Origin of the sequence: Acinetobacter sp. COS3, assembly GCF_000475335.1 — a bacterium.
In the GTDB taxonomy this organism is placed as follows: domain Bacteria; phylum Pseudomonadota; class Gammaproteobacteria; order Pseudomonadales; family Moraxellaceae; genus Acinetobacter; species Acinetobacter venetianus.
Genome location: NZ_AXCD01000001.1, coordinates 1 through 57,671 on the forward strand (window position 1 = coordinate 1; position 57,671 = coordinate 57,671).

Below are 57,671 nucleotides of genomic sequence, written 5' to 3' on the forward strand. Positions count from 1 at the left end.
TATCATTTTTTAAATCACAAAGTAATGAAATGAATTATCTTGAGAATACACTTAAAATGATAGAGCTTTATCAAACTAAAGATTATTTTAGAAAAGAATTGTTTTCAAAGTCTGAAATTGAACAATTTAAATTTTCAGAGCAAGGTAGGAGCTTTAATATTAAGAAAAATATTATTTTGTCTGACCCAAAAAATCCTTTTTATAACAAATCCATAGATTAAAAGAAAAAGTAGTATACGTTAGCTCATTTAAAATAAATGAGCTAAGTAGCTAACGTTGTTATCATCTATAACTAACAAAAGATTATTTACTGATATAATAAAAAATAAGTATTTTTTTTGATTTTTAAACATATCTCATCTTTTTTTTAATTAATTTGTTAAAGTCAATTTCCGATTAGTTGTATTGCTGACCCTCTGCAACTATTTTTAAATCTATTTTCTAATTGGAAATAATATGGGAATTCTAAACAAATATGTCATAGTTATTGAATCTGATGCACCTCCACAAGTTTTTCTAAACGATACTATTCCAAAAGTCGGGAAAGTCATTGAACTTAAAACAGAACAACTACCCAAACGTGTAGATGCAGCGTGGTTACAAGAAAGATTCAGTATCTCGCGGAAAACACTTATTGAAAAATTACGAATCTTTAATAAGGGTACTGATACCAAACATCTTTACGATCCGACAGAAGTCATACCAATTTTAGAGAATCTTAATGTCACCAGCAGACGTGGTGCACATCGAAAAAAATAAGGGAGCAATTGCTCCCTTATTTCTTTGAAAATGCATTCATCATTTTAGCAATGTCAGAAGCGGTCGGATTATAGTAAGTATTAATCAGAGTTTTAATATCCCTATGTCCTGTAACTTTAGCCAAGATTTCCACAGGTAATTTGCGTTTATTAACAAATCGAGTAATAGCTTCATGCCGTGTATCATGAAAGTGAATTACATTATTCAATTCTGTTTTCCCAATTGCCCTTTGCCAAATTAATCTAAATGAATTGGAATTATGGGGTATTAATTTTTCTCTATCCATGTAAGGGATAAGGTTTAGAAGATCACGGGCTTCTTTAGATAAGGGAACATCACGAGCATCACCATTTTTTGTGATTGGCAAATGTATGTAGTCAGGATAGATATTGTTACACGTAATCCCTAGAATCTCCCCTTTTCTCATAGCAGTTTCAATCGCAAAAAGAAAAGTCCATGCAACATACTGTCTTGGTGTTTGTGGCTTTGTTCCAATTTTATAATTAAGCGCCTTAAGTATGATTTCAATTTCACTATGACTTATTAGTCGATTACGGGCGGGAGGCTTAGTTGGCTTAGTGACCTGTGCGAATGGATTGTCTTCAATCAAGAAAAGTTCATTTTTGGCGTAATTAAAAACTGATGTGTATAAACACATTTGTCGATGTACTGTCCCAGGTGCGACTTTCTCTAAACGTTTATCTCGCCATTTTTTTACGTCAATAGGTTTAATTTCATAAATTGACTTTTCAGCAAGTTCACCAAAATAATTTTTAAATGTTTCTCTTTTTATTTGTTGCTTTATGAAGGATTTACCTCTTTTCTTATATCCAACTTCATCATAATATTTCTGACAAAGGACAAAGAATGAAAAATATGGTTTTTGCATCTGAGTTATTTTAGGATCATACTCAGCTTTCATTTCAAGTAAACGAATAGCAGCCCATTGTTCACACTCTCGTGCAGTATCACGTGTGACACTGTCTCTAAGATTTTTATAGCGTACTTGAATACGCCAAGCATTGCCGCGCTTCACTGGTTTTTGCATAAATCCACCTTGGTGTCGTAGCAGCACCAAACACAAAACCCAAGTGTAAACTTGGGGGCGTTTTGGTGCTAAAACGGAAATAATAAGGTGTTTTTGACGCAGATTTTGACGATTTTAAACCATCAAGCTGACCAATTTAGCATTAAAAACTCTTAAATTACCTTAATTTTAGCGACTTAACTAATTGATAATTAAGTATAAAATTTTGGTAGGTATATCCAGACTCGAACTGGAGACCTCTACGATGTCAACGTAGCGCTCTAACCAACTGAGCTATACACCTAGAATGTAAAGCATCATATTCATTTTTCAGAAGGTTCACAAGTTTTTTTGAGATCGTTTTATCTCAATCGCACAGTCTTTAAGCAACTTCTTAAACAATTGCTTATCACTTGGACTGTCACACTCCATAAAAACAATTTTTTGATATAACACAATTACTTGCTCGAATGATTTATGATCTTCAACAAAATTCATTAAACGTTGCACCCATGTTTGGAAGGTTTCAGCTTGGCGCTTATGCATCGGCGTAGGTAACTGTTTTTGAAACTTAAAAATTAAACGCTGGTATTCTACTAGTTGTTGGCGTTGTCTCCACCAATAAAAACCTACATAGAACAATAGCACACCACCAATACCAACGATTAGAATGATGACATATCCATATGTGGAATCTAAACCCAAACGAGATAACCAACTCTTTTGTTTTTCCGCATCATAACCGACAACTTTACTCTGCCATTGATAACTTAAATAATCGCTCCAAATCCGAACATTTTTTAGAAATTTGAACTGCTGCAATCGCCATCCTTGTGCTCTCTCATCTCCCCAAACCGTCTGGTCTTGAGCGAGATAATCTTGCATCCCTGTATCAATCCTTTGTGGAGCAATCATGGCTGTTGGATCAATTCTTTTCCATTTGCCATCGATATAAACTTCGCTCCATGCATGCGCATCGAGTTGACGTACCTCCCAACTCTGCCCATCGATCGCAAGCTGCCCCCCTTGATAACCAGTTACAACGCGAGCAGGGATGCCAACAAAACGCATCAACATTACAAAACTTGAAGCATAGTGCTCGCAAAAACCCTTACGGCTATAAAATAAAAATTGATCAATTCGATCCCCCCCTAAAGTCCCGGGAGTCAAGGTATATACAAAACCATTTTTTCGATACCAATTAAGTACAGTTTGGATATATTCTTCAGGTTGATTTTGACTTTGCTCAAAAAGTTGATGCGCTAACTGTTGTGCCTCTGGGTCCTGAGTTTTTCCATATCGAGTATTTAATTCAAATTGTTTTGTTGACAATACAATGGGTTCAGATGTTGTCCGTCCTAACCATTGCATTTGTATTGGTTGATTACGCTTAATCAACTTACTTGGACGAATACTATCATCTTGATAAAGCTGTAAATATCGTTCCTGCGGAATCGAATACTCTAATCCCATAATCCAATTAGATTGTTCATCTGCAGGCAGATATTTATAATCAACATATCGAGATGCTGATGATGCTGTCTTTAATTGCTGATTGAAAAAACTACTCGTCCAAGTACGACCATCATATTGATCTAGTACCAATGCTCGCCAATATAACTGTTGCCGATTAGGGAGTTGATACATATCTGCAATCACACGAAATGCTAAAGCTGATGATTGAGACAATTGTGCAATATCACCTGGTGACATTGTGTCACTAATTCCAGTTGTCGCTCGATCGTTCTGAATAGGTATTGCCCAAAGCGGCGGCAATCGAGGAAAGAAGATAAACAGTAAAATAAAGAACGGCGTAGCAATACCAACAAATTTAACGATCTGTTTTAGATCTTGCTTAAGTTGCCCAGAAGATAGTTTACTTTGGCTAAATGCTGCTGTTTGTATTCGATATAAGCCCAGCAAGCACATTACAAATGTCAAAAATACAATGACTGCCATCCAAAATGCTTGACTATGCAGTAGCAAACTTGCACTGACAAATAAAGCAAAGTTGAAGACAATCAAAAGATCACGTGTGTTTTTAGCTTCAAGGCTTTTTGCAAATAAGCAAGTACTGAGAAAAGCCACCCCAGCTTCAACCCCAAATAAAGTCTGATAATTGATATAAATCAGCCCCAATGATAACAAGCTAAATAAAACCAATATTAGCTTTGGGAACGGAGTAATAACTTGCTTGTTGTATCTCCAGACCAAAATCAGCCAGATTCCCCCCCACACCCCACTCAAAGTGATTGGAGCGAAAGCAACTTGGCCAAGCAATACTAATGCTAGGGTAGACAATACACAGAAATAAATTTGCTTCGCCATGATTAAGCCTGCGCTAATAAAAGTTTTGCTTGAATCAATTGTGAATATCCTTGCCCACTTTCTAATCGTGCATGAGGTAAAATTAACGCATAGTCATCACCCAGCTGCTCACATTGCTCAACTAAGCCCATCATAAAGCTCAATTTTTCCTCATGCCCTAGGGCTGGAATCTGTTGATAATCAATTTCCAAATGCTGGTGATTCGCTTGTGCCTCAAACATTTTAATAAAGAATCCTTGTCCTCGAGCAACTTGTTTCCATGCCACGTTCTGGTAGGAATCTCCCTGTCGCAAAGCACGTAATTCTTTAAATTCATCCAAACTATCATGTGCTGACATCGGCTGGTTTTTATGTTCTTTTTGCCAATCTTGAGCTTTAGGTGCAATCCATATTTTTTGTTTAGGATATAAATACGTCCAAGCTCTGACCAAACCCAAAGGATAAGTCGAATAGACTTTGATCACCCCAAACTCATATAGGCCACGTTGTTGAGGCAAAACAGGAAGTTCGACAGTTTGTTGAACTTGATTCAAAAAGATCATTTGTTCTTGTTGCGATGATTCTATCCGTAAATATCGTACCGTCTTATCTTGTTGTTTTAACATTAACCTAATAATTGATGGCTGATTAACCTGACCAACCTCAGGCATGACAATTTCAATTTTTAAGTCATGTAATTGTTTAAACGTTAAATAAAAACTAATACAAAGAATCGCACTTAATAAAAAGCAAAAACCGAGAATCAAGTTATTGCCGTAGTTAATTCCAGCGATAAAAGTAATCAGAATCAGAATCAGATAGAGAAAACCTTGTTTGTAAATAAAAACTAAAACATCTTTCTGTAATAGTGTTTTAACACTATCCACCTGAAAACGCTTTGCAATCCATTGACTAACTTGTTGCTTAAGTCCTTTTTGCATGTGCCTTCTCTCAACTACATGGCTTCAACCGACTGCAAAATCTGTTTTGCTTCAACTTCACCTAGACTCAAACGGTGTGCAACTACAGCAACAAAAACAGATTGAACATCATCACTGGTGACAAATCCACGCCCCTCAACCAATGCATAAGCTTGAGTTGCAGCTTTCAGCGCCAATACACCTCGTGTTGAAAGCCCATATCTTTGTTTACGGGTTTCAGCCGCCAAATCTAAAATATAATTCAGCACAGCATCACTTAAATAAACCTGTTTTGCTAACTCTCTTAAATGGAGAATATCTGCTTGCGTAAACACAGCATCTAACTGATGAATTAAAAACTGGCGGGAGTTTTGCTGTAATAACAATTTTTCTGCTTGGCGTGACGGATAACCCAGTGATAGCCGCATCAAAAATCGGTCTAATTGAGATTCAGGTAATGCATAGGTTCCACTTTGGAATAACGGGTTTTGTGTTGCGAGTACCCAAAAAGGCTGCGGTAATTCATAATTCACAGCATCAACGGTAACAGCACCTTCTTCCATTGCTTCTAGTAACGCACTCTGTGTTTTTGGGCTACAGCGATTAATTTCATCAGCCAACAAAATCTGCGTAAAAATAGGGCCTTTTTTAAACTCAAATAGATGTTCTTTTTGATTAAAAATATTAATACCAATGACATCACTCGCTAGCATATCGTTGGTAAATTGAATCCGTTGGAAATGCAAACCTGCTAGACGAGCCAAGGCACTGGCCAATGTGGTTTTACCCAATCCCGGCAAATCTTCGAACAATACATGACCACCTGCCAACAAGCAGCTTAATGCTAATTTTGTCTGTTGAGGCTTATCTAAAATGAGTTGATTAATCTCAACTAAAAACCTTTCGATCTTAGGGCTAAAGCTTTGAATATCTTGTTCGAGTTCTCGATTTTTTAATTTCTCCTCCTGAACAGCAGCTTTTTCCGTACCCCACATTATATTTTCCCCAAAATAAAACAGTGCATGATTCAACATACACTGTTTTGTTTTTTTTTCAAAGAAATCAAAAGATTTCTAGCAAGGACACTTCTTCATATTTCCACCTGAAGATGGATAACGCGCGTCGATACAATGACGATAAAACGTCTTCGCATCCATCGGTGTCAGATCAGGATGATGTGTCTGCATATGTTTTACATACGTCTCATAATCAGGCACACCAACCATCAACCGAAAGCTCTGTTGTAAACGTTGCCACAAAGTCGCAATACGAGACCAGTTGCTGGGTGAAAAAATCAAATGTTTTTGTGACATGATGGTAAATTTGATGATCTTTACAATCACCGCACCACCCTGTCGAGCAATTTTAAAATCCATGATTATTCTCCTTTGATGCTATTTGCAGTCATTGGAACATCAGAATAAACCGCTGGTGCTTCATTCACTGTCGGTGTTGAGCTTGCCAATGCGCGGCGAACAATTCCAATCGATGCAATTACCATTACAACAGCAACAATCATAAAGAACGCACACAAAGCTGCATTGATCTGATTTGACATCACAATGGTCTGCATTTCGGCAACAGTTTTAGCAGGTGCAAGTACCTCACCGCGTGCAATCGCATTCGAAAAACGATCTGCCTGCGCAAGGAAACCAATTTTTGGATTTTCATGGAAAATCTTTTGCCAACCCGCTGTCATTGATGTAATGAATAAGAAAATCGTTGGAACAATCGTGACCCACACATACTTCTCTTTTTTCATTTTGAACAAAATCACTGTACCTAGAATCAAAGCCATTGACGCTAGAATTTGGTTACCGATACCGAATAATGGCCACAACGAATTAATCCCACCAAGTGGATCAACAACACCTTGATAGACAAAGAAGCCCCAACCAGCAACAGCAATAAAAGTACCGATTAAATTACCAACAAATGAGCTAGATTGTTTCACTGCAGGTACGACGATACCGACTGTATCTTGCACCATGAATCGACAAGCACGAGTACCCGCATCCACAGCAGTTAGAATAAATAACGCTTCGAACAGAATTGCAAAGTGATACCAAAATGCCATCATTGAACGATTATTAAAAATCTCAGAAATGATATGCGCCATACCAATTGCAAAGGTTGGTGCACCGCCAGCACGAGATAAAATTGAACTTTCACCCACTTCTTGCGCTAAGACAGTCAACATTTCAGGGCTGACAACAAATCCTAAATTACGAACTGCTTCAGCAGCTGTATCAACACTTGTACCTAAAATTGCAGCAGGCGTATTAATCGCAAAATAAACACCAGGATCAAGTACAGTCGCACAAATCATTGCCATAATACCGACAAATGACTCCATCAACATGCCACCATAGCCAATCATACGAATATTCACTTCGTTATCGACTAATTTTGGCGTTGTACCTGAGGAAACAAGTGCATGAAAACCAGAAATTGCACCACAAGCAATTGTAATAAATAAGAAAGGAAATAAACTTCCTGCAAATACTGGGCCAGTACCATCAATAAAGTGCGTCACCGCAGGCATTTTTAATTCAGGCATGGCAAAAATAATACCAACTGCCAAACCAGCAATAACACCAATTTTAAGGAACGTAGATAAATAGTCACGCGGTGCAAGTAGCAACCATACAGGTAAAACTGATGCGATAAAACCGTAAATGATCAGTGCCCATGTTAACTCTGTGCCGCTTAGGGTAAACAACTGTCCCCAATAAGGATCTTTTGCAACATCACCACCGTAAACTATCGCCATCATCATCAAAACAAAGCCGATAATCGAAACCTCAGCAATTTTTCCAGGGCGTAAATAACGCATATAAACACCCATGAATAATGCAATCGGAATGGTGGCCGCAATACTAAATACGCCCCAAGGACTGTGAGCTAAAGCTTTCACAACAACCAAGGCAAGCACAGCAAGAATAATAATCATGACACCTAATGTACCAAGCATCACGATAACACCTGCAAAAGTCCCAAGCTCTTGCTTTGCCATTTCACCTAAAGAGCGTCCATCTCGACGGGTCGAAATAAACAGCACAAGAAAATCTTGAACAGCACCCGCGATAACCACACCTACTAACAACCAAATTGTTCCCGGTAAGTATCCCATCTGGGCGGCGAGAATAGGACCAACTAATGGACCAGCACCTGCAATTGCAGCAAAGTGATGACCAAATAATACGTATTTATTGGTTGGGACATAATCTAAGCCATCTGCTAAACGATGTGCGGGGGTTAGACGTCTTGGGTTTAACTCAAAAACTTTGTTTGCAATAAATAAACTATAGAACCGATATGCAATGCTATAAACGCAGACTGCAGCGAGGACGAGCCAAACAGCATTAACATGCTCACCGCGACTGACAGCCAATATCCCAAATGAAATTGCCCCGACAATGGCAACCAAACTCCATAGGAGTTTTGAGGGAAGTGTTGACTTTGCTTGTGTTGTCTCCATTCAAAACCTCTCAAATACATAACTTGTGGTTATTGTGATTTCCCTTTCTATATTTTCTGTAGAAGAAATATCTTTGTTAGCTTACCTGTTATAAAAAATGATTTATCTAATACTTTGGCATAAAAAAAGGGATGATTCTTCATCATCCCTTCGATAATCGTATACTTTGTGTTTAACGATTATGCACGCTCTAAATAGTCACCAGTACGAGTATCTACACGAACGCTTTCTTCCTGCTGTACGAATAATGGAACACGTACCACAGCACCTGTTTCAAGTTTCGCAGGCTTACCGCCACCGCCTGAAGTATCACCACGAACACCTGGATCAGTCTCAACGATTTTAAGTACAACGAAGTTTGGTGGGCTTACTGTTAAAGGCACACCATTGAATAACATAATTGTACATTTTTCATTTGAATCGTCTTTTAACCATTTTGCAGCATCGCCCATTGCTGTTTTGTCAGCAGCGATTTGCTCAAAAGATACAGGATCCATGAAGTTCCACATTTCGCCATCGTTGTAGAGGTAATCCATTTCAACTTCTACAATATCAGCTGCTTCTAAAGAGTCACCTGACTTAAATGTTTTTTCTAATACTTTACCAGAACGAAGGTTACGTAATTTCACACGGTTAAACGCTTGACCCTTACCTGGTTTTACATATTCATTTTCCATGATTGAACATGGGTTGCCATCAAGCATAACCTTAAGGCCTGCTTTAAAATCATTTGTAGAATAATAGGCCATGAAAGGCGCACTCCAAACTTAAAACTCAAATCTATTAATGTTAGACTGGGCGCACAGCTTCGGCTAACACTATTTTAACGTATGGCATGATAAACTATTTACATCAAGAGCAAAACTGGCAATCACAACTCAGTGACCTAATTACTGATCCTCTAGAGCTGTTAAATTTACTTGAGCTATCCACCGATCAGCTATTATCAGGTGCAATCCTTGCCTCTGAACAGTTTAAATTACGCGTACCTCGTGCATTCGTCGGAAAAATGAACATCCGCGATCCTCTCGATCCATTACTTCTACAAGTACTCCCCCACCATTTGGAACTTGAAGATCATCCTGAGTTTGTCACCGACCCTTTAGGTGAAGAAGCCGCAAACCAAATGGCTGGGGTACTGCATAAATATCAATCACGTTTTTTGCTTACCTTGACTGGAGCATGTGCGATTCACTGTCGTTATTGCTTTCGCCGTCATTTCCCTTATCAAGAAAATCTACCTAAAAACGATGATTGGGAAAATATTAAGCAGTATATTGAACAAAATCCGCAGATTAATGAAGTGATTTTAAGTGGTGGAGATCCATTAACGCTGAATAATCGAAAAATAGCGTTATGGTTAGAACGTCTAGCATCTCTCCCCCAGATCAAAATATTGAGAATTCATTCACGAGTTCCTATTGTTATTCCAAATCGGATCGACGACGAACTGATTTCTATATTAAAAAACAGTAGGCTACGCATTGTAGTGGTGGTACACTCAAATCATGCAGCTGAACTTGATGACTTCACCTGCTCAAAGTTATTACAGTTATCACTACATCATATAACAGTGCTAAATCAGGCAGTTTTACTCAAAGGTGTGAATGATTCTGCAGAAACTTTGAATGAATTAAGTCTTCGTTTATTTGATGCACGAGTAATGCCTTATTACTTACATGTACTGGATAAAGTAAAAGGTGCTCAGCACTTTGATTTAGATTCTTCAAAGATAGATCAAATATATAGTGATGTATTAGCGAGTTTGCCGGGATATTTAGTTCCTAAACTCGTCAGGGAAATTGCGGGCGAAAAAAATAAAACACCGCTTTTTGGGGTTCAAACGTTCTGAGATTGATTACAATGATGAATAATGCATTTTCGGATATTTTTCAAATTCCAACTGTTCTCACACGGGACAAACTCAGCTTTTGTGATGCAAATACCAAAAGTATTAATGAATGGATTTCAACACTCTCCATCATGCAATTAGGCGACACATCTAAAGCATTGTTTGCAGCACTGTTAGAGTTAAGTGAATTAGACTGCCCTGAAACACTCCGCTTCGATCTGATTCAAGCTCTTCACCCAACGATAGAAAATGTTTTAGGAAGCCTTGAAAAAAACTTTTTTAATCAGGGTGTGATTAGCTCAGATCGCAATGAACATATCATTGAGCTAGCTATGTTGTTACGTTGCTACTTCGCTGCAATTTACATCAATATTGTACGACGTAGTAATGATCAAATTGATCACCAAAAGTTTTCAATCTTTGCGCTCAATCAGAAAAAAAATCTACAAACAGCAAGAACACTCGCCACATTTCAAGCTTTACAGCAACTTACTCAACTCTTATATCAACAACATATGCTCTATAGTGAGCCTGTTGCTGGCCAGTGGCTCATTGCACATCAACTTTATGATGCAGCGATTACGCACAAATATCAGCATACCAATATAGAGCAGACCTCAGGTAAGCCAAGTTTAAATAATATCAGTCAGGCATATGCTCAACTGATTTTGATGGATATTTTTAACACCAATCAAATACGCCAATCAGAAATTCAAGCCTTATTTCAATGTAGTTTTGACTGGGCCAAAATGGTTCAGTTATTACCAAAAGAAACTGATTTAACCAAGTATGTCGTTGATACAAGCAAAGATCACCCACCGATTTATAATAAAAAGCAAAGTTCTGGTTTTAATCCAAATATTTTCATCAGTACTCACGGTTTACTTGAACACGTTACTGCGACTTTACATAAAAATGCAGAATATATTTCCAAGAATGAGAAAATTTATCTAACACCTGCATTAAAGTTCCACGTACAAACCATTTTAGGCACAACTGCTGAACGACGCCACGAACGATATGAATATTCAGCTCAACTTCATATTTGTTTTGGTTTATTAACTGCTCACTTTTATTTATCGAAAGCAAAAAATTTCTCAGAAACATTATTACTTGAACATGGGTACGGCTTACAAAGTGAATCTAAGTTTTTATCGACATGGGATAAAAAAGAGTCTTCAGGCAACCAAGAGTCCTCTATTCAAAGACTAAGCAGAGAAAGTAAGGCTGTTTATCAAGCTGATATTCTTGATATTAGTGTTAACGGTTACCGTATTAAATGGTCAGGAGAAGCACCTAAAAACTTAAGAACAGGTGAATATATTCTTGTGAAAGAAACATCTCATGGACATTGGCGTGGAGGTGTGATTCGTTGGTTAAAGCAATCCACTGAAAAAAGCTTAGAATTAGGTTTAGAAGTATTGGCACAAGAGATTTTCCCATGCGCCGTACGTATCCAATCTGATCGTCATGTAAGTAACTATCATCCAGCACTTTTATTAAAAAACCAAAATTTGGATGAAACAAAAACAACTTTAATTTTACCAGGTTCACAAATTTTTAGAGAACAGCAAGCTGTTCATTTACGATTGGGGAAAGAGGAAGTAAAAGTGTATTTATTAACGGCACAGCTAATTACCCAGAGCTTTATTCAATTTGATTTTGAACTATTGAATGATGAAGAACAGCCTGTTCTACAAAAATTCATGGCACAAAATAATATGGATACAAATGATCAAGATCTATGGGAAGCATTGAAGTGAGAAATTCTTTACTCTCTAAAAAGTTAAAACGTACAGAAACACGCTTATTAATTATTGATGATAACCAACTCCGTTATAATCAAGTCTTAGAAATATTTGCCTCACAAGATCATCAGGTGAAAGCAACACTACTAGATGACTTCAAAGCTTTTGAAAAACAACTCAACTTACCTTGGGACATTGTCATTTTTGGGCGTGCCTACGATTTAAAAATTGAACAAACACTGTCCTTAATTCAAGCATCAGCTCAGCCAAGCTTGCCCGTTTTATTATTAGAGCCAGAAAATTACAGTGCTGATCAATATCAAAGCTACATTCATAAAGGCATTTACGATGTCTTAAACCTAAAAGCACCTGAAGCGTTCTATATCAGTATTGTTCGTGCCCTCTCATACAGTCGTTTAGTTCAAGCTGAACATCGTTTATTGAATGAATTAGAGGCCGCACAAACTCAAGCACAATCCTTAGCTGCTGAGAGCCACAAAGCCGTTGCTCTTTTGCAAGAAGGTATTCACATGAGTGCCAATGCAGAATATGCAAATTTATTTGGCTTCAACAGCGAAGATGATCTGATTGGTTTACCAATTCTTGACGTTTTACAACCAGAAGATTTAGCTCAATTTAAACTCCGCTTTAAAAAGATTTCACAAGGTCAATTTGAGCATGGGCGTTTTGAACTTCATACTCAAAATCCAACTGTCAAGAATAATCCTTTGCAAGTCGAGTTTATTCCTTCTGGCGATGAAGATGAAATTCAACTCAATATCGAATGTGGTTCATCAATTAGTATATCAACACCTACTAGTTCAGCTGCACCAGTCGTGGCAGAGAAAGTTTCAAGTCTAAATACTGCCTTACAACAAATTAATCGCCATTTAACCAACCACCCAGCGAATGTAAATGCTTTAGTTTTATTTAGTTTAAATCACTGCCCAAATGAGGTTTTCCAAAATGACTGGCGTGGAACTAAAGCGTATTTTTCAAACATTCAAAACTTCATTAAAGAGCAAGTAAATATTCCAATCTATCAGATTGAGAAATCACTTCATGCAGGCTTATTGCAAGCTGAGTCAAAAGAAGTTTTAAATTCACTATTGATTGGTTTAAACAGCCTACAAAAGCCGCAGTTGCTAGCGACTGAACAATACACCTTCCCTTTGCAGTTGAAACTGGGATATAGCGAACTTCCCAAGCAAATTAATGATCAAACTGCATTCGAGCAAATTTTGACGAAAGCATTCTCATCACAATTGCCAACATTGAATACACCAAAAATTGATGCTGACATTGGTCTCACTACAGAACATATTCCAAAGGCTGTTCAATTAACATTATTACAAGAGTTAAAACAAAAACTTGATGCTGGCGATATTCATCTGAAATATCAGCAGCTCTATGACAAACAAGATCAATATACGCATACCTATGAAGTCACTGGTGGGTTTATTCATAACAATCAGTGGCAAGATTTAAATGATCTTGGTGATTTAAAAGATGATCCTGAGTTATCTGTACAATTAGATCGCTGGATCTTGGTTGAGGCATGTAAGCAATTACATAACTTCATTACCCAATATCCCAAAGCCAAACTCGTTGTTAACCTCAACCATCATATTTTATTGAATGACAAGAAATTACCTGAATTAATTGCAAAATTACTGACCATTATTGGAAGTAAACAAGCGCATCCATTAATTCTTCAGTTCTCAGAATTGGCGTTACAACAGAATTTATCTCAAGCACAACCTCAAATCGCTTTACTTCGTCAACACGGTGCTGAAATTTCTATCCGTAACTTTGGTAATTCACTGTATAGCGAATCCATCCTCAATCAGATTGATACACAATATTTGAGCTTCGATAATAAGCTAACCAAGCAATTGGCTTCAGATAAAGATATGGCTACGCTGCAAGAAAAAATTCTACATTTCATAGGAATAAAATCTGTAGAAATTCTCTTAATTGATCTGAATGATATGAATCTTTTTGCGAATGCATGGAATGTTGAAGCGCGTTTCTTACAAGGTAATTATTTCCAGAAGAAACTTGACCGCTTAACTGATGTACAAGACCAATAGTCCACGTTGAGGAGTTTGATGACTCCTCACCTTTTATTAAGGTAAAGCGTAAAATTAAGGGCACAAAAAAACGGGCAAATTGCCCGTTTTTTCTTTCTTGATATTAACGTTTGATAGAACGTGACATACCAGAGAAACGTTGTTTAAACTTGTCGATACGACCGCCAGTGTCCACATTCTTTTGTTTACCAGTGTAGAATGGGTGGCAAGCTGAACATACGTCTAGGTAAATAGTTTCTTTACCAAGTGCAGATTTAGTTTCGATTACGTTACCGCATGAACAAGTAGCAACTAATTTTTCGTATTTTGGGTGAATATCGGCGCGCATGGTCGATGCTCCTAATTAACAAGAAAGGCTTAAGCTGTTATCGCAATTGATCACTCTCAATTTGAGGAAAGCAAAGTGTTTTTGCACTTGCAGATCAACACCACAACAGACCATTTCTTTTGACCCACCGAGACCTTTAAGATCAGAGCAAAGCCAACAAGTGGCGAGCATTATACGCCAACAAATCAAATTATGCGAACTATTCTTGCTTCGATTTTGCCCAATGATTCGCAATCACACCACACACCATTAACTGGATTTGGTGGAAAATCATGATAGGTAAAACAATCATACCTAATGGTTGGCCAATAAATAAAATTTGCGCCATGGGTACACCACTCGCTAAAGTTTTTTTAGAACTACAAAAGAAAATCGTCACTTGATCAGCACGATTAAAGCCCAGCCATTTCGGTAGATATAACGCAAGCAACATCACAATCGTTAAAAGAACTGAACAAGCAAGTACCAGATAAAGCAAAGTGATCCCATTCACCTGATGCCATAGACCAGCTACAACAGCGCTGCTAAATGCACCGTATACCACCATCAGAATCGAGCCTTGATCAAAAGCTTTCACTAAGCTTGGCACTTTCACCATCAACGGGAAAATATAAGGCCTTAATAATTGCCCTAAAATGAAAGGAACTAACAGCAATAAAGTAATTTGAATAATAGATTTTGTTGGATCAAAACCATGTTGGCTCTGACCTAAAATGAAATAACTCACTAAAATCGGTGTAATGAACATACCGATGATATTAGAGAAAGAAGCACTACACACCGCTCCAGCGACATTACCTTTTGCAATGGAAGTAAAGGCAATTGAAGATTGCACTGTTGATGGCAAAAAGCACATAAACAAGAAGCCCCAATAAAGCTGCTGGCCTAAAAGTGGCTCTAAAATAGGTTTGGCGAGTAATCCAATCACGGGAAAAATAAGAAAAGTAAAAGCAAAAACTAAAGCATGCATTTTCCAATGTAACATGCCTTCCACAACCGCTTCCCGAGAAAGCTTCGCACCGTGTAAGAAGAAAAGTATTGCGATTGCAGCGGTCGTTAAAATATTGAAATAGGATGCTAGTTGGCCTGAAACAGGCAGAAATGTTGCGAGTAACACCATCGCAACCAAGAATATTGTAAAGCGATCCAATGCCAAAAGTTTCAACATAACTTTTTCCTATTCACCCACTAATTATGATAAAGCCCAATATAATATTGTTGACCATTTGATCAACACATCATACTGGGCTATATAAATAATGCTAGCGCTTTTAAATGAGAATTCTTCAGCTTAAGATGAATTCAAATTAGTTATTACGTGCATTTTTATCCTGTTGAATTAATTCAACCTTGTAACCGTCAGGATCTTCAACGAATGCTATTACCGTTACACCACCTTTCATTGGTCCAGCTTCACGCACAACTTTACCACCACGCGCCTTGATCTCTTCACATGCTTTATAGGCATCATCAACACCAATCGCGATATGTCCGTATGCATTACCTAATTCATAACTAGATGTATCCCAGTTATGGGTGAGTTCAAGCACCGTATTGTTTTCTTCGTCGCCATAACCAACGAAAGCCAAAGTAAAACGCCCTTCTTCATAATCACGTTTGCGTAGCAATTTCATACCAAGCACTTCAGTATAGAACTTTAAAGATTGCTCTAAATTGCCTACTCGTAGCATCGTATGTAACATGCGCATATTTATTCACCTGCCTGTTGTGTTGTTTGGTTCTCATGGTCACGTAAAAGTTTAGCAACCCAAACCACGAGAATTAAAATAGGTATACCAATTAAAGTTGTCATCAAAAAGAAATTCGGATAACCAATATTGCTGACAATTGTGCCCGAATAACCGCCTAACAGTTTTGGTGTTAAGGTCATTAATGAGCTGAAAATGGCATACTGAACCGCTGTAAACGAAACACTGGTTAAACTCGATAAAAATGCAATAAATGCGGCACCGGCTAAACCAGAAGCTAAATTATCCATAATGATGGCCATGTAAAGCCATAAAGAACTATAAGTTTTGATGATTTTACCGGAAAGCTCGACTGAACCTTGCTGATCAGGACTTACGACCGCAACAGGTTGAATGTCAATATCCAAGGCAGAGTTTGCTTGAGCTGTTGTATTGATTTGATATTGTCGCGTAGCCAATAACTGATTGCCGTTATTATTTGTCAAATTCGCTAAAGCTGTAATTTTTCTAGTTGATGATGCTTGTAAAGCCTTGCCATCAATTACACCATTAAATAAACCACTCTGATCAACTTTTGCGACAAACTCTTGCCCATCTAATTTTAAGACGACAGGCCGCTCACTATCCAAATCTGTTATGGATACATTAGCCAACTGCCCTTTCACAACCAAACTTTGCTTCAATTCATTTGCGGTTAGCTGATCATCACTGCTAATCGGCAACAATTGAATTTGAGGCTGCGTTGTTTCAATCAAATATGGAACTTCCAGTTTGATTTTTGAGTCAGCCTGATTTTGATACTGAGTACTGACTTGTACCGAGTGGGCATTTAACAATTCTTGATTCGGTACTTGTAATTTCCAATATCCAACTTCATCAGTTTTTACTTGATAATGCTTATCCCCGATTTGCAATTCAACTTGATCAAGCGGCTTACCTGACTTGACCAGACCAATAAAAATCAAATTGGTCGAACTCGCCAAAACAGCACCAACAAACATGAGCTTCATAATATTCATGCGTTGTGCTAATAAGCCACCTAAGAAACCACCAACCAAACTGAATAAAACACCATAAATTTTAACCGCTTCAGCAATTTGCTCTTTACTGAAATTTAAATCTTGATAGAACACATTCGAGATTACACCCGCAATAATGTCTGAAATACGGAAGAAACCGATCAGCAATAAAAGTACAAGTGCAAGCTTAACACCATACCGTTTAAAGAAATCTAAAATCGGCGCAACCCATGTTTCATGCGCCATTTGCTTATTCACTACACCTAGTTTAATTAATAAAGAAGCGACAAAAACAGCACCAGCACCTGAACTGAGAAAACGAACTGCCTCCATCAAAAATTTCAGTATGCTGTCATTGATTTTCCATTGGGTTTGCAAATACTGAATAATGTCATCCGAATAAATATAACAACAGACAAAAGTTGCAACAGCAATAAAGAAAACAAAGACCAAGCGGTAATAATCTGTGGTTTTATAATGCTTATAAACGCGATTAACCCGAGGTTCACGGATACTGAGTGTTGTGATGATCCCGATTGCCATCACGGCTGCCATCGCTAAGTAAGTATATTTCCAAGCCTCGTAAATATAATTACCTTTTGCTGTACCTAAATAGGCTGCTAAGAATAATGCGCCAGCCCCAGCAACAATCATCCCGATTCGATAACCTGCATTGTATGTTGATGCTAACACTGTCTGCATTTCTGTTTCAGCAAGCTCAATACGATAAGCATCAATCACAATGTCTTGGGTAGCAGCAGAGAAACCAAGTAAAACGGCTCCAGCCGCCATTTGAATTAAATAGCTTTGCCCAAGCGCTGGATCAGAAAAGGCCATAATACAAATGGCACAGATAATCAAACACTGTGCAATTAACAGCCAAGCACGTCGACGACCTAACAACTTCGTCAAAAATGGTACAGGTAACTCATCAATCAATGGTGCCCAAACAAATTTAAATGAATACCCTAATGCAGCCCAACTAAAAAAAGTCACTGCACTTTTATCAATACCAGCCTCACCTAGCCACAATGATAAGCTAGAAAAAATCAATAGAATTGGTATCCCCGCAGAGAAACCAAGAAATAACATAATCAGAGCACGGCGATCTAAAAAAGCTTTAAATGCAGCTGCCCAACCAGAGGCTTGAGTCGTCATTGCTTATTATTTTCCATGAATATGCGTGAATGTGCTTATTCAATCGTTTCTTGTGATTGCTTGCAAGTTGCTTTATGCAACCATTGTTTTGTTTTGTCGATAAAAAACACAAGTTCGCTTGATCTTTAGGCCTAAAACTGTATACCTTTAAGAGAGTCGATTGATACTTCAAATATGCTTGCAACCTAGTTCAAAAATAAAGCAAGTTTTTGTCAGTCATATAAGCATATCTGGAATATCAAATGACCAAACCCTCAACTAACGTTTATTTGTTGGATAGCAATGACCCAAAAACTCGATCAAATGACTGCAACAGCTTTATCATCAACACCAACAAACACGATTACAGCAACACTTAATTCATTCCCAAGCGCTTTTGAACAGACGGAAATCAAACCAACACTAATTAAAACAGCTTTAAAAGCAGAACAACTGACACATATTCCAGATTTATTAGAAATTCCAAGCTCGACTCGACGTATCAAACCGCTCAATAATTTTCTTGGGCAAGATCGTGCACGCGCGTCTGTTGAGGCTGGAATTTCTTTACCTTATTCTGGCTACAACATATTTGCAGTCGGTACAGCGGGGCTAGGCAAACGCACAATGATTAAACGTTTGTTACAGCAACATGCCAAGACCATGCAAACCCCAGATGATTGGGTATATGTCAATAACTTCAAAAATCCAAGACAACCGATTGCTTTACGCTTCCCAGCTGGGCAAGGAACCAAATTTCAAAATGCTTTACAACAAGCATGGCAGGTTATTTTAAAACAGCTCGAACGTCGCTTTAGCGCTGAAAGCTACCACAATCGTATCGAACGTATTCGCCAAGCGACAGGTGAAGTTCAACAGCAAGCATTAGTTGAACTGACTAAAGAAGGTGAAGACCTAGACCTTAAGCTTATTTCCCGTAATGACAAACATGTCTTCATTCCAATGCAGCTTCGAGATGATGAATATCATGAGTTGACGCAAGAAGATATTGATACGCTTAGCAATAAAGAACGCGCTGAGATTACCTCCAATATTCGCTATATGGAAAAAAAATTAGACCGACTTGGTCTACATCTTGGTGATTTGGAAGATGATGCGCGAGATCAGGTGTCTAGCCTAAATCGAGAAATTGCGACACAAGTGGTTATGCCGCGTGTTGACCTGATTCTAAACAAAAACAAAGAAGTTAAAGGTTTAGAGCAATTTCTTAAACAATATGCTGATGACATTATCGATAATGTTGAACTGATTTTAGAACAGGAAGAGGATGACTTTACGCCTGCTTTATTTAATCGGGTCCCTTCTCGTTATCAAGCCAATGTCATCGTATCGAATAAACCAAATAGTGGTGCGCCTGTTATTTTTGAGGATTTCCCAACTCACTATAACTTACTTGGGCATGTTGAACAGCTTACTCATAATGGTACGATCACGACAGACTTTACCTTAATCCGTCCGGGTTCATTACATCAAGCGAATGGTGGCTTCCTCATGCTTGAGGCTGAGCATCTACTTGAGCAACCTTATGCTTGGCAAGGTTTAAAGCGCGCACTTAAATCAGGACAACTTAAGCTTTCATCTCTTGAACATATGCTGACGTTAACTGGCAGTATTTCAATTGAACCTGCTTCTGTTCCTTTGGATCTCAAAGTCGTACTTCTTGCTGAACCTGAAATCTATTATGAAATTTTAGAAGTTGAGCCTGAACTCGGTAGCGTTTTCAAAATTCGTGCTGATTTTACTGATACATTACAACGTAATGACAGTAATGAACAAGCATATATGCAGTTGATTGCAGACTACGTACAAGCAGATAAGTTACTTCCATTTGATCGTTCGGCTTTAGCCGCTTTGCTCACCGATTCAAGTCGCCAAGCAGAAGATCAAAGTTCACTTTCATTACATGCGTCTACGCTGGGTGATTTAATCCGTGAAGCACATCATCATGCTTTCAAAAGTGGCGATAAAATCGTAACGGATCAGCATGTGAATCAAGCGCTTCATCATCGTCAATATCGCTTAGGGTATTTACGTGAGCTTTACTGGCAAGATCTATCCCGTGGCACTCAACTGATAGAAACCTCAGGTCATCGTCTAGGTCAAATTAATGCTCTATCTGTAATTCACTATGCTGATGTCGAGTTTGGTTTACCCTCTCGCCTCACTGCCTCAGTTTATCAAGGTGGTGGTGATATCTTAGATATCGAACGTAGTGTTGAGCTAGGTGGTTCATTACATGCTAAAGGGGTATTGCTCATGTCGAGCTTCCTCAAAGCTCACTTTGGTCGTGAACAAATTCTGCACTTCTCAGCAGCATTAGCTTTTGAGCAAAGTTATGGACAAGTGGATGGTGATAGTGCAACTGTAGCTGAACTTTCTGCACTCATTTCTGCGATTTGTCAGATTCCAATTGATCAATCTTGGGCAATTACTGGATCAATGAACCAATTAGGACAAGTTCAGCCAATTGGCGGCGTAAATGCCAAAATTGAAGGCTTTTACGATGCTTGTAAGCTGCAAGGACTCACAGGTAAACAAGGTGTCATCATTCCTCGTCAAAACATGCAACACCTCATGTTACGTCAAGATGTTATTGATGCCGTTGAAAGTGGGCAATTCCACGTACATGCGATTGACACCATTGATCAAGCTTTAGAAATTTTAATGGCTCGTCCAGTAGGAACACTTGATAAAAAGGGTCGTTACAGCAAAAACTCAATCTATGCTGCGGTGATGGAACAACTTGAGTACTGGCAAGCGATAGAAGATGGTGAAGCTGTAGAAGAGGATGAACCAAAGAAAAAGAAAAAACGTAAGAAGTCTAAAAAAGATGAAGCCGATACCAAAGCTTCTGAGGAAGCTCTTGCTGAAGCTAAAACGCTAAAAACTCTCAGTAAAAAGAAACATCGTTAAAAGAAAAAGCCATGTTCCTCGGAACATGGCTTTTTTGTTAGGCTACCCCTTGCAAGGAACGGCCTCCAGGGAGTTGTGCAAAATATTGCTTTAATGCATCAATACAACGATGAACTTTCATTGGATATTGTTCACGTTTCGATGTTAAAGCATGCAAGGTATAAGATGGCATGTGCCAGTCAGGCAATACCTCGACCAATGAGCCATTGATTAACTCTTTTTGAATATCCATATAAAGAATACGTGCAATACCATGTCCTTGTTGGCAGAGTGACTTCGCGACAAAAACGTTATTCGTACCTAAGCGCGTTTTCATATCTACATTTACCACTTCACCACTCAATCCATGACGGAATGCAAAATGCTGATAATTTTGCATTAAGGTTACTGGAAGCAACTCATGATGACGAAGGTCTTCTGGTCGCGTAATCGGCAAAGATTGATTCAGATAGCTTGGCGAAGCAACCAATACTTGATCGACACGAGCCAGTGGAACTGCTGTTAGATTATGATCATCCATTTTTAGACTCATTCTAACAGCGATATCAATCCGCTCTTCAATTAAGTCGATATAACGATGATCTGCTTCAAAATGAATTGCCAAGCCCTTATGCGCTGACATCCAATGAGAAAGTGCTGGGATAACATGTAATGCACCTAACTCAGGTGTAGTCGAGATTCGTAAATCACCCACCAGATCATCACGTAACTCATTAATACGAATTTTACCTCGTTCAGCCGCTGCGAGCATTTCTTGACAACTTAAAAAGAATGCTTGCCCTGCTTCAGTAAGACTAAGCTTACGTGTTGAACGATGTAATAAAGTGACATCCATTTCTTGTTCTAAAGAACGGATTTGCTGACTGACTGCACTTGTTGTAATTCCTAATTCTCTCGCTGCACCACTGAAAGAACTTTTCTCTACAACACACGCAAAGACCCCCATTGCACGCAATTGATCTAACATAGACTTCCCTCTATTTATTTATATGCTTATTGTTCTAATTAAAGCAATCTATAAGAGTATACAGAGAAGTCTAGTCTTAGACCAGTGATTATTAACAATTTGTTGAAAGTTTGTTTTGCCAAAAAGAAAAATTAATTTGGTAAAACTGTAGTTGGATTGACTGGTTTACCATCTAAACGAACTTGGAATTCCAGCATCACGCGTGTTGCACCTGAAGAACCCATTTCAGCGATTTTCTGACCAGCAGTGACATTATCGCCACTCTTCACGAGCATTTTGCTGTTATGTGCATACGCTGTGATATAGCCATCAATATGCTTAACCAACACTAAGTTACCATATTCTTTTAGACCATCAGCAGCATAAACAACCTGACCATTGGCAGCAGCAAATACTGGATCACCTTCATTTCCACCGTAACGTGTTCCTTTGACATTACTCGCCAAATTAAATGCTTGAATGACAGGACCATTTGATGGCTTAACCCAACGCAGGCTTGAAGCAAGATTAGATGAGGTTGGATTTACAGGAACGACTGGAACAACTGGTTTCGGTGCTACAGGCTGTTGCGTAGGCAACTGAATACTTTGACGTTGAATCGGCGCAGTTTGTGTAATCGTTTGCGTTGATGTTGTACGTTTAGATGCTGAACCTTTCAAACGTAAAGATTGGTTTACATAAATTCGATACGGCGGTGCAATATCGTTAAGCGCAGCAATATCAAGATAGTTCATTCCATAACGGTTTGCAATGCCACTTAATGTATCACCCGATTTAACAGTGTAATAATTTGGAGCTTGAGCAAAACGCGTTCCGCCGTGGATTTGCGGTTTAGATGCACAACCAGTCACAATAGCCGCCGTTGTTGCTACCGCCATAGACAATACGATTGTTTTAATCATCTTCTGTGATAGAAAAATCGAGACTTGGTTTAAGTGCATCTTCACCCCCATCTTAAAAAAGCTTAATTTATTTTCGGCCCTAGAGTACCAAAATAGTGAAAAAAAACGAGTTTTCACATTCTATATTCACAAAGTTATAACAGAGCCACCGCTAACCATTTACAAGAGCATGTAAATCATCAAGCACAGCATAATTTGTTGCATCCATCTGAATCGGCGTAATACTGACATATCCATTCGATACCGCAAAGAAATCAGATTGAATGTGACTCGAAGCGGGTTGAGGTTCTGTTACAGCTTCACCTGCGAGTCCAATCCAATAAACTTGTCGGCCACGCGGATCTACATGACTAGTGATCGGTTTTGACTGCGCTCTACGCCCTTGATAAGTAATTTGAGCACCTTTGATTTCTTCAACATCAGGAATATTAATATTGAAAATATGACGTGGCGGTAAAATCGGTAAGCCATTAGCAATGAAATCATGCACCCATTTTGCTGCTTGTGCATATGCTTGAGGGTGTTCATAAGAACGTACATTTGAACCAGATAATGAGACTGCAATTGCTGGATGTTTCATTAAACGACCTTCAAATGCAGCGCCCACTGTACCTGAATATAAAACGTCATCGCCTAAGTTAGCACCGCTATTGATACCACTCACGACTAGGTCAAATTCAAAATCAAACAGACCATTCATAGATAAATAAACACAGTCTGCTGGTGTACCATTTACCGCCCAAACATCTTCCGAAATTTGCACTGGACGTAAAGGACGATCTAGCGTTAAAGCACTTGAAAAGCCACTGCGCTCGCTTTCAGGCGCAACTACAACCACTCGACCTAAAGGTTTCAAAGCATGTGCTAAAGCCTGAATACCAGGAGCGAAAACACCATCATCATTTGCAATTAAAATATTCACTAAAATCCTATCTCTTCAAATATTACTGCTGAGTTTTTTCAATTGAATTATTCATTGAATTATATATATTTATTACTTCTTAGTATTAGAAATTTAAGTAACTATGAGACATTTATCTAATTTTATTCGAGTTTTTGGGGTGAGTTTCGCACTTCTTACTGCACCAACGGTTTTTGCTGACGAAGCAGTTTCAGCAGCTGAAGCGGATGCATTGATTAAAGATGATATCGCGAATGCACAAGTACTGATCGAAATGTGTCCAAGCATTATTGGTAAAAATGCAAAGTTTGATCAAAATATTAAGAAAATTGTTAATTCTTATTTAAGTAACTACTCAAATAAGTCCACGACTATAGACAGCTTGCAAAAAGATAGCGAGTTCCAAAATCTACTGACAGATGCGCGTCAAGCAGCAAAAGAAGTCGGCCAAGCTGAGCAAAAATCAGTTTGTGAAGATGTATTGAATTACGAAGAGTAATCCTCTAAAAGCATCAATGTGGTTTTAAAATATGGCACTTTAAAACCACATCCCTAATCTACTCACAAAATGAGTGAAGCCCGTCTTAAACAATCACTACCAAGCATCAGGTTCACGGACCATGTGAACAATATTGGCTGGGCTAATAATCCAACCTCCTCGAAAACCTTCAGCTAAAGGTTCAATCGCATCACAACGTACTACCCCAGCGTCTCTCAAATATTCAGCAGCTTCAGAAAAATTATCAGTAAATAGTTCAAGCCAAAGCTCAGCCTGACTCATTCCCGATGCAACATCAATCCATAAATTGACAGGGCCAAATTCAAAACCTATTGCTGTGCCTTTTTCTGTAATTTGTTTAAGGCCAATCACATCGCGATAAAATATGACCGTTTCTTCAAATTGATGTGGTGGAAGTTTAAGGGCGATATCAATACCACCTGTGAATTTTGTCTTCATTTTATTACTCCTGTTCGATACAGATTTGTTATTTTCACTCGTCTTTTTATCTAACTTAGTTATTTAGAGGACAGTTCTATTAACCGCATCCACTTTTATAATAATACGAAAAGTAAATTCATCTATATTAGGCATATTAGGAGAAATAAAGCTTATAAACCTCAGTACAATTTCATCTCAGCATTGTTGCAATGTCTGAGATTATGAAAATTTAAAACCACAATTTCTCCATCGTTCCTACAGCAAAGATACAATTTTAAATTTACTTTATGCTATAAGTTATTAAAATTCTTTAAGTCTTGTTTTGAGTTTGGTTTCTTATGAAGAAAAATGTTTTTAAAACACTAGGTTTATCATTTCTCATCGCGTCTAGCACTTTATCTCCTACAGTTTTTGCAGCTGACAAAAAGTCTGAGACTGAGAAAATTGAAGTTACTCCAACAACTGACAGCGTCACGCCTCAAGAGCTTGCTGCGATCTATGTCATTTCTGAGACTTGCCCTAAATTAATCGGAAAAGATCTCAAGTTTAATAAAGCTTATGAAAACTTAGTTAAAGCTTATTTAAACAACGATCCAAATGCTGTTGAAGTCCTCAATAAACGCGCAAAAAGCAAAGATTTCCAAGCTGCTTTAAAAGAAGCACGCGCAGATGCAAAAGCAGCTTCTGAAGAAGATAATCGCCAAATCTGTGATGATGTTCGGAATTATTATTCTAAGTAACCGATTCGTTACAATACTGTATGAAAAAGCCGACTTCGCCCATAGAAGTCGGCTTTGCTTTATCCTAAAATGCTAGGCTCTACTGCTTCACACAAGATATTGGAACCACTTAGAATGACTCAAAAAAGCGCTCTTGCTGCATTACTACTTTTGCCAAGCTTTTCTTATGCAGCAACTGTCCTATCTGCGCCACCAGAATTAAATAATAAATCCTATGTACTCATGGATTATGAGACTGGTCAGATTCTCGCTGCAAAAAATGAAAATGAAAAACTTGCGCCTGCTTCAATGACTAAAATGATGACAAGCTACATCATTGAACAGAAACTTTTAAAGGGTGAATTAACTGAAGACGAAAAAGTACGCATGAATGAATCTGCGTGGTGTCGTGGTAGCAGTTCAGAATCATGTATGTATGTTCCATTAAACGGCACTGCAACAGTTCTAGAAATGTTACGCGGTATCATTATTCAGTCAGGTAACGATGCGTCTAAAGCAATGGCTGAACACATTGCAGGGAATGAAGGTACTTTTGCTTACATGATGAACCAAGAAGCAAAACGTGTTGGTATGGTGAATACAAACTTCATCAACTCAACAGGTATGCCTGCTGATGGTCATTATTCTACTGCGAAAGATATGGCTGTTCTTGCTCAGCACATTATCAAAGACAGTTCTAAATATTACCCAATTTATTCAGAAAAAGAATTTACCTTTAATGGTATCAAGCAAGGCAACCGTAATGCCCTACTTTACACTGACCCAAGTGTTGATGGCTTAAAAACAGGTCATACAAATGAAGCTGGTTATTGCTTAACAACTTCAAGTAAACGTGGGCCAATGCGTTTGATCTCTGTCATCTTCGGCACACCAAGCATGAATGAGCGCGCAAGCCAAACACGTACTTTACTTGCTTGGGGTTTTGCAAACTTTGAAACTGTTAATGTTCAACCTGCAAACCAAGTACTTGCTAAAGCCAAAGTTTGGTTCGGTAAAGAAGATGAGGTTCAAATTGGCTTAGCTGAGAACTTCAGCGTAACGATGCCTAAAGGTCGAGCGGATAACATTAAAACTCAACTTGTAGTTCAACCTAAATTGAACGCGCCTTTAGCGAAAGGTCAAGTTGTAGGTAAATTAGTTGCAAGCCTTGATGGTAAAGTGATTGCTGAGAAGCCACTTGTCGCTTTAAAACCTGTCGAAGAAGCGGGTTTCTTTGCGCGTATGATTGATCACATCAAAATGTTCTTCAGTAACTTATTCTAATTTTAGAATAGTGAAATCAAGCACTCATGCTATTTAGCTTGGGTGCTTTTTTATTTTATAATTCTTTTAAATCTTCTATCGAATACTGCTATGTCAAACAACATTCGCCCTTATCTAGACCAAAAACCTGATATAGATTCAAGTTGTTACATTGATGATATGTCAGTGGTAATTGGTGATGTAAAACTTGCTGAGAATGTTTCTGTCTGGCCTTTTGCCGTGATTCGCGGTGATGTGAATTCAATTCAGATTGGCAAAAATAGTAATGTACAAGATCATTGTATGTTGCATGTCAGCCATAAAAATCAATCTAAACCAAATGGTTCACCTTTAGTGATTGGTGAGGATGTGACCGTTGGACATCATGTAACCTTACATGGTTGTACGATTGGTAATCGCGTCTTGATCGGCATTAATACTGTGATTTTAGATGATGTGATTATTGAAGATGATGTAATGATTGGTGCTGGTAGTCTTGTGCCACCACGTAAAGTTTTAAAAAGTGGTTATCTCTATGTTGGTAGTCCAGTACAACAAGTTCGTGCACTGACTGAAAAAGAAATGGCGTTCCTTCCTTATTCGGCGCAGAATTATGTGAAAGTGAAGGATAATTATAAAAAATAATAAAATTTAAAAATATATTATCACTTTATCTAGTTAGTTTTTTATGGGGGTTAGATAGATGGCAAGAAAAAGAATGAGTAATCAAGTACCTAGCTTTGATGAGCTTATTATTCCTACGGTAAAAGCCCTAGTCGAACTAGGCGGTTCTGGTAGTAATGAAGAAATCAATACTAAAGTTTATGAGTTACATAATATTAGCGATGAGATAATCAATATTCCTCATGGCGAAAATGGTACTGTTAGTGAAGTAGATTATCGACTAGCATGGAGCAAAACTTATTTAAAAAAATTTGGGTTATTAGAAAACTCTTCCCGTGGTATCTGGTCATTAATTAATACAGCAGTGGATATTTCGACTCTGGACTCTTTTGAAATTGTTAAATATGTACGGGAACAAGATAAAAATAATAAGCAAAATAAAAAATTGAGTAAATCATCAGAGGACTTGATACAAGAAACAAAAAATGAAGTTGATTATTCCGAAGAGTGGAAAGAACAACTTCTTAATATTTTATACAATATCTCTCCTGCAGCTTTTGAAAGGTTAGCTCAACGAATTCTAAGAGAAAGTGGCTTTTCGCAAGTTGAGGTCACAGGAAAAGTCGGTGATGGTGGAATTGATGGAAAAGGTATAGTAAGAGTCAGTGGACTCTTAAGTTTTCATGTGATTTTTCAATGCAAAAGATATAAAGGTTCTGTATCACCAAGCCAAATAAGAGATTTTAGAGGAGCTATGCAAGGAAGAGCAGATAAAGGCTTGTTTATTACTACAGGTAATTTCACTAGAGATGCTTTAAAAGAGGCAACTAGAGATGGTGCTCCACCAATAGACTTGATAGATGGTGAACTCTTGTGTGAAAAACTTAAAGAACTCAAGTTAGGAATCACAACTCAATTGATTGAACAAGTTGAAATTAAAACAGAATGGTTTGACAAATTGTAGATGAAAATTTGTAAATCAATATCGACATAGCCAAAAACTCTCAAATTTTGTAGAATACGTTTTTTAAAACCATGGTGCTTTCTATGACCGCTTGGACACCTCATGTCACAGTTGCCACTGTTGTCGAAAAAGACGGACGTTTTTTGTTTGTTGAAGAACACAGCGAAGGCTTTGTACATACTGTGTTTAATCAACCTGCTGGTCATGTCGAATGTGGTGAAACCATTATTGAAGCAGCGATCCGTGAGACCTTAGAAGAAACAGGTCATCATGTTGAAATAGATCATTTGCTTGGAATCTATACTTATACCCCACCAATGTTCCCAGATCGTACTTATTATCGTTTTTGTTTTTTAGCACATGTCGCATCAGTTGAAGAAAATGCGCAACTGGATACAGGCATTATCGGTGCGGTTTGGATGAATTTGGAAGAACTGCAAGAATCTGCTCGTGCGCGCAGTCCATTGGTTTTAAAAGCTATTGAAGATGCCCAAGCTGGCAAAAAATATCCTTTATCGCTTATTTATGAGCACCCTTTCTCTCCCTCACTCACTTCTCATTTGGATGCTTAATTAGATGCAACAACGTGTCATCGTCGGTATGTCTGGTGGTGTAGATTCTTCTGTTTCTGCAGCGCTATTACTTCAACAAGGATATCAAGTTGAAGGTCTTTTCATGAAAAACTGGGAAGAAGATGATGGAACGGAATATTGCACAGCACTCGAAGATTTAGCGGATGCTCAAGCCGTTGCAGATAAAATCGGCATTAAGTTACATACCGCCAACTTTGCAATGGAATACTGGGATCGTGTCTTTGAACACTTCTTGGCTGAATACGCAGCAGGTCGTACACCAAACCCAGATATTCTCTGTAATAAAGAAATTAAATTCCGTGCGTTCCTCGACCATGCCATGACTTTAGGTGCAGATTTTATTGCAACAGGTCACTATGCACGACGCGGTGAAAGCACACAAAACTCTCGTGGTGAAACCTACGCACCATTGTTACGTGGTGTGGATAATAATAAAGACCAAACTTATTTCTTACATGCAGTGCATGGTCGTGAAATTAACAAGACCCTATTCCCTGTTGGTGAAATTGAAAAACCAGAAGTTCGCCGCATTGCAGAAGAACTTGATTTAGCTACAGCGAAAAAGAAAGACTCGACTGGAATCTGCTTTATTGGTGAACGTCGCTTTACTGATTTTCTTAAACAATATCTCCCTGCGCAAGCTGGAAAAATTGTTTTAGAGTCAGGTAAAGAAGTTGGTGAACACCATGGCTTAATGTACTATACGCTCGGTCAACGTGGTGGTATTGGTATTGGTGGTATGAAAGGTGTACAAGAAGGTGCATGGTTCGTATTACATAAAGATATTGCAAATAACCGACTGGTGATTGGTCAAGGTCATGAACATCCATTGATGCAAAGTACGCAACTTTGGAGCGAGTCGATTGATTGGGTTGCAGGCGAACAGGATATTCCAAGTACAGGTTTCCGATGTACAGCTAAAACTCGTTATCGTCAGCCTGATCAAGCGTGTACAATTTACCGTGATGAACATAGTGAAACTGGAATTCGCGTGGAATTCGATGAACCACAACGTGCCGTTACTCCTGGGCAAAGTGTGGTGTTTTATTCAGGAGAGGTTTGCTTAGGCGGCGGTGTTATTCACCATACCAATGCACCTCAACCAGATTTTATTTAAGGAAATTGGAAGCGAAGCATGGCGGAGTTACCCTTTCAGCACACTCAAGCGTTGAATGTTAGACAAAACCGTGCTTTGGCATTGGCAGCAGTCTTTCAAGCAACTCAACTGACGCATATGACTGCAATGGCAGGTCAGCAAAGTATTGGTGATAGTGGTAATTTTTATTGTGAACTGCTGATCAAAGCAAGTTTAAATATCCGCCCAGCAAGTAACAATGCTACTCAGACGCTAGACTTCTTTAATCAACTTGCAGATATTTCACTTGGTCTAAAAACATTAGAAGGTTGTATTACTCAACCGTTTAATAGCGCACCAAAATCAAGAGTACCCAAACTTTCTACTGCCAAGCTACCGATGTCTTATGCAATGGCTTTGCTACAGCTTGAAAAGAAAGTGTATAGCAATCCTGAATACGTCAAAATCATCGAAACAGCGCAACAAAAAATTTTAAAGCAGTTGTCCTTTTTCGATAACAACTATTTACACCCAAGTATTATTGCCAATCTGGCACAAACTTACGTTGAAACAGCTGGTCAAATCAATCCACGAATTTTAGTGCGTGGTAATGCCGAAGCATTCAAAGATATTAATCATACCAACCGAATCCGTGCCTGCTTATTTACAGGTCTACAGCTTGCTCATCTTTGGAGACAACTTGGTGGCAGCTCATGGAGTATGATTTTTAGTAAACGTAAGCTTTTACAAGATATTCAAGCTCTCGCTCGTTTGCAGTATCAGGTGGTATAAACCGATGCTAAAACGAATTTATTTTTTATGTTTATTCCAAAATTAAGGAATCTGTATGAATGCTTTAACCGCACTCTCACCACTTGATGGACGTTATGCAAGCAAATGTGATGCGCTACGTCCTTTTTTGTCTGAGTTTGGTTTAATCCACGCTCGTGTCACTGTTGAAGTGCGTTGGTTACAAGCACTTGCAAATCGTGCAGAAATCATCGAAGTTCCAGCTTTTTCTGCTGAAACAAATGCCGCATTAGATGCAATCGTAGCAAACTTCTCAGAAGAAGATGCGAATCGCATTAAAGAAATCGAACGTACCACAAACCATGATGTAAAAGCTGTTGAGTATTTCCTTAAAGAAAAAATTGCCAACATCGATGAATTAAAAAATGCAGGTGAATTCATTCACTTTGCATGTACGTCTGAAGACATCAACAACTTGTCTCATGCGCTCATGCTTAAAAATGGTCGTGAAGTTCTAGTTACAAGCATGAAGCAAATTTTGAATGCAATTTCTGCTCTAGCAACAACTCATGCTGAACAACCAATGTTGTCTCGTACTCATGGTCAAACTGCTAGCCCAACTACGTTGGGTAAAGAAATGGCTAACGTTGCTTATCGTTTAGCGCGCCAAATCAAGCAATTCGAAAATGTAGAATTACTTGGTAAAATCAATGGTGCTGTAGGTAACTATAATGCTCACCTTTCTGCTTACCCTGAAATTGATTGGGCTGCACATGCTCAAGCATTTGTTGAATCTTTAGGTTTAGCATTCAACCCATATACAACTCAAATTGAGCCACACGATTACATGGCTGAATTGTTTGATGCATTGCGTCGTTATAACACGATCTTGATCGACTTTAACCGTGATGTTTGGGGCTATATTTCACTGGGTTACTTCAAGCAAAAATTAAAAGACGGTGAAGTTGGTTCTTCAACGATGCCTCATAAAGTAAACCCTATCGACTTCGAAAACTCAGAAGGTAACTTGGGTATTGCCAATGCTGTACTAGGTCACTTAGGTGAAAAACTTCCAGTTTCTCGTTGGCAGCGTGACTTAACTGACTCAACTGTTCTTCGTAACATGGGCGTTGGTTTTGCACAAAGCTTGATTGCTTTTGATGCTTGCTTAAAAGGGATCGGTAAACTTGAACTCAATGCGAACCGTTTAAATGAAGATTTAGACCAAGCACAAGAAGTTCTTGCTGAACCGATTCAAACAGTAATGCGCCGTTATAATGTTGAAAAACCATACGAAAAATTAAAAGCCCTTACTCGTGGTCAAGCAATGACACGCGACATGATGGTGAACTTCGTAAATGGCGATGAATTATTACAGGTTCCTGCTGAGGAACGTGCTCGTTTAGCTGAGCTTAAGCCTGCGACATATACAGGTAATGCTGCTGAACAAGCAAAACAAATTAATGATTTGATCAACAAAATCTAAATAGTATTCGATAAAAAAGCAAAGCTTCGGCTTTGCTTTTTTATATTTAAAAATAAATTAACGGCGAATAATCATGTTGGTTGCCGTTGCATGTGCATAAAGCTTTGCCTCTTCATCACGAATATAACCTTCAGAGATCACTAAGTTACGTCCCGCATTAATCACTTTTCCTTCTGCAATTAACTGCTTATTAAATGGCAACGGACGACACATTTTCACATTCAGATCTGTTGTGCCATACCCTTCCCCAGCAGCAAGAACGGTATGTGTTGCACAACCTGTCACAGAATCCAAAACCGTTGCAGCAAATCCTCCATGCACGCCACCTAACGGATTGGTATGTCTTTCATCTGCAATTGCGCTAAATACGATGCGTCCATGTTCTACTTCTAGTGGCTTCATAGGCATTGTTTTTGCGATCCCCGGCTCAGGAACTAAGCCTTGAGCAAACGCTTGCATTATTTCCAAACCAGTCATTTCTAATGGATTCATTAATAGTTCCTCAATTCCTTAGATTAGGGCAGAATTTCCCCATTCAACAAATGCTTAGCAGTTACGTTGTCAGAGCTAAGCCTTTCAGCACAATTTAGATCACACTCACAAATGTAGCAGATATATTTAAGTTCTTTTTTAGAACTTATTATTCATACCATAACTATGCTAAGATGAATTGTCAACGTGATGATGTATTTACACGTAAGACTTCGCAAACTTAGCAATATCTTTTGTCTAAGGTGATATCAGTAGAGGTAAAACATGAAATGGCATGAATTGGGTGAAATGAGTTGTCCAATTGCTAGAAGCTTATCTATTTTTGGTGATCGATGGACACTTTTGATTATCCGTAATGCTTTTTTAAGAACACGCCGTTTTGACGATTTTCAGAAACAACTGGGTATTACTCGTCACTTACTCACTGAACGTTTAAATAGACTTGTAGATAATAAAATTTTTGAAAAAGTGCTATATCAAGAAGCACCTAAACGATATGAATATAAGCTAACTGAAAAAGGCTTGGCTTTATACCCGATTATCATGGCAGTCACAACTTGGGGCAATTACTGGCATAACGAAGATAATAAATATCCCATTTTAGAATACATACACAAAGAGTGTGGGCATAAAACGAAAGCGCTGATAAGCTGTGAATACTGTCACCAAGAGTTAACAGCAAAAAATATATCGCCTTATTATGACAATATCAGCCAAACTGCAGAATAGTAAATCAGAGATGAAGAGCAGCACATAGCCCTCTTCATCTCCTATTTTCAATTAAAAACTAAAGCCAATATTCAAATTAATTCGATATAACCATTTATCACTATTCGGCGATACCGTAGACGTAAACCCAGTGGCATTAGTAGCTCCGCCAATAATATTGGAGTTTTTACCCCACGTATAATCTGCCCAAACCATAAATGGTGACGCAATAAACATCATACCTGTTGTATTCATTTGTGAATCTGACCAATCATCGCGTTTTTTATCTAAGTAACTATAATCATTATAGAAACGAATCGCTTTTAATTTACCCATATCTTGCACAGGTAAGGTATAAGCAAGGTTCAGACTGGCAACTGTTCCTTCAGATGCAATGAAATAAGCAGGTGTTAAACCATTTGCACCCATCAGTGTCATATCATCATTTACCCCATCAGGGTTTTTCGCATCGTATTGATAATGAATCACTGAGCTTTGTAAATTAAATCGTTTGTAGTTGTTATCGGTATGCAATCCAACTGCATAATATTTGCCGTTTTTATCGGTCGTCTTATTATGTAGTTGAGCAATTGCACCTGAAACACCAAACTCTTGCTTACCAAAATCCGTTTCCAATTTTCGGACAATACGTGTGTTAAGTTGGTGACGCTTTTCATTTTGATAAGCACTTTGGGTTGGAAATGCATTCTCAGATAAATCATCATAAGTCGCGCTTTCAGGTGAATATCGCAAATTGGTTGAAAGCATCTCTGGATAATAGCCTAGCTTGAGATCCCAATCTTTATTGTGAAAATTCCAATTTATACCTGGCGCGATATTGTTGCCATAACCGAGGAAAAATGGAATATGGTAAGTCCATCCATTTTGCGGATAAGGATAAATTGCAAATGGTTTGTAGACAAAACCTGCTTCAATGTTATTGTTTTCATTCAGGTTATATCCAACATAGGCTTTTTCAATTGATCGTTTCTCTTGATCTTGAAAAAGATAACTGGCATTGAAATAGGCATCATCAAATTTACCTTTTAGATCAACCCTAAAAATATCAAAATGGAGTTTCCCAAAACCACCATTCTCACCTTCCCAGTTTTCATAACGCTGGTTAAGTCGAACTACCCCACCTAACTGAACAGAATCTGTTCCGTCTTCACTTTTCCACTGTAATGCTGAGCTCTGTGCAAATACATTAGACATCCCACCTAAATAAACTGCGCCTAGCATCACAACCATAGCTGTCTTTTTCATTTCATATTCCTTCGGTTTTTTACCAACAATCCTATTGGTTTGGTTTTTGTTTTACCTATAAAACATAGTTTTTATTGTTTTTTAGGCAAAAATTTTTTACCTGCTGTAATTTAATGGACATTCGGCTTCATCGCCCAATGACCGAATGCCCAAACTGGTTAATACAATTTCTTCTGCGGTGGTCCTGCAAAATTAAGTGGCCCAATCGAATTCATATCGAGTTCAATCACTGTTGGTCCTTGGAAATCAATTGCCTCTTGAATTGCTGTTTTGAATTCATCAGCACTGCCAACTTTCCAGCTTTTCACGCCCATTGCATCACCTAAAACTTTGTAATCTGGTGTATGCAATTCATTGAAGTACTGACGACCACCGAAGTAATTGTTTTGAATACCTCTCATTACCCCATAACCACCATCATTCATGATCATGAGTACCATATTGGTATTCTCTTGAGCCATGGTAGCAATCTCTCCGATCCCCAACATCAAGCCACCATCACCAACTAAACCGATCACTTTTTTATCAGGATTGGCAATTGAGGCACCAATTGCAGTCGCTAAACCAAGACCAATTGCGCCTGCCAATGAATGAATATTTTGATTTGGTGCTTGTACTGGGAATAATCGACTGCCCCATGTACTACCTGACATCGTAATATCACGGACAAAAATTCCATCTTGTGGCAAAGCTGCACGGAGGTGATCACAGATCAATGCATATTGATCAAGCTGTGTACGTAATGCATTGATTGCTGCCTGTTTCGCGGCAACAACAGCTGCATCATATTCAGTATCTACTTTAGATACGTTGGCTAAGCCTGTGAGAATACGTTGCAATACATCTTTTGCATCACCACAAATAAAATTACGAATTTTGTAATTACGTTGTTGTGCAACAGGGTTGGCATCGATTTGAATAATATTTTCAGGGAACTGCACTGAATAGGTTTTGGTTTCATTACTACGTAAACGAGAACCCACAACAACCAATAAATCTGCATCTTTTAAAAGTTGCTCAACGCCTGTTGAGTTATGAAATGCACCTAAGCTACGGGGATGCTCATCTGCCAATACACCGCGTGCATGGGTTGAAGACACTACTGGAATACCAAGATCAGCAATTGCTTTAACTTCATCAACACTATTGAGCGTACCACCTCCGATCCAAAAAATTGGACGTTTGGCTTTCTTGATTTCATCAATGATCAAATCAACTTCGGTCTGATCAGCTTGAGGCAATTCAAGTGCTTTGACTGGTCCTAAATTCAACGGTAAATCAATTTCAGCGGCTTGAACATCAATCGGTAGCTCAACACTAACTGGCCCCATTGGCACAGTAGTCGCGACACGAATCGCTTCACGAATTACGCCGACCGCATTGTCAGGGCTAGTAATACGAAAAGCAGCTTTGCTTGATGCACGTAAGAAAGTCAGTTGATCTTTAGTTTCGTGGATGAAACTTGCATCACGATCCAAATATTCACGTTCAACTTGACCTGTTAAATGCAAAACTGGACTGCCTGCATTCATCGCTTCAATTAATGAACCCACCGCATTTCCTGCACCTGCACCTGTACTGGTGAGGGCCACACCGAGTCCTTTAAAACGTGAGTGACCATCTGCCATCGTCACCGCACCAGCTTCGCCACGCGCTGCGACAAAGCGAATTTTCTCACGGCGACCTACGGCATCAGCTATTGGTAAATTGTGAATTGAAATAACGCCGTAGATACTATCAACTTGGTGCGCCTCTAAAACACGAGCGATTGCTTCGCCTACATTTACACGTTCTGTCATTACTATATTCCTCTAAAACTTGTTCTTTCCATGAATTTATTAATCGCACCAAGGATTTGGCTGTTCGCTTAATCCCATATAAATGCTTTTTTGTTGCATATACGCCAAGATGCCCAAACGACCTTTTTCCCGTCCAATTCCACTTTCTTTGAAACCACCAAATGGTGCTGAGATTGAGAATTTTTTGTAGGTATTGATCCAAACTGTTCCCACTTCTAAAGCACGTGCTAGTTGCCACGCTTTGCGATAGTTTTCCGTCCAAATCCCTGCGGCCAAGCCAAAACAACTGTCATTGGCTTGGGCAATTAAATCTGCCTCATCGTCATATTTCATGACCACCAACACAGGGCCAAAAATTTCTTCCTGACAGGTTTGAGCTGAGTTATTTAGACCTGTGATAATGGTCGGTAAATAGAAGCTACCTTTTGCTAAATCACCTTCAGTCAATGCCTCACCGCCGACAAGAACCTGACCGCCTTCTTTTTTGGCCAATTGAACATAAGCATCAACAGAAGCTAAATGTTTAGGATTGATCAACGAACCCAAATGCATCCCTGCTGTTTCAGGGTGTCCAACACGTAAACCCTTGGTGATTTCAACCAGACGATTTAAGAATTGATCATAAATACTGTGATGAACAAATAAACGAGACCCAGCAATACATGCCTGTCCTGCTGAACTAAAAATACCATAAGCCACACCTTTTGCTGCAAGCTCAATATCGGCATCTTGCATCACGATTGTTGGCGATTTCCCACCAAGTTCTAAAGATGTAGTGATTAGCTTATCTGCTGCGATGTGTGCTAAATGACGCCCCGTACTCGTTCCACCCGTAAATGAAATTTTTCGTACCAAAGGATGCTTTACGATTGCATCACCAATAACTGAGCCACGACCAACCAACACACTCAATAAACCTTTAGGTAAACCTGCTTCTTCAAAAATTTTGGCAAGTTCTAAAGCGATCAAAGACGTCACTTCTGCTGGTTTAAGCACTACAGCGTTACCACCTGCTAATGCAGGTGCTAACTTTTGCACTTCACTGGCAATCGGTGAATTCCACGGGGTAATTGCAGCCACTACACCTACAGGTTCATGCACACTCATGGTCATAAAATCTGGAGCACGTTGTGTGGTCAACTCATCATTTAAGGTTTCACACGCTGCTGCGACATAACGCGCTGTTGCAGCCGCACTCAAGGTTAAGGCACGCGTCTCAGCCAGTGGCTTACCATTGTCACGCGTTTGAAGTCGAGAAAGCTCGTCTACTCGCGCTTCAATAATGTCAGCCACTTTATATAAAATACGTGCGCGCTCGTGTGGCATACTATTGCGCCATGAAGACTGTCGCCAAGCAAGATCCGCTTTTTCTACCGCTTCATTGACATCATCCAAACTCGCCGTTGAAATCTCAGCATTCACAGATTGATCTGCTGGAAACAGACTTTGAATCGTGTCACCTCGACCTAATCGCCATTCACCAGCGATATAAATTTCCTTTACCATGATCAAATCCTTTAAATCTGAATTGCTTCAACACTATTTCGACATGCACGAATTACACTTAGTGCAGCCAATGTCGAGGTTTTCGGGTTACTTGCCAAAGGCACACCCACCAGTTCAATCGTCATTTCACCGAACAAACCTTCTGCCACGATGGTGTGTTTGTTCTTATTAATCGTTGGATCGACAGTTAGCTCGACCAAGGTTTGATCCATTCCCAAACCAGCTAAAGCAATCGTTGCCGCAACATTGGCATTTGCTGGAAATTTAAGTGCTGCCTCTCTTGCTGTTCCACGAAAGAACACCGTTGCTTCACTCACCAGATCAAGATCAACCAACTGTTCTGCGTAGCTTCCACGCCAACTGTTTGGACTTTTACAACCCTTATAAGTCACCTTTTCCAAGCCACCTTCTTTGGCAGCTGAAATACCATCAATACCCGCAATTGCACCTGCTAAAAGATGTAAATGGGCATCATGTTGCTCAGCGGTATTTTTTAACTGAATCAAAAACTCGTTATCAGCCAAAGTCCCAACTGAGATCAACCCAATAGTCCAGCCTTTTTCCAATACCTTTTGTGCATGCTCTTTCACCGCAGCTTGACCAGCAACTTCAATAACGTAATCAGGTGTGCCCTGACATTCATCAATTGAACTAATCACTTGCACTTCGGGAGCAACTTGTGCCTGAACTTTTTCAACACTCCGTGCTGGCACTACAATCCATTTAAGTTGTAAGTCTTGCGGCATATGGGCATACACTTCTGCTGCCATTGCGCCAAAACCAATCATCATCAACTGTTTCATGTGCACACCTTATACATGCTTATTGAATCCGCCAGAAACATCTAGGGTTGAACCTGTGGTATAGGATGCTAAAGGCGATGCGAGAAAGACCAAGGCACGAGCTGGTTCTTCTGGCTTGCCTAAACGATGCATCGGAATACCACGATTTTTTGCAATATTGCCTGTCCATTGTTCCCATGACAGATTTGGATCTGAACGCGTTTCAAAACGGCGTTTCCACTGCGCTGACTCGACCATACCCAGTAGAATTGAGTTCACACGGATGCCATATTGAGTAAATTCATGTGCCAGTGAATGCGTTAAATTTAATAACGCCGCACGTGCAGATGACGTTGCGATCATGTGAGGCTCAGGTTGCAATGCCAACAATGAATTGACATTAGTGATTGAGCCACATGCTGAATCTTTTAAATCATTTAAAAATGCGCGAACTGGATGCAATACACTGAAATATTTAAGTTCGATTTCTTTCATCCAATCTTCGTCTTGAGTATTTTCAAAATTCGACACACGACCTTGACCTGCGTTATTGATCAACATGTCGACATTGCCCAAATTTTGCTTCACATCATGCGCAAATCGTTTTACATCTTCTTTGTCCAAAACGTTGCAGATACTGGTGTAAATATTGGCATGTGGATATTTTTCTAAAATATAAAGCTTCGATGATGCTAACCGCGCTTCATCTCGACCACACCATGCCACCTTTGCGCCTTCTGCAACTAAAATTTCTACAGCAGCCAAACCAATGCCTGACGAGCCACCTGTTACAACTGCTACTTTTCCTTCAACTTGGAAGCTCATATCCATATCTCTCGTTTAAATCTTAATTTGCCGATAAAACAATGTCGTTAAACTGATCAGGTTGATCGACATAACTCAGATGACCTGCATCTGTAATGAGATGACATCGGCTCAATTGCATTTCCATCGCCAGTTGCATGATGGCTTGAGCAGGTGTTATTTCATCCTTGTCACCCGCAATCACCACACATGGAACTTTGATATCTGTTAAATAATTTCTAATCTCGTCATACGCCAACAAATATGATGCTCGCGTAAAACCATCTAAAGTGAGTTGCCCCATCACCTCACTGACCAATGCCAGTGCTTGTAGGTCTTGCTTATAAATTAAATGTGGTCCACGACTTGCCGCCATCCCAGCATTACCCAAGCTTTTCAACATATTTGGGCGTTTTTGATAAACTTGTGCTTTGGTTGCGTCATCTGATCGTTGATAACCTTGTGCAGCGTTAGCAATGATTAAAGTTTCAACTCGTTCAGGATAAAGATGGGCAAAGGCACTTGCCTGTAATGCGCCTAATGAATGACCGACGATAATGGCTTTAGAAATTGCTAATGCATCCATGATCGCCAGCACACGCTGAGCATAATCAGTTGCATTTGGCTGCTCAGTATCTAAGTTCTCAGATAAGCCATAACCCGGCGCATCCCAAGCAATGACTTGAAAATGATGACTGAGCACATCGAGCTGATTGACCCAAGATGCAGAACCTGAGCTGATACCATGCAACAGAATCAGTGTTTGGCCTTGCCCTGCTTCACGATAGGCTTGCAGTTGGCCATTGATCTCAATGGTTTGCACTGGGTATTTGGCTAATGTGTCAATCAAAGTCATCATTTCATTCCTTTTACAGTTAATCGCGTTGATTAACGTTTAATTTGAGACAATGGATGCTCAGGTGGATAGTTCGGAATGGTTGGTTTTCCAGCCCCTAACATCACACACATCAAGGCATCTTCTTGACCAGGATTAAACAAACCACGGTAAATACCTGGTGGAATTGAAATCAGATCACGCTCTTTCAATTTGGTCTGGAATTTCTCACCGTTATGCTCAATGAACAGATCAATCTCGCCACGTAACATGAAAAATACTTCTTCCACATCGTGATGAATGTGCAGTGGTCCTTCACATTGCGCAGGTAAAACCATGGTTGAAAAAGTGAAGTTTTCAGCTGGAACGGTGTTGCCGTCATTCACCACACCCGTTGCACCAGTACCCATATAACGCATTTGTGCACGGCGATATTTAGGGTCATAATCAGCTTGGAACTTCAGCGCATCAAAGTCATATTTACGTGTTTCAAAACGTGCGATACGTGTATTTAACCAATCTTCTAAATTCGTGCCTTCTGGCTGTGTCCATGATTCAAATTGTTGAGTAGACATTTTTAACTCCTAGGTTTTTGATGAATAGTTTGATTAATAACGTTTCAATAAAGGAACCAAGAAGAACGACCCAATAACGGCGACTGCTGCTAAGAAGGTAATTCCTAAATTAAAACTGTTGGTTTGCATCACGATGTAGCCGATTAGAACTGGCGCAATCGCACTGGCAAAATTACCCAATCCATTGAAAATCCCACCCGCTGTTGCACCGACATCAGCTGTTGTCACACGGGCAAGTAAGGCAAATACTGCTGCGACACCGAAGCCCCAAGCCATTGCACTTAAAGACATTGCTGCGATCACTAAATGTGGTTCAGTCATTAACACCATCACGTACATAAAGATGCCCGCAACCAATAAACCACCGAAAACTTGCACTGCTCGGCGACCTAACTTGTCTGAAAGGAATGCACCGATCACTTCACCAATCAACATGGCGATGAATGGGAAACTTGAATAAATACCGAACTCTTTAAGGTTGAAGCCTTTGTCTTGGATTAAATAAGAAGGAACCCAACTGTTTAATCCCCAGAGGTAAGTCATCAGTGCAATATTGAAAATACACACCAACCAAAAAGAACTGTTTTGCAATAAAATTTTGGTGTTTTGAATATGGCCTTTGAAGTTGATACGTTTACTGGTCGAATCAAGTTCAATGGTTTTCTTGAGCTGTAAATTGCGTAGACCAAATACGATGGCAATTAATGCAATTACCGTTAAACCAGCCATCACAAAGAATGTGGTATGCCAATCATGTTTTGCTAAAACTGCCGCAGTAATTGGGAAACCCAAGAATGCACCGATTGGCGTTCCTAACAAGAACATGGTGGAAGCTCGTGCTTGCTGACGATCAGTATAGGTTTGCTTCACGATGGTATATGCCAAGGCAAATAATGGACCTTCAGCTAAACCGAGCAGAACTCGAAGCACTAACATGCCTTCGTAGTGTGTGGTAAACCCCATGCAGAACATGAGTACACCCCACGATGCCACACTCCAAAACAACATTTTCTTTGGATTGAAAATATCGCCCAAAAAACTCAGAAAGACAGATGAAAAACCGTAAGCCAATAAGAAGCTCGTCATTAACCATCCAAGTTTTGCTTTATCTTCAGCAATCCCCATCGCGCCTTGGAAATGCGGATCAGCAAATAACACAGCAATACTAATCTTGTCGAAAAACGCGAGAACAACACACACCATCAGGACAAAAGCAGGAACCCAATGCTTAAATCCACTTTTCTCTTCATTACTCATACTTCATTCCTTCGATTGCGTAATGAACCGGAATCAATGTTTACGGTTTTAATTTCATGACATTAAATTCAGGGTCTGCTAATAGTTTTGGGTCTAAAATGGTGTTGGATTGCATCCAACGTTTTGCCAGTTTGACCAGTTTCGAATCATTGATTGCAATCATGTTGATCAAACGACTTTGATCATCAAGATAGAGGTAACTACATTGATCTGCCGCACTTTTGCGCACCACAATCTGTTCTGTTCTTTCAGGTTGGTAAGTTCCCAATATCTGAATATTGAAGTGATATTGATCTGACCAAAGCCAAGGAATGTCAGCGTATTCTGTTTCCATGCCCAACATCGATTTTGCTGCTGCAATCGCTTGGTTTTGTGCATTTGCCCATGACTGAATGCAATAACCTAAACTCGGATGAATGGCGACATCACCAGCAGCATAAATATCTTGATCAGATGTCTGTCCAAAACAATTTACGACGATACCGTCTTTCACTTCTAAGCCTGCATTTACACCAAGCTCTTTGGCAATATCAGCACCAGCACCGACCACCACACAATCAAATAGCTCACTTGCATTTGGATGATTTACAACTTCAACTTTTTGCTGACCCGCTTCAATCAAATGTAGGTTTTTACTATTTAAATGAATCTGTGTGCCTTGTTGCTCATGCATATCTTTTAAAAATGCTGACACATCAGGACTCACGCTACGCGCACAAAGTCGATCACCATATTCAAAGATATGAACTTCTTTACCTTGCTTGCGTGCAGTTGCAGCAATTTCCAAACCGATCCAACCACCACCGACTACCGCCAATTTCTGAGCATGCTGCAAAATTTCAGCAAGACGTTCGCAATCTTGTACATTACGCAGCGTGACAACATTAGGAATAAACTGCCACGTATTTACGGGTACACGAGCGCGACTTCCTGTTGCAATCAATAGCTTGTCATAAGGCAAAACTTGACCATCATTCAAGACGACTTGTTTGTGTTGACGATCAACTTGAGTTGCTAAAGCAGGCTTATGCCATTGAATATCGAACTCCTGCACCTGCTCTGGAGAAAACAGATGTAAACTTTCATAACTGGCTTCTTTAGACAGTACTTGTTTAGAAAGCGGTGGACGCTCGTAAAACACACGATCTTCATCAGAAACCACATGAATTTCGCCCAAAAATCCATTTTGACGTAAGGTACTGACTGCCCAACCAGCGGCCTGTCCAGCCCCTACGATTACGATTCTTTCCATAGCATTTCTCCCTGCTTCGTCACGCTTTATGCAGGTTTCACTTGACGACGTGTATGGTCATCCAAACCGCCTTCAATTGCCCATTCAGTAAATAACTCTAAACGGTGTTCCTCTACACGCGGCTGCCATTCTTCAGTCAAATAATCATCATTGGTGTAGTACTCAAAAGCACCACCCAACGGTGAATTTACATACCAAAAGTATGCTGAAGAAATAGGATGACGCCCCGGTCCGATAAACGTTGACCACTCAGAACGATTCATATTCAAACCACCGCCAATCACTTCATGAATGTCACGAACTACAAAGGCAACATGATTTAAACCAGCAGGTTTGTTTGGAATCGATAATAAGAACAAATCATGGTGATAACCCTTGCCACGACAACGTAAGAAAGCACCACGATTACGATAAGCATCAGATAAGAAGAAACCTAATTTCTCAATATAGAACTTTTCAGTTTTTTCTAAATCTGGGGTGAAAAACACCACATGGCCAATTGCAACTGGTTGACCTTTTTCATAAACGGGACTCGCTGCATTGACACGATTAATGCTGCCGTACTGGTTAATGCCTTCGGTTTTTAATTGCGGTAGTTCTTGCACAAAACTTTTTTGAAATCGAATGGTCATACCATTTGGATCAATGCATTGCACCATATCTGCTGTAGACTGATAACCATCAACATCTTTTAAATGATCAGCCAAATCTGCTAAATCTTGAGCTGGATTGTCCAACCCCCAAGTCACTTCGCGTAAGGTTGAACCTGATTCAATCGCTTGTGGTAAACGAGCATCATCACAGTCAAATATATAAATCTTACTGCCATTTTGTGTTTGATAAAGATCAGTACCTTCAATGTCAGATGTCGTATTCTTTAGACCAAAATCTGCCAAAAATTTATTCGAAGCAGCTCTGTCCTCAACACCAAATTTTAAAATCTCAATCCCTGTAATCATGAGACAAACTCCTTAATTAAAGACAAAACCGCCATTTACTGGAATATTTTGACCTGTCACGAATGAAGACAAATCCGACAGTAAATACAGTGCTGTGCCGTTTAAATCCTGTGGTAGTTGCTGACGCTGAATCGCTCGACCATTCACATATAAATCATGACGTTCTTGCGGGACATATTCAGTTGCTTCTACAAGTGTTAAACCTGGTGAAAGTGTATTGATACAAATATTGAATTGCCCAAGCTCTCGCGCCATCGAACGTGTCATCGCAACCAAAGCACCTTTACTCGCCACATAAGCCATTAGATTCGGTGCGCCCCACAAAGCTGTGTCAGAAGCAACATTAATCACTTTCCCAGCATCAGCCTGTTTCAGATATGGCACACATGCTTTAGTGACCAACCATGTCCCTTTCACATTGATGTTCATGACTCGATCCCAGAGATCAGCATCGTAATCCATCAAACTTTTACCGCCGACATTGGTTGCAAGCGCAGCGCAATTCACTAAACCATCTATTCCGCCTAGGGATTCAGCAGCCTGCTCGACAGCCTGCTGAATGGAGACAGCATCAGCCAAATCAATTTTTACAGTCTCAACCTTTAAACCTTGTTTCTGCAATTCAGCCGCTTCTTTTTGAACAAGATCATCCAAAATATCCGCCATAACGACCTGAGCACCTGCTTCTGCAATTGCTTGCGCAAAGTCTCGTCCCAAGCCTCTTGCCGCGCCTGTGACAAGGACTTTTTTGCCTTGTAACAATGCAACATTAGCCATGCGCTTCTTCCTGCATTTCAATACGATTTGAAGTATTCAAAGCTGCAATTTTCTTTAATTGCTTTTCTGCTTCTTTTTTCATTAAACGACGTAAACGTGATAAGCCCACATCATGTTGGTAGAGAAACTCTTGTTGACGTGCATTTGGCGCAAGATTTTCCAAGATAATTCGATCTTGCTCTAATACATCCCAATGCAATTTTTCTAAGTGATTACGGTAAAGGAAGCGCCAGACATTACGTTGCCAACCACTCACTTTACGGCAACGCCAGAAGAATACGCGTGTATTGTCTGCATCAATTGGTGTTGCATATCCAACAATCCAGAACTCGCCGCCCGGCCCAAAATCTTTACGATAAGGAATAGAAAGGCGTAACCAGCTTGCACCTGTATTGGCGTATTCAACCCAGTCAAAGTTCACACCAATTTGACCTTCTTTCTCAAAAACAAAACCATGTTCAGTTGAACGATGTTTCATTTCTGCGGTGCGATCACCTTCAGCCATTGAGTGAGAAGTACAGTGCAAATAACTACCGTGCATAGGGTCCATGACATTATCAATTGCATATTGATGATTCACTTTCCAATCGGCTTGGCAAAGGAATGCGCTCCAATCTTCACTCGCGAGTTGTTCAGGAAAATCGAGGGCTTTAGGTGCTTCATTAGGATCAATACCGAACCAAAGGAAAATCGCACCATGTGCTTCGGTCACTGGATAGCTCTTAATACATTGAGTGCCTTTCATTGGACATTCATGTACAGCTGGTACATCTTCGACCACACCATCATGGCGAACTTCAACACCGTGATACCAACAAGCTACACGATTTCCAAGATTCCACCCCAAAGAAAGACGTGCTCCACGATGCGGACAACGATCTTCTAAAGCATGGACTTGACCTTGGTCATCACGCCAAACCACAATATTCTCACCCAAACGAGTGATACCGACTGGATTTGCTGCAACTTCCCAGCTCGCAAGAACTGGATGCCATTGATCACGTAGACCCAAATCTAAATATTCTTCAACACTTGGTGTAGCTGACACTGCTGCGTTCATAATCGTTCTTCCTTGAATCAATAACCCAAACGTTGCATTTCTTCTGAAAAGCTTTCAGAAGTCCAAAGCTCACCAGACTCACAACGGAAACCTTGTTGATTTAAAGTCTGAACTAAGTCTGCAAGCTCGGTGACACCTGCTGCAAAGGCTTTAATCAAATGCTGAACAAAGTCTTGCTCGTAAACTGTTGGTTCTTTATAGCGAGTTTGCCAAATCAATAATTCTGGCTGGCCCGGAACTTGGATATTATTAATCCCTGCTTCCGTTGCTGGCACTGCATGAATCCAGTTGGCTAGCTTCTCATTAAATGTTTTCACGCGATTCCTTCCTTCTAGTTAAGACCTATAGTTGAATTTGGATATCTGTTCCTTCAACTCGTACAGGATATGTGCATAGATCACGGCATCCTGGTCCACTCTTTAGCTCACCCGTTTGAATATCGAAAATCGCTTCATGTAATGGGCATTCAACGGTTTGATCTTCAATGAAACCTTCTGTTAATAAGGCGAAGGCATGTGGGCATACATTTTCAATGGCAAAGTAGTTTTCTTCGATGAAAAAAACGCCAATTTTTTTACCGTCAACTTCAATGGCTTTTGGCTCGTCTTCGGTTACTTCGTCTTGCTGACAAACTGAGATCCAACTCATTCCTATAGTCCTCGAATATGTTTTATATGCAAAACTTTTGTTTATTTCCAAAACATATGAAAAGAATAATATTAATCCAGTTTTTATGTCAATATTATTAACACTATAAAATTCATATGCTTATTTAAAAAATTATATTTTGTTACGTTTCTAATAGAAAAATGTGTTTTGCATATAAATCTTTAATTGTGTATTTTGATCTATTAAATAGATCCAAAATAAAGCAGTATGCACCATTTAATTTCATCACTTTTAGATGTAGGAATTTCAACCAAATGAACATGATCATCGATGAAGATTTGCAAGAAAATGAAGAAACAAAAAACGATGACCGCTATCTTGTTCCGGGGCTTGTACGTGGATTAGCAATTCTGCAAGCTTTCAATAAAGAAGCCAAAGAAATGACGATTTCAGAAATAGCTGAAATATTAGATGTGAACCGTTCTAGTGCGTTTCGTCTCATTTACACCCTAGAATCATGTGGTTTTCTAAGAAAAGCCTCGCAAAAAACTTATGCGCTTGATTCAAAGGTCATGGAACTCGGATTTAACAGTTTAGCGAAGCAATCTTTGCTAGATTTGGCAACGCCATTGATGAAAGAATTACGTGATCAGACACAACTTGCAGTGCATCTTTCGATCTTAGAAGGTACTCATATTGTTTTTATCAATAATGTTCAGTCCAATGGAACATTTACCAGCAATATCGGTTTAGGCACACGCTGGCCTGCTCATGCCACTGTGATAGGACAAATGATGCTTGCTGATCTAAATGACACTGAAATTCGTGATCGCTATAAAGGTTTTAATCAATGGGAAACCTTTTCTGAACTGACCCCGAAGAACCTGAAAGAGCTACTTCAACGCCTAAGCTTTGTAAAAACACAACGTTCAATGGTCAGTTGGGGACATTACAATCACGATATGGCCGCATGTGCAGCACCTATTTTTAAACAATCTACAGGAAAAATGGCCGCTGTTTTATCTGTAAGCTGTCCTCTGGGCACGTATGATGAGCATTATTTTAAAAATGAAATCGCTGAAACCGTGATTCAAACGGCGGAAAAAATTTCTAAGTTCATTTATTAACCACACAATAAGTAAGTAAAAAATAAAGCATTAGGTCGATGAATTTTACCTAATGCTTTTTTATAACTTGTAGTAATTACTATTTAATCCTTTTTACGACTTGCCACAATAGCGATCAAAGCAGCAACTCCGCCTAATACGCCATATCCATAGCCGATCTGAAGTAATTCCATACTATAAGCAAAGTGACTGGAGATTAAGGCTGGAATTGCTGCACTACAGTACGCAATCAGATAAATAGTCGAAAGCAAACCAGCTCGATTTTGCTGGTCTGTTATTTGAATTAAAACGCCCATCGCACCTGTCACTGCAAGCCCTTGCGCTAGCCCAACGCATAAACTAGCTACGATAAATGCAACCATAAAGCCGAACTTTAGACTTATTAAAATGGTTATTAAAGACAGGATATAAATAAACATTCCTGTTTTGACCGCATTCTTAGCCACGAGAAAACGACTTAAAGGACTACCCAACGGAGTCAGGATCATGATTGCTGCGAATACCAAAGCAGCCAAGATCGGATTGTCTGTACCCAAATAATGATGTGCCAACGCTGGGCCATAAGCTTGATAAAAACCACCTAAAGACCATGTCGCTAAAAAAACCATACTTGCAATCAAGACATATTGGTTTGCCGCTTTGGGCAGATATAAACGTGGAATGAGAGAATGAATTACACCTTTTCGAGATAAAACCGTTTCACGACTCAATGAGATCAATAGGATTAAAGCAGCAAGAACAATTCCAACCAAAGCATAGATTAAAAACCAATTCTGCTTACCCGTTAGAATGAGAAAACCACAGCTAATTGCCCCAATTGGAATACCAATCATCGGCGCACTACTCGTAATCACAGCAGCAAGCCAACGTAACTTTTCTGATGACGTATCAACAATAAATGCTGTTAAGGCTCCAGCACTTAATCCACATGCCAAACCTTGTAACAGCCTCGCAGCGAATAATGACCAAAATCCATGTATAAGGAACAATAATCCACATGACAGCATTGCAGCCATTAAAGCAATAATCGCAACCTTTTTTCGTCCAATAAAATCTGAAATACGGCCTAAGACCAATAGTGCAACCGCTGCTGCGATAAAATAAGCAACGGATACAAGACCGAGATCAGCATTGCTGATGCCATATTCAGACTGATAAATATTAAACAATGGAATCGGAGAACCCGCTGTGACAAAGATCATTACAAATGAAATACTTGCTACGACGAAACCATAGGTATTTGAATGACCTTCACCTGCTTGCATTACTGAGTTGCCTCAATCCGTACATTCAATAATCCTGATTTTCTTAACAGCTGAATATCGTCAGAGATTTCACCTAAACGAACAAGTCCACTGGCATAACCAAAATTTTTATAAAATATGGCTAAATTTCCCCAAGGTGCATAATAAGTAATATCTCCAGCTTTCGGCTGATAACCTTTAGGTTCGCTGTGAACAGGCAAGGCTTTTGCTAAATCACTAATTTTTTCTGTAGAAGCATAATCAGTGAGTGTTAACTCTAAAGGTAAGGAATCATAAAAACTTCTTGCAGCGACAGTATCATCTAAACGTGCAGATAAGGTTGTTTCTTCAAAAATCAGTTGAATTTCCATGTCTATTCCTTCTTTTGATTACGTTCTCAGGACACATTGCAAAGTAAATGCATATGGCATTGACACCATATGCAAATCAATAACTTAAGGCTGTAATAACACTTTAATTGCTCGACGCTCATCCATTGCTTGATAAGCCTCGGCAACCCGTTCTAAAGGTAAGGTTAGATCAAATACTTTGCCAGGCTGGATTTTTTTATTCCAAATCAGATCAATGAGTTCAGGTAGAAATTGTCGAACTGGCGCAGGTCCACCATGTAAATGAACATGCTCAAAGAACAGTTCTTCTCCATTTAAATCAACACCATGCGGCACACCAACATATCCTACATAACCACCTTGTCGAGCAGCATGAATGGCTTGCATCATAGATTCTTGTGTGCCTACACATTCAAGAACAGAGTCCGCACCATGGCCATCCGTTAATTCCAAAATGCGCTTAACACCCTCATCACCTCTTTCAGTGACAATATCAGTCGCACCAAACTCAATAGCTAATTTTTGGCGAGCCTCATGGCGACTCATCGCAATAATCTTAGTTGCACCCATTTGCTTAGCAGAGAGGATTCCAAGTAAACCAACCGCCCCATCGCCAACAACAACGACCGTACTGTTCGGTTGAACATTTGCAGCTACTGCGGCATACCAGCCAGTACCCAAAACATCAGAAGCGGCTAAAAGATCAGGAATCATCTCAGCTTCTGGCATTGTGGGAGTTGCAACCAACGTACCATCGGCTAAAGGAACTCGTAATAAAGGCGCTTGAGCACCGCCAACAAACTCAGTTTGTTCACATGCTGATTGATAACCATGCTCACAAACAAAACAAGTATTGTCAGAAGCAAAGAAAGATCCAATCACAAATTGACCGATCTGAATATTTTTCACATCTGCGCCAATTTCTTTGACGATGCCACAATATTCATGTCCCATCGGCATCGGTTCAGTAATTTTTTGAATCCCTCGATATGGCCATAAATCTGAACCACAAACACATGCAGCAACGACTTCAATGATGGCATCTGTTGCTTTCATAATCTTTGGTTCAGGACATTCTTCGAAACGGACATCATTTGGCCCATAGAGCATTGTAACTTTCATAAAAACTCCGACTTTGGGCTTCACTTAGTAATTTTTAGACAAAGAAAGCCCTAAGCGTGGTGATTCACGCTTGAAAATTAAAGAAAGAATATGAGAATTAAGGATTTAGAATTTTTTGCAGCTTTTGACTAGCATCTAATGAAACTTTTTCAGCGAGAATCTGCTGGATTTGATTCAATTGTTGGACGCTCACTTGAATATTCAAACTCATATTCACATGTGACTTCAGCTGACTTTCAGTTCCAGTCATTGCAGCAAGCATACTGACTGTCGCAATTTCACGATCTTGCCAACTTAATACGTCTCTAGAAAAAATATCACCGAACAAATGAGTTTTGAGATATTCATCAATTTCTGGTGAAAATTCAAATAAAGCCCCAGTTACAGGCTGACCCACAAGCTGAGTTTGGTTCTGCTCTCCTTGAACACGCGCATTATAATCCTGAGCTAAAGGCTGGCTGTCCTTACCCTCTTGATCATCAATCCCTTGAGATTTTCTTTGTTCAATGACTCGCATAAATTCGGCCAGTGCATTCAAACTACGAGGAAAGCCAGCATAAGCATAGGTTTGGACTAAAACTGCTTTGATCTCATTTATGGTTAAACCATCATCTAATCCCTGATTAAGCCCGCGGCTTAAACTTTCAAGATCACCAGTAGCGGCAAAAGCAGCAATAGGAATAATCGCTTGTTGTTGATTTGATAAAGTATTTTTCACAGACTTCACCTCATTCTCAGATCGTATCCGTTGCTCAGTAGCGGCTACTGAATATTGATTACCCAATAGCCCAACCAAGCCAATCAATATAAAAATACCTTTTATATTCAATGATTCGCCTCTTTAAACTGTTCATCTGTTACAGGCTCAAGCCAATCTACGTTATGACCATTTTCATCAGTCCCAGTAAGGGCTAAATGAGTCATCGCAGAATGTCCACTTGCACCATGCCAGTGTTTAATTCCAGGAGGACAATAGATCACATCACCTACAGCAATTTTTTCTGCGGGCTTGCCCCACTCTTGCACAATGCCTTCACCTTCAGTCACAACAAGGTATTGTCCTTTCGGATGGGTATGCCAAAAAGAACGAGAGTTAGCGTTGAAACTCACATACGCACTTGGTGCATTTATTCCTTCCGTTACACTTGTAAGCGGCTTGATTGCAACTGAACCTGTAAAGTTTTTATCAGAACCTTCTATAACAGGCTGCTCACTCGATTTTTTAATCGTTTGAGATGCTGGTAATTGATTTTCCATTGCTTGAACTCCTGTCGTGAGTAATAAAAGTGTTGTAACTAAAGCGAATGATTTAGGGAACATATCTCTTTCTCAGAAAAAGAAGCCGTTAAATAGCGATCAAAGACTTCAAACCAATCAATATGAATAAGTATAAAAAACAAACACAAAATGTGCTGATCTATTCCTGTAAGATGTTTGCCTATTTCTATGATTTTTTATAGTTTCAAACTTATATCAATAACTTAACTCACAAGAATCGAATCAACCTCAAGCTTGAAAACTAAAATCAAAAATGCTGTAGACTTTTTAGTTTTCAAGCTTTTATCTAAAATTACTTAAGGTTTTTCTGGAAGAAATCTGTCATTTTATCGAATGGAATAATATCCACACGATCATAAAGATCGGTGTGATTCGCATTCGGTATAATTAACAGTTCTTTTGGCTCCAAAGCTGCCTCATAAGCCGTTTCACTAAAATAACGTGAATGTGCTTTTTCACCATGGATGAATAAAACAGGTCGTGGTGAAATTTCTTTGATATAAGTTAGAATCGGCATATTCATGAATGATAATGGTGTTGTTAATGACCAAGAAGCATTCGAATTGATTGCACGAGGATGGAAACCACGCGGTGTTTTATAGTAATCCGCATACTCTACAACAAACTGCGGTTCACCACCTTTTAATTCCAGTGATACTGGACCATACGCTGGTGTTCCATTCTTGGCATCTTGCCAACGTTGCTGCCCCAATTGTTCAAGCGTTTTTGTGCGCTCTTCAAGCGTTACGCTATCATTGTAGCCCTTAGACATCACACGCGTCATATCGTACATTGTGCTGGTCACAACAGCTTTAATCCGCTTATCGATCGCAGTGGCACTCAATGCCATGCCGCCCCAACCACAGATCCCAATCACACCAATACGATTTTGATCAACATTCGGCAAAAGCCCAATAAAATCTACAGCGGCACTAAAATCCTCTGTGTTGATGTCTGGTGATGCTACATTTCTCGGCTCACCACCACTTTCACCTGTATAAGATGGGTCAAATGCGAGCGTTACAAAGCCTCTTTCTGCCATCGTCTGTGCATAAAGGCCAGATGCTTGTTCTTTAACAGCACCAAATGGCCCGCTCACAACAATTGCTGCAAGCTTTCCATTTGTGTTTTTAGGTAGGTAAAGATCAGCTGCCAAAGTAATGCCATAACGATTTTTAAACGTTACTTTTTTATGATCAACTTTATTACTTTGGACAAATGTCTTATCCCATGTATTACTGAGTTTTAATGGCTGATCTGCGAGAGTTGCTTGATTCATAGTTAACGCTCCAATAATTAAAGAAGTTAGACCCAAAGATTTCTTCAAGGAATGACGAATACTTGTCATATCCAATTTAAATTGAGTACCTAAACTCGAAGGTTTGAAAGACCTAATCATGAACATTTCTCCAAAAAATCAGTGTCATTCACTTGATAAAACTGATTTATCAATAAAAAATTGATCTAATTTTTGAGTAGTTACAGCCTAAAGATGCTATTCAATGGCTAGCCCTTAAGTTTTTTAGCATTCAACCAATGATGATAAGAAACTGTAAAAATTAATCTTTTTAAAAATGAATTTAAGAATCCAAAGAAACTTGGAATAACTCTCAAAAACTGCGAATTAGCTTCTGAGAACAAGTATAAAAAACAAACAAGAAAAGGGATGCCTCATTCCTACACTATATTTGCCTAATTCTACGAATTTTTAGAATTGAGTCTTTATTTAAAAAGAGAAGACCTTACAATAAAGTCATGATGAGCAAATGAGATGTGATATGAGTACTATAGCGATAACTCAAGATCGTGAATTACGGTTGAGCAAACTCGTTGACCAGTGGACTCAGGGAAAGAATAAGTTTGAGACACCTATTGCTGGTTTAACACTGCACCGCTGGGATGCCCCAACACAGCCGACCAGTTATATTCTGGATGCGAGTCTGTGTATGATCGCTCAAGGAAAAAAGCAGGTGATCTTAGGTGACGAAACCTATACTTATGATGCTCATCATTTTTTATTTACTGCAATTGATTTACCGATTATTAGCCAAATCATTGAAGCAACTCCAGATCAGCCCTATTTGGGGGTTATTCTAAAATTAGATCCTTATTTATTAGCTCAACTCATGTTGGAAGCACATATTACTTTTCAAGCGAATGATCATGAAAGAAAAGGTGTTGCGATTGGCGAAGTTACAGCAGATATTAATGATGCGTTTGCTCGTTTGCTCGATTTATTAGCATCCCCAGATGATATCCCTATCCTAGCACCACTGATTTTAAAAGAAATCCTATATCGTTTAATGATGAGCCCACAAGGCAGTCGTCTAAAACGTATTGCAGCAACAGGTACAGCAGGACATCGAATTGTCAAAGCAATTGATTGGTTAAAAAATAATTTTGCAAAACCATTTCAGGTGGAAGAACTTGCAACCAAGATGGGAATGAGTGCTTCAAGTTTTCATCAGCATTTCAAGGACATCACTTCAATGAGTCCCTTGCAGTATCAAAAACGTATACGACTTACCGAAGCACGTCGGTTGTTAATCACAACAAATAGTGATATTTCAACAGCAAGTATGCAGGTTGGATACGAAAGCCTTTCTCAATTCTCAAGAGAATATAAACGTTTCTTTGGAACTCCGCCCTCTGAAGACTTAAAAAGTTTTTAATTAGGAAGTTTTATAAAAAATTGGCAATAAAAAAGCCCTTGTGATCACAAGGGCTTCTTCATTTATTTGGCAGAGGATCAAGGACTCGAACCTTGACGAACGGTTTTGGAGACCGTCATGCTACCATTACACCAATCCTCTATAACCGCATGATTAAATCATTTCTAACTTAATCATAAAAAGTAAAAATATTTACTTTTTAAATTTGGTGGGGGCGAAGAGACTCGAACTCTTACACCTTGCGGCGCTGGAACCTAAATCCAGTGCGTCTACCAATTTCGCCACGCCCCCGATGGATGTGTATATTAGTGATAAACTTTCTTGCTGACAAGCCTTTTTTATAAAAAAACCATGCATCTGAAAGCTAATGCTTTTTTCGTATACAAATGAAAAATACAGCAATAAAAAAAGAGACTTTAAAAAGTCTCTTTTAAAATTTGGCAGAGGATCAAGGACTCGAACCTTGACGAACGGTTTTGGAGACCGTCATGCTACCATTACACCAATCCTCTATAACCACATGATTAAGCCATTTCTGACTTAACCATAAAAAAAGCAAGATACACTTGCTTTTTAAATTTGGTGGGGGCGAAGAGACTCGAACTCTTACACCTTGCGGCGCTGGAACCTAAATCCAGTGCGTCTACCAATTTCGCCACGCCCCCGATGGGTATGCATATTAGTGAGAAACGTACTTTATGACAAGCCTTTATCCGTAAAAATTGAGTTAAATGAACATATAATATTCAAATCAAGCATTTATGTTTATTTTTACAACAAGTTAAGTCATTTGTAGCACATCTATAGCATCATCAGCAGATGGAACACGCAATGTCACATGCTTCTGTAAAAGACCATTGAGTAGAGGTAGAAACTGCTTAAACCGATCAGGTAATTGTATCTGCAATTGCTGACAGTGCAACACTGCCCAGTCTTGATAGGTCTTGGCAGTTAATCGTGATTGTGTAAGCCATTCATAAAGAATGATTCCAAAGGCATATAAATCACTTTGCACAGTTTTAGAAATACCATGAAACAGCTCAGGTGCCATATAGTGTGGTGTGGCATTCAATGATGTTTGATTATTGCTTTCCTGAACAAAACTTTGCTCTAAATCAATTAGTCGGCAGGTATTCTCAAAGCATCGAAAATGTTCAGTTTTTAAATCTCCATGCACCCATCCCAACTGGTGAAAGGATTGCAATATAGACAAAGCAGAAAGAATTTTTTGTTGAATCACATCTATCTCTTGATGTGCAGAAAGATCAGCAAAGAAATCCTCGGAATCAGGTAATAGTAGCCCTTCCCCATGTTCTATTAAATCTTGAAAAATAATGTGCTCTTGAAAGTGAACTATGTGATGTGGCAATAGAAATGATATTTCTCTATTTTCAGACTGTTTGTAAAAATTCAATTCATTTTGAAAAGATTGCTCCAAAACTGAGTGAGTATCAGCAAGATGATATTTAAGCCAGTATCGCTGTTCAGCATTTTTAAATGTATATAAACGTCGACCAAATTCATAACTTTTATTTTTTGTTTTTAAAGTTAATTCAGTGGGTTGAAAATTATGATCAAAGATCGACGTAATAATACTCATTCTGCTGCTTTTCTTCCTGCTTACGTAGTGATGCTAAACAATGTTCAATGGTTTTACCAATACGTGCATGCGTTTCGATTGAGGCAATCTTAGGCCATGTCGCCCGTTCACCTTCTTGCTGCAATATTTTAAATAGTTTCGGACGAGGATTTTTAAGCATATAGCTATAATGGCGTAAACCATAACGGGCAATAATATTCACATCACCATAATAGCGTTGCCCTAAGATACCGTAACCATGATCTAAAACACGACGGATTGGGAAAAAACTTCCCATATAATTCCGAGTTAAATCCATCATATCCATCGCGATTGCTTTACCTTGATGACGGATAATCCTTTCAGGCCAGATCAAGACATCTCTACGAAATCGCTCTGTATCACTTTGCATAAATGGCACGATATGCGGATTGACCTGACTCGCTATCGTATAATTAATATTATACAACCGAGCCATTTTTTCCTGAGGGAAATCACTACGCATACTGCCATCTACCCATTTGGTATTTGCCATATAAGGCGTATGCTGACCATCGTAGCGCTTGCTCGTCAGATGTACAGGCGGAAATAAAACTGGCACAGCGCACGAAGCCAAAACCGCACTCCAAACCAAAACATTCGGTGCTGTTAAGGCATTCATAATACGTGGGTTTTGGGCTGTGTTATAAGGCGCGACAACAATATTAATATGGCGTTTAGATTGTTCATAAGCTTCAGCAAATGTCAGATCACCCAAGTTTTGCATCAAAAACTTTTTAAGAAACATCACATCTGCAATTCCGCCATGTCCTTTGATCAAATCTGAGATTTTTCTGAACTTAAAAGCATCACTAAAAAAATGCTCTCCATCCAATAAATCAGGGACTTTATCACTAGCGGATACACCTAACATACCCGTCATAATTGCCCCAGCACTTGAACCAGAGAGTACTCTTGGCATCAAATCTTGTTCGAGTAATGCCTTGCAAACGCCAGTATGGAACAAACCAAGTGTTGCACCACCTGAAAACATCAGCGCTGGCTGACCATAGGCTTTATGGCATTCATCAAAAAACTGAATTTTCTCTTTCAATTGGAAGGTAATACATTCACTCGATGC

At 39.2% G+C, this 57,671-nt stretch carries 55 protein-coding genes, 5 tRNA genes and 1 pseudogene (1 of these 61 running past the window's edge); 18 read left to right on the top strand and 43 right to left on the bottom strand.

What is annotated here, in order from left to right:
- A pseudogene (locus tag IO68_RS0116785) lies at positions 1-221 on the top strand (hypothetical protein); the annotation flags it as partial.
- 235 nt (positions 222-456) lie between these two features.
- The gene (locus IO68_RS17260; RefSeq protein WP_023012316.1) at positions 457-759 is read left to right on the top strand and encodes a hypothetical protein; all 303 of its coding nucleotides are present in this window, start codon (positions 457-459) and stop codon (positions 757-759) included.
- 16 nt (positions 760-775) lie between these two features.
- On the opposite strand, the gene IO68_RS17265 is transcribed toward IO68_RS17260, so the two are convergent.
- The 8 genes from IO68_RS17265 to efp all read right to left on the bottom strand — a co-directional run bounded on the left by IO68_RS17265 (position 776) and on the right by efp (position 9,243).
- A complete protein-coding gene (locus IO68_RS17265) occupies positions 776-1,807 on the bottom strand; it encodes a tyrosine-type recombinase/integrase (protein WP_023012317.1) in 1,032 nt (343 codons plus the stop codon).
- A gap of 206 nt (positions 1,808-2,013) precedes the next feature.
- A tRNA-Val gene (locus tag IO68_RS17270) sits at positions 2,014-2,090 on the bottom strand.
- A gap of 35 nt (positions 2,091-2,125) precedes the next feature.
- Complete coding sequence (locus tag IO68_RS17275; protein ID WP_023012318.1) at positions 2,126-4,114, bottom strand: transglutaminaseTgpA domain-containing protein; 1,989 nt, start codon at positions 4,112-4,114, stop codon at positions 2,126-2,128.
- Positions 4,115-4,116: 2 nt separating this feature from the next.
- The gene (locus tag IO68_RS17280) at positions 4,117-5,034 is read right to left on the bottom strand and encodes a DUF58 domain-containing protein (RefSeq protein ID WP_023012319.1); all 918 of its coding nucleotides are present in this window, start codon (positions 5,032-5,034) and stop codon (positions 4,117-4,119) included.
- A 14-nt stretch (positions 5,035-5,048) separates the two neighbouring features.
- Complete coding sequence (locus IO68_RS17285; protein WP_023012320.1) at positions 5,049-6,008, bottom strand: AAA family ATPase; 960 nt, start codon at positions 6,006-6,008, stop codon at positions 5,049-5,051.
- A gap of 78 nt (positions 6,009-6,086) precedes the next feature.
- Entirely contained in the window at positions 6,087-6,392 is a 306-nt protein-coding gene (locus IO68_RS17290; RefSeq protein ID WP_171068551.1) for a YbdD/YjiX family protein, read from the bottom strand.
- The gene (locus tag IO68_RS17295; RefSeq protein WP_019384840.1) at positions 6,392-8,494 is read right to left on the bottom strand and encodes a carbon starvation CstA family protein; all 2,103 of its coding nucleotides are present in this window, start codon (positions 8,492-8,494) and stop codon (positions 6,392-6,394) included. Before IO68_RS17295 ends, IO68_RS17290 begins: the two co-directional genes overlap by 1 nt.
- A 179-nt stretch (positions 8,495-8,673) precedes the next feature.
- Positions 8,674-9,243, bottom strand: a complete 570-nt coding sequence (efp, locus tag IO68_RS17300; protein ID WP_004652839.1) for an elongation factor P — start codon at positions 9,241-9,243, stop codon at positions 8,674-8,676.
- Between the two features lie 86 nt (positions 9,244-9,329).
- Between efp and epmB the strand changes: the two genes are divergently transcribed.
- The 3 genes from epmB to IO68_RS17315 are packed head-to-tail and all read left to right on the top strand — an operon-like array spanning position 9,330 to position 14,187.
- Positions 9,330-10,346, top strand: a complete 1,017-nt coding sequence (gene epmB / locus IO68_RS17305; protein ID WP_023012321.1) for an EF-P beta-lysylation protein EpmB — start codon at positions 9,330-9,332, stop codon at positions 10,344-10,346.
- An 11-nt stretch (positions 10,347-10,357) separates the two neighbouring features.
- Positions 10,358-12,109: a hypothetical protein gene (locus IO68_RS17310; protein WP_031234642.1), complete on the top strand. Its 1,752-nt coding sequence runs from the start codon at positions 10,358-10,360 to the stop codon at positions 12,107-12,109.
- Complete coding sequence (locus IO68_RS17315; RefSeq protein ID WP_031234623.1) at positions 12,091-14,187, top strand: EAL domain-containing protein; 2,097 nt, start codon at positions 12,091-12,093, stop codon at positions 14,185-14,187. The genes IO68_RS17310 and IO68_RS17315 overlap by 19 nt, the downstream gene beginning before the upstream one ends.
- A gap of 103 nt (positions 14,188-14,290) precedes the next feature.
- On the opposite strand, the gene rpmE is transcribed toward IO68_RS17315, so the two are convergent.
- The 4 genes from rpmE to IO68_RS17335 form a co-directional block, all read right to left on the bottom strand.
- Complete coding sequence (gene rpmE / locus IO68_RS17320) at positions 14,291-14,515, bottom strand: 50S ribosomal protein L31 (RefSeq protein ID WP_005231378.1); 225 nt, start codon at positions 14,513-14,515, stop codon at positions 14,291-14,293.
- Between the two features lie 199 nt (positions 14,516-14,714).
- Complete coding sequence (locus IO68_RS17325) at positions 14,715-15,683, bottom strand: bile acid:sodium symporter family protein (protein WP_004880498.1); 969 nt, start codon at positions 15,681-15,683, stop codon at positions 14,715-14,717.
- Between the two features lie 139 nt (positions 15,684-15,822).
- On the bottom strand, positions 15,823-16,224 hold the full coding sequence (gene gloA / locus IO68_RS17330; protein ID WP_007483719.1) for a lactoylglutathione lyase: 402 nt from the start codon (positions 16,222-16,224) through the stop codon (positions 15,823-15,825).
- A 2-nt stretch (positions 16,225-16,226) separates the two neighbouring features.
- A complete protein-coding gene (locus IO68_RS17335; RefSeq protein WP_023012324.1) occupies positions 16,227-18,401 on the bottom strand; it encodes an AmpG family muropeptide MFS transporter in 2,175 nt (724 codons plus the stop codon).
- A 282-nt stretch (positions 18,402-18,683) separates the two neighbouring features.
- Here IO68_RS17335 and IO68_RS17340 point away from each other — a divergent pair, with 282 nt between their 5' ends.
- Positions 18,684-21,314, top strand: coding sequence for a Lon protease family protein (locus IO68_RS17340; protein ID WP_023012325.1), 2,631 nt, complete (start codon positions 18,684-18,686; stop codon positions 21,312-21,314).
- A 37-nt stretch (positions 21,315-21,351) separates the two neighbouring features.
- Here the strand turns inward: IO68_RS17340 and IO68_RS17345 are convergent, their stop codons facing one another.
- The 3 genes from IO68_RS17345 to surE form a co-directional block, all read right to left on the bottom strand.
- Positions 21,352-22,281 carry a LysR family transcriptional regulator gene (locus IO68_RS17345; RefSeq protein ID WP_004880504.1) on the bottom strand — a complete coding sequence of 310 codons (930 nt, stop codon included), beginning with the start codon at positions 22,279-22,281 and terminating at the stop codon, positions 21,352-21,354.
- A 131-nt stretch (positions 22,282-22,412) separates the two neighbouring features.
- The gene (locus IO68_RS17350) at positions 22,413-23,222 is read right to left on the bottom strand and encodes a peptidoglycan DD-metalloendopeptidase family protein (RefSeq protein ID WP_023012326.1); all 810 of its coding nucleotides are present in this window, start codon (positions 23,220-23,222) and stop codon (positions 22,413-22,415) included.
- Positions 23,223-23,334: 112 nt separating this feature from the next.
- A complete protein-coding gene (gene surE / locus IO68_RS17355; protein ID WP_019384849.1) occupies positions 23,335-24,105 on the bottom strand; it encodes a 5'/3'-nucleotidase SurE in 771 nt (256 codons plus the stop codon).
- Between the two features lie 103 nt (positions 24,106-24,208).
- On the opposite strand from surE, the gene IO68_RS17360 reads away from it, so the two are divergent.
- Complete coding sequence (locus IO68_RS17360) at positions 24,209-24,583, top strand: MCR_0457 family protein (RefSeq protein ID WP_031234624.1); 375 nt, start codon at positions 24,209-24,211, stop codon at positions 24,581-24,583.
- 96 nt (positions 24,584-24,679) lie between these two features.
- On the opposite strand, the gene IO68_RS17365 is transcribed toward IO68_RS17360, so the two are convergent.
- The gene (locus tag IO68_RS17365; protein WP_023012328.1) at positions 24,680-25,042 is read right to left on the bottom strand and encodes a glyoxalase/bleomycin resistance/dioxygenase family protein; all 363 of its coding nucleotides are present in this window, start codon (positions 25,040-25,042) and stop codon (positions 24,680-24,682) included.
- A gap of 320 nt (positions 25,043-25,362) precedes the next feature.
- On the opposite strand from IO68_RS17365, the gene IO68_RS17370 reads away from it, so the two are divergent.
- The 8 genes from IO68_RS17370 (at position 25,363) to purB (ending at position 32,498) form a co-directional block, all read left to right on the top strand.
- On the top strand, positions 25,363-25,764 hold the full coding sequence (locus IO68_RS17370) for an MCR_0457 family protein (RefSeq protein ID WP_004880513.1): 402 nt from the start codon (positions 25,363-25,365) through the stop codon (positions 25,762-25,764).
- A 114-nt stretch (positions 25,765-25,878) separates the two neighbouring features.
- Entirely contained in the window at positions 25,879-27,027 is a 1,149-nt protein-coding gene (gene dacC, locus IO68_RS17375) for a D-alanyl-D-alanine carboxypeptidase PBP5/6 (protein WP_004880516.1), read from the top strand.
- 90 nt (positions 27,028-27,117) lie between these two features.
- Entirely contained in the window at positions 27,118-27,651 is a 534-nt protein-coding gene (locus tag IO68_RS17380; protein WP_023012329.1) for a gamma carbonic anhydrase family protein, read from the top strand.
- A gap of 58 nt (positions 27,652-27,709) precedes the next feature.
- The gene (locus IO68_RS17385; RefSeq protein WP_004880519.1) at positions 27,710-28,594 is read left to right on the top strand and encodes a restriction endonuclease; all 885 of its coding nucleotides are present in this window, start codon (positions 27,710-27,712) and stop codon (positions 28,592-28,594) included.
- Positions 28,595-28,677: 83 nt separating this feature from the next.
- Positions 28,678-29,166: an NUDIX hydrolase gene (locus IO68_RS17390; protein WP_023012330.1), complete on the top strand. Its 489-nt coding sequence runs from the start codon at positions 28,678-28,680 to the stop codon at positions 29,164-29,166.
- Between the two features lie 4 nt (positions 29,167-29,170).
- Positions 29,171-30,304 (top strand): tRNA 2-thiouridine(34) synthase MnmA, encoded by a 1,134-nt coding sequence (gene mnmA / locus IO68_RS17395; protein WP_004880521.1) that lies wholly within the window; start codon positions 29,171-29,173, stop codon positions 30,302-30,304.
- Positions 30,305-30,322: 18 nt separating this feature from the next.
- Entirely contained in the window at positions 30,323-31,054 is a 732-nt protein-coding gene (gene hflD / locus IO68_RS17400; RefSeq protein WP_004880522.1) for a high frequency lysogenization protein HflD, read from the top strand.
- 55 nt (positions 31,055-31,109) lie between these two features.
- Positions 31,110-32,498 (top strand): adenylosuccinate lyase, encoded by a 1,389-nt coding sequence (gene purB, locus IO68_RS17405; RefSeq protein WP_023012331.1) that lies wholly within the window; start codon positions 31,110-31,112, stop codon positions 32,496-32,498.
- Positions 32,499-32,555: 57 nt separating this feature from the next.
- Here the strand turns inward: purB and IO68_RS17410 are convergent, their stop codons facing one another.
- Positions 32,556-32,990: a PaaI family thioesterase gene (locus tag IO68_RS17410; RefSeq protein WP_023012332.1), complete on the bottom strand. Its 435-nt coding sequence runs from the start codon at positions 32,988-32,990 to the stop codon at positions 32,556-32,558.
- A 264-nt stretch (positions 32,991-33,254) separates the two neighbouring features.
- On the opposite strand from IO68_RS17410, the gene IO68_RS17415 reads away from it, so the two are divergent.
- The gene (locus IO68_RS17415; RefSeq protein WP_023012333.1) at positions 33,255-33,719 is read left to right on the top strand and encodes a winged helix-turn-helix transcriptional regulator; all 465 of its coding nucleotides are present in this window, start codon (positions 33,255-33,257) and stop codon (positions 33,717-33,719) included.
- A 51-nt stretch (positions 33,720-33,770) separates the two neighbouring features.
- Here IO68_RS17415 and IO68_RS17420 read toward each other — a convergent pair whose 3' ends face one another.
- The 14 genes from IO68_RS17420 to IO68_RS17485 form a co-directional block, all read right to left on the bottom strand.
- Positions 33,771-34,964 (bottom strand): hypothetical protein, encoded by a 1,194-nt coding sequence (locus IO68_RS17420; protein ID WP_007483749.1) that lies wholly within the window; start codon positions 34,962-34,964, stop codon positions 33,771-33,773.
- Between the two features lie 158 nt (positions 34,965-35,122).
- Entirely contained in the window at positions 35,123-36,763 is a 1,641-nt protein-coding gene (locus IO68_RS17425) for a thiamine pyrophosphate-binding protein (protein WP_023012334.1), read from the bottom strand.
- Between the two features lie 39 nt (positions 36,764-36,802).
- Positions 36,803-38,269: an aldehyde dehydrogenase gene (locus IO68_RS17430; protein ID WP_023012335.1), complete on the bottom strand. Its 1,467-nt coding sequence runs from the start codon at positions 38,267-38,269 to the stop codon at positions 36,803-36,805.
- A gap of 11 nt (positions 38,270-38,280) precedes the next feature.
- The gene (locus tag IO68_RS17435) at positions 38,281-39,072 is read right to left on the bottom strand and encodes an aspartate dehydrogenase (protein ID WP_004880540.1); all 792 of its coding nucleotides are present in this window, start codon (positions 39,070-39,072) and stop codon (positions 38,281-38,283) included.
- A 9-nt stretch (positions 39,073-39,081) separates the two neighbouring features.
- The gene (locus IO68_RS17440; RefSeq protein WP_031234625.1) at positions 39,082-39,876 is read right to left on the bottom strand and encodes an SDR family oxidoreductase; all 795 of its coding nucleotides are present in this window, start codon (positions 39,874-39,876) and stop codon (positions 39,082-39,084) included.
- 22 nt (positions 39,877-39,898) lie between these two features.
- Positions 39,899-40,714: an alpha/beta fold hydrolase gene (locus IO68_RS17445; RefSeq protein ID WP_031234626.1), complete on the bottom strand. Its 816-nt coding sequence runs from the start codon at positions 40,712-40,714 to the stop codon at positions 39,899-39,901.
- 29 nt (positions 40,715-40,743) lie between these two features.
- Positions 40,744-41,265, bottom strand: coding sequence for a cupin domain-containing protein (locus IO68_RS17450; protein WP_004880546.1), 522 nt, complete (start codon positions 41,263-41,265; stop codon positions 40,744-40,746).
- A gap of 33 nt (positions 41,266-41,298) precedes the next feature.
- The gene (locus tag IO68_RS17455; protein ID WP_007483756.1) at positions 41,299-42,522 is read right to left on the bottom strand and encodes an MFS transporter; all 1,224 of its coding nucleotides are present in this window, start codon (positions 42,520-42,522) and stop codon (positions 41,299-41,301) included.
- Between the two features lie 40 nt (positions 42,523-42,562).
- On the bottom strand, positions 42,563-43,774 hold the full coding sequence (locus IO68_RS17460) for an NAD(P)/FAD-dependent oxidoreductase (protein WP_023012338.1): 1,212 nt from the start codon (positions 43,772-43,774) through the stop codon (positions 42,563-42,565).
- Between the two features lie 26 nt (positions 43,775-43,800).
- Complete coding sequence (locus IO68_RS17465) at positions 43,801-44,733, bottom strand: VOC family protein (protein ID WP_023012339.1); 933 nt, start codon at positions 44,731-44,733, stop codon at positions 43,801-43,803.
- A gap of 12 nt (positions 44,734-44,745) precedes the next feature.
- Positions 44,746-45,510, bottom strand: coding sequence for an SDR family oxidoreductase (locus IO68_RS17470; RefSeq protein WP_023012340.1), 765 nt, complete (start codon positions 45,508-45,510; stop codon positions 44,746-44,748).
- Positions 45,503-46,570, bottom strand: coding sequence for an aromatic ring-hydroxylating oxygenase subunit alpha (locus IO68_RS17475; protein ID WP_007483764.1), 1,068 nt, complete (start codon positions 46,568-46,570; stop codon positions 45,503-45,505). The genes IO68_RS17470 and IO68_RS17475 overlap by 8 nt, the downstream gene beginning before the upstream one ends.
- Before the next feature lie 17 nt (positions 46,571-46,587).
- On the bottom strand, positions 46,588-46,887 hold the full coding sequence (locus tag IO68_RS17480; protein WP_004880556.1) for a recombinase-like helix-turn-helix domain-containing protein: 300 nt from the start codon (positions 46,885-46,887) through the stop codon (positions 46,588-46,590).
- Positions 46,888-46,912: 25 nt separating this feature from the next.
- Positions 46,913-47,218, bottom strand: coding sequence for a non-heme iron oxygenase ferredoxin subunit (locus IO68_RS17485; protein WP_004880559.1), 306 nt, complete (start codon positions 47,216-47,218; stop codon positions 46,913-46,915).
- Between the two features lie 275 nt (positions 47,219-47,493).
- On the opposite strand from IO68_RS17485, the gene IO68_RS17490 reads away from it, so the two are divergent.
- A complete protein-coding gene (locus IO68_RS17490; RefSeq protein WP_004880561.1) occupies positions 47,494-48,306 on the top strand; it encodes an IclR family transcriptional regulator in 813 nt (270 codons plus the stop codon).
- A gap of 83 nt (positions 48,307-48,389) precedes the next feature.
- On the opposite strand, the gene IO68_RS17495 is transcribed toward IO68_RS17490, so the two are convergent.
- The 6 genes from IO68_RS17495 to IO68_RS17520 all read right to left on the bottom strand — a co-directional run bounded on the left by IO68_RS17495 (position 48,390) and on the right by IO68_RS17520 (position 53,579).
- Positions 48,390-49,571, bottom strand: coding sequence for an MFS transporter (locus IO68_RS17495; protein ID WP_023012341.1), 1,182 nt, complete (start codon positions 49,569-49,571; stop codon positions 48,390-48,392).
- A complete protein-coding gene (locus IO68_RS17500; RefSeq protein WP_023012342.1) occupies positions 49,571-49,921 on the bottom strand; it encodes a cyclophilin-like fold protein in 351 nt (116 codons plus the stop codon). Before IO68_RS17500 ends, IO68_RS17495 begins: the two co-directional genes overlap by 1 nt.
- Positions 49,922-50,005: 84 nt before the next feature.
- A complete protein-coding gene (locus IO68_RS17505; protein ID WP_023012343.1) occupies positions 50,006-51,022 on the bottom strand; it encodes a zinc-dependent alcohol dehydrogenase family protein in 1,017 nt (338 codons plus the stop codon).
- Between the two features lie 97 nt (positions 51,023-51,119).
- Entirely contained in the window at positions 51,120-51,740 is a 621-nt protein-coding gene (locus IO68_RS17510) for a carboxymuconolactone decarboxylase family protein (protein WP_031234627.1), read from the bottom strand.
- 107 nt (positions 51,741-51,847) lie between these two features.
- Positions 51,848-52,342: a cupin domain-containing protein gene (locus IO68_RS17515; protein ID WP_007483777.1), complete on the bottom strand. Its 495-nt coding sequence runs from the start codon at positions 52,340-52,342 to the stop codon at positions 51,848-51,850.
- 250 nt (positions 52,343-52,592) lie between these two features.
- Entirely contained in the window at positions 52,593-53,579 is a 987-nt protein-coding gene (locus IO68_RS17520) for an alpha/beta hydrolase (protein WP_252316397.1), read from the bottom strand.
- A 499-nt stretch (positions 53,580-54,078) separates the two neighbouring features.
- Between IO68_RS17520 and IO68_RS17525 the strand changes: the two genes are divergently transcribed.
- The gene (locus tag IO68_RS17525; protein WP_007483779.1) at positions 54,079-54,972 is read left to right on the top strand and encodes an AraC family transcriptional regulator; all 894 of its coding nucleotides are present in this window, start codon (positions 54,079-54,081) and stop codon (positions 54,970-54,972) included.
- A gap of 67 nt (positions 54,973-55,039) precedes the next feature.
- Here the strand turns inward: IO68_RS17525 and IO68_RS17530 are convergent.
- The 6 genes from IO68_RS17530 to IO68_RS17555 all read right to left on the bottom strand — a co-directional run.
- Positions 55,040-55,113: transfer RNA gene (locus tag IO68_RS17530), tRNA-Trp, on the bottom strand.
- A gap of 65 nt (positions 55,114-55,178) precedes the next feature.
- Positions 55,179-55,263 (bottom strand) — tRNA-Leu (locus tag IO68_RS17535).
- Positions 55,264-55,410: 147 nt separating this feature from the next.
- Positions 55,411-55,484: transfer RNA gene (locus IO68_RS17540), tRNA-Trp, on the bottom strand.
- Between the two features lie 68 nt (positions 55,485-55,552).
- A tRNA-Leu gene (locus IO68_RS17545) sits at positions 55,553-55,637 on the bottom strand.
- A gap of 116 nt (positions 55,638-55,753) precedes the next feature.
- Positions 55,754-56,572 (bottom strand): protein kinase domain-containing protein, encoded by an 819-nt coding sequence (locus IO68_RS17550; protein ID WP_023012345.1) that lies wholly within the window; start codon positions 56,570-56,572, stop codon positions 55,754-55,756.
- Positions 56,547-57,671 carry the 3' portion of a DUF3336 domain-containing protein gene (locus IO68_RS17555; RefSeq protein WP_023012346.1) on the bottom strand. The gene runs 384 nt beyond the window's last position, so the window shows 1,125 of its 1,509 coding nt (coding positions 385-1,509); the start codon falls outside the window, past its right edge — the gene reads right to left on this strand; the stop codon is at positions 56,547-56,549. Before IO68_RS17555 ends, IO68_RS17550 begins: the two co-directional genes overlap by 26 nt.

Excerpts from the sequence above, each read along its gene's own strand:
- IO68_RS17445 (WP_031234626.1), bottom strand. The coding sequence starts at position 40,714 with ATGATGACTTTGATTGACACATTAGCCAAATACCCAGTGCAAACCATT.
- IO68_RS17420 (WP_007483749.1), bottom strand. The coding sequence starts at position 34,964 with ATGAAAAAGACAGCTATGGTTGTGATGCTAGGCGCAGTTTATTTAGGT.
- efp (WP_004652839.1), bottom strand. The coding sequence starts at position 9,243 with ATGGCCTATTATTCTACAAATGATTTTAAAGCAGGCCTTAAGGTTATG.
- IO68_RS17425 (WP_023012334.1), bottom strand. The coding sequence starts at position 36,763 with ATGACAGAACGTGTAAATGTAGGCGAAGCAATCGCTCGTGTTTTAGAG.
- IO68_RS17285 (WP_023012320.1), bottom strand. The coding sequence starts at position 6,008 with ATGTGGGGTACGGAAAAAGCTGCTGTTCAGGAGGAGAAATTAAAAAAT.
- epmB (WP_023012321.1), top strand. The coding sequence starts at position 9,330 with ATGATAAACTATTTACATCAAGAGCAAAACTGGCAATCACAACTCAGT.
- IO68_RS17360 (WP_031234624.1), top strand. The coding sequence starts at position 24,209 with ATGAGACATTTATCTAATTTTATTCGAGTTTTTGGGGTGAGTTTCGCA.
- IO68_RS17495 (WP_023012341.1), bottom strand. The coding sequence starts at position 49,571 with ATGCAAGCAGGTGAAGGTCATTCAAATACCTATGGTTTCGTCGTAGCA.
- IO68_RS17385 (WP_004880519.1), top strand. The coding sequence starts at position 27,710 with ATGGCAAGAAAAAGAATGAGTAATCAAGTACCTAGCTTTGATGAGCTT.
- IO68_RS17340 (WP_023012325.1), top strand. The coding sequence starts at position 18,684 with ATGACCCAAAAACTCGATCAAATGACTGCAACAGCTTTATCATCAACA.
- IO68_RS17460 (WP_023012338.1), bottom strand. The coding sequence starts at position 43,774 with ATGGAAAGAATCGTAATCGTAGGGGCTGGACAGGCCGCTGGTTGGGCA.
- IO68_RS17390 (WP_023012330.1), top strand. The coding sequence starts at position 28,678 with ATGACCGCTTGGACACCTCATGTCACAGTTGCCACTGTTGTCGAAAAA.
- rpmE (WP_005231378.1), bottom strand. The coding sequence starts at position 14,515 with ATGCGCGCCGATATTCACCCAAAATACGAAAAATTAGTTGCTACTTGT.
- IO68_RS17475 (WP_007483764.1), bottom strand. The coding sequence starts at position 46,570 with ATGAACGCAGCAGTGTCAGCTACACCAAGTGTTGAAGAATATTTAGAT.
- IO68_RS17260 (WP_023012316.1), top strand. The coding sequence starts at position 457 with ATGGGAATTCTAAACAAATATGTCATAGTTATTGAATCTGATGCACCT.
- IO68_RS17335 (WP_023012324.1), bottom strand. The coding sequence starts at position 18,401 with ATGACGACTCAAGCCTCTGGTTGGGCAGCTGCATTTAAAGCTTTTTTA.
- IO68_RS17485 (WP_004880559.1), bottom strand. The coding sequence starts at position 47,218 with ATGAGTTGGATCTCAGTTTGTCAGCAAGACGAAGTAACCGAAGACGAG.
- IO68_RS17345 (WP_004880504.1), bottom strand. The coding sequence starts at position 22,281 with ATGTTAGATCAATTGCGTGCAATGGGGGTCTTTGCGTGTGTTGTAGAG.
- IO68_RS17500 (WP_023012342.1), bottom strand. The coding sequence starts at position 49,921 with ATGGAAATTCAACTGATTTTTGAAGAAACAACCTTATCTGCACGTTTA.
- IO68_RS17490 (WP_004880561.1), top strand. The coding sequence starts at position 47,494 with ATGAACATGATCATCGATGAAGATTTGCAAGAAAATGAAGAAACAAAA.
- IO68_RS17505 (WP_023012343.1), bottom strand. The coding sequence starts at position 51,022 with ATGAAAGTTACAATGCTCTATGGGCCAAATGATGTCCGTTTCGAAGAA.
- IO68_RS17315 (WP_031234623.1), top strand. The coding sequence starts at position 12,091 with ATGGGAAGCATTGAAGTGAGAAATTCTTTACTCTCTAAAAAGTTAAAA.
- IO68_RS17520 (WP_252316397.1), bottom strand. The coding sequence starts at position 53,579 with ATGAATCAAGCAACTCTCGCAGATCAGCCATTAAAACTCAGTAATACA.
- IO68_RS17515 (WP_007483777.1), bottom strand. The coding sequence starts at position 52,342 with ATGTTCCCTAAATCATTCGCTTTAGTTACAACACTTTTATTACTCACG.
- IO68_RS17440 (WP_031234625.1), bottom strand. The coding sequence starts at position 39,876 with ATGAGCTTCCAAGTTGAAGGAAAAGTAGCAGTTGTAACAGGTGGCTCG.
- IO68_RS17350 (WP_023012326.1), bottom strand. The coding sequence starts at position 23,222 with ATGCACTTAAACCAAGTCTCGATTTTTCTATCACAGAAGATGATTAAA.
- IO68_RS17295 (WP_019384840.1), bottom strand. The coding sequence starts at position 8,494 with ATGGAGACAACACAAGCAAAGTCAACACTTCCCTCAAAACTCCTATGG.
- IO68_RS17450 (WP_004880546.1), bottom strand. The coding sequence starts at position 41,265 with ATGTCTACTCAACAATTTGAATCATGGACACAGCCAGAAGGCACGAAT.
- IO68_RS17410 (WP_023012332.1), bottom strand. The coding sequence starts at position 32,990 with ATGAATCCATTAGAAATGACTGGTTTGGAAATAATGCAAGCGTTTGCT.
- IO68_RS17310 (WP_031234642.1), top strand. The coding sequence starts at position 10,358 with ATGATGAATAATGCATTTTCGGATATTTTTCAAATTCCAACTGTTCTC.
- IO68_RS17435 (WP_004880540.1), bottom strand. The coding sequence starts at position 39,072 with ATGAAACAGTTGATGATGATTGGTTTTGGCGCAATGGCAGCAGAAGTG.
- IO68_RS17470 (WP_023012340.1), bottom strand. The coding sequence starts at position 45,510 with ATGGCTAATGTTGCATTGTTACAAGGCAAAAAAGTCCTTGTCACAGGC.
- IO68_RS17275 (WP_023012318.1), bottom strand. The coding sequence starts at position 4,114 with ATGGCGAAGCAAATTTATTTCTGTGTATTGTCTACCCTAGCATTAGTA.
- mnmA (WP_004880521.1), top strand. The coding sequence starts at position 29,171 with ATGCAACAACGTGTCATCGTCGGTATGTCTGGTGGTGTAGATTCTTCT.
- IO68_RS17365 (WP_023012328.1), bottom strand. The coding sequence starts at position 25,042 with ATGAAGACAAAATTCACAGGTGGTATTGATATCGCCCTTAAACTTCCA.
- IO68_RS17280 (WP_023012319.1), bottom strand. The coding sequence starts at position 5,034 with ATGCAAAAAGGACTTAAGCAACAAGTTAGTCAATGGATTGCAAAGCGT.
- purB (WP_023012331.1), top strand. The coding sequence starts at position 31,110 with ATGAATGCTTTAACCGCACTCTCACCACTTGATGGACGTTATGCAAGC.
- IO68_RS17265 (WP_023012317.1), bottom strand. The coding sequence starts at position 1,807 with ATGCAAAAACCAGTGAAGCGCGGCAATGCTTGGCGTATTCAAGTACGC.
- hflD (WP_004880522.1), top strand. The coding sequence starts at position 30,323 with ATGGCGGAGTTACCCTTTCAGCACACTCAAGCGTTGAATGTTAGACAA.
- IO68_RS17430 (WP_023012335.1), bottom strand. The coding sequence starts at position 38,269 with ATGGTAAAGGAAATTTATATCGCTGGTGAATGGCGATTAGGTCGAGGT.
- IO68_RS17465 (WP_023012339.1), bottom strand. The coding sequence starts at position 44,733 with ATGATTACAGGGATTGAGATTTTAAAATTTGGTGTTGAGGACAGAGCT.
- IO68_RS17525 (WP_007483779.1), top strand. The coding sequence starts at position 54,079 with ATGAGTACTATAGCGATAACTCAAGATCGTGAATTACGGTTGAGCAAA.
- IO68_RS17415 (WP_023012333.1), top strand. The coding sequence starts at position 33,255 with ATGAAATGGCATGAATTGGGTGAAATGAGTTGTCCAATTGCTAGAAGC.
- gloA (WP_007483719.1), bottom strand. The coding sequence starts at position 16,224 with ATGCGCATGTTACATACGATGCTACGAGTAGGCAATTTAGAGCAATCT.
- dacC (WP_004880516.1), top strand. The coding sequence starts at position 25,879 with ATGACTCAAAAAAGCGCTCTTGCTGCATTACTACTTTTGCCAAGCTTT.
- IO68_RS17380 (WP_023012329.1), top strand. The coding sequence starts at position 27,118 with ATGTCAAACAACATTCGCCCTTATCTAGACCAAAAACCTGATATAGAT.
- IO68_RS17325 (WP_004880498.1), bottom strand. The coding sequence starts at position 15,683 with ATGTTGAAACTTTTGGCATTGGATCGCTTTACAATATTCTTGGTTGCG.
- IO68_RS17370 (WP_004880513.1), top strand. The coding sequence starts at position 25,363 with ATGAAGAAAAATGTTTTTAAAACACTAGGTTTATCATTTCTCATCGCG.
- IO68_RS17455 (WP_007483756.1), bottom strand. The coding sequence starts at position 42,522 with ATGAGTAATGAAGAGAAAAGTGGATTTAAGCATTGGGTTCCTGCTTTT.
- IO68_RS17550 (WP_023012345.1), bottom strand. The coding sequence starts at position 56,572 with ATGAGTATTATTACGTCGATCTTTGATCATAATTTTCAACCCACTGAA.